Source organism: Pseudomonas sp. PVC-3-1, from assembly GCF_057444315.1.
In genome coordinates, this window is sequence record NZ_CM172023.1 from 3,896,268 (window position 1) to 3,952,219 (window position 55,952).

48 protein-coding genes and 1 pseudogene (2 of these 49 cut by a window edge) are annotated in these 55,952 nt (G+C 66.1%); 20 read left to right on the forward strand and 29 right to left on the reverse strand.

Translation table 11 applies throughout. From position 1 onward, the window contains the following. The 6 genes from AC2T4A_RS18220 to AC2T4A_RS18245 form a co-directional block, all read right to left on the reverse strand. A protein-coding gene (locus tag AC2T4A_RS18220; protein ID WP_416749483.1) for an FUSC family protein crosses the window boundary here: on the reverse strand, window positions 1-1,528 show its 5' portion. The gene continues 638 nt to the left of window position 1, outside the view; only the first 1,528 of its 2,166 coding nucleotides appear in the window; the start codon lies at window positions 1,526-1,528; its stop codon lies off the left edge, out of view. A 104-nt stretch (window positions 1,529-1,632) separates the two neighbouring features. Continuing rightward, complete coding sequence (locus AC2T4A_RS18225; protein WP_416749485.1) at window positions 1,633-2,538, reverse strand: LysR substrate-binding domain-containing protein; 906 nt, start codon at window positions 2,536-2,538, stop codon at window positions 1,633-1,635. A 292-nt stretch (window positions 2,539-2,830) separates the two neighbouring features. Next, a complete protein-coding gene (locus tag AC2T4A_RS18230; protein WP_416749487.1) occupies window positions 2,831-3,613 on the reverse strand; it encodes an SDR family oxidoreductase in 783 nt (260 codons plus the stop codon). A 127-nt stretch (window positions 3,614-3,740) separates the two neighbouring features. Next, a complete protein-coding gene (locus AC2T4A_RS18235; protein ID WP_486741441.1) occupies window positions 3,741-4,766 on the reverse strand; it encodes a zinc-binding dehydrogenase in 1,026 nt (341 codons plus the stop codon). A gap of 58 nt (window positions 4,767-4,824) precedes the next feature. Continuing rightward, entirely contained in the window at window positions 4,825-5,628 is an 804-nt protein-coding gene (gene dkgB / locus AC2T4A_RS18240) for a 2,5-didehydrogluconate reductase DkgB (protein ID WP_478379812.1), read from the reverse strand. 19 nt (window positions 5,629-5,647) lie between these two features. After that, complete coding sequence (locus AC2T4A_RS18245) at window positions 5,648-6,847, reverse strand: MFS transporter (protein WP_416749493.1); 1,200 nt, start codon at window positions 6,845-6,847, stop codon at window positions 5,648-5,650. 155 nt (window positions 6,848-7,002) lie between these two features. On the opposite strand from AC2T4A_RS18245, the gene AC2T4A_RS18250 reads away from it, so the two are divergent. Beyond that, the gene (locus AC2T4A_RS18250) at window positions 7,003-7,368 is read left to right on the forward strand and encodes a GFA family protein (RefSeq protein ID WP_486741442.1); all 366 of its coding nucleotides are present in this window, start codon (window positions 7,003-7,005) and stop codon (window positions 7,366-7,368) included. A 217-nt stretch (window positions 7,369-7,585) separates the two neighbouring features. Here AC2T4A_RS18250 and AC2T4A_RS18255 read toward each other — a convergent pair whose 3' ends face one another. Continuing rightward, a complete protein-coding gene (locus AC2T4A_RS18255; protein ID WP_416749497.1) occupies window positions 7,586-9,043 on the reverse strand; it encodes a high affinity choline transporter 1 in 1,458 nt (485 codons plus the stop codon). A 381-nt stretch (window positions 9,044-9,424) separates the two neighbouring features. On the opposite strand from AC2T4A_RS18255, the gene AC2T4A_RS18260 reads away from it, so the two are divergent. The 3 genes from AC2T4A_RS18260 to AC2T4A_RS18270 all read left to right on the forward strand — a co-directional run bounded on the left by AC2T4A_RS18260 (window position 9,425) and on the right by AC2T4A_RS18270 (window position 11,764). Further along, window positions 9,425-10,018 (forward strand): DedA family protein, encoded by a 594-nt coding sequence (locus AC2T4A_RS18260; RefSeq protein ID WP_478379810.1) that lies wholly within the window; start codon window positions 9,425-9,427, stop codon window positions 10,016-10,018. 82 nt (window positions 10,019-10,100) lie between these two features. Then, window positions 10,101-10,982: a Dyp-type peroxidase gene (locus AC2T4A_RS18265; protein ID WP_478379809.1), complete on the forward strand. Its 882-nt coding sequence runs from the start codon at window positions 10,101-10,103 to the stop codon at window positions 10,980-10,982. A 368-nt stretch (window positions 10,983-11,350) separates the two neighbouring features. Further along, a complete protein-coding gene (locus tag AC2T4A_RS18270) occupies window positions 11,351-11,764 on the forward strand; it encodes a cupin domain-containing protein (RefSeq protein WP_486741443.1) in 414 nt (137 codons plus the stop codon). 56 nt (window positions 11,765-11,820) lie between these two features. Here AC2T4A_RS18270 and AC2T4A_RS18275 read toward each other — a convergent pair whose 3' ends face one another. Further along, a complete protein-coding gene (locus AC2T4A_RS18275) occupies window positions 11,821-13,155 on the reverse strand; it encodes an MFS transporter (protein ID WP_486741444.1) in 1,335 nt (444 codons plus the stop codon). 535 nt (window positions 13,156-13,690) lie between these two features. Between AC2T4A_RS18275 and quiC the strand changes: the two genes are divergently transcribed. Both quiC and AC2T4A_RS18285 read left to right on the forward strand, forming a co-directional pair. Beyond that, complete coding sequence (gene quiC / locus AC2T4A_RS18280) at window positions 13,691-15,616, forward strand: 3-dehydroshikimate dehydratase QuiC (protein WP_486741445.1); 1,926 nt, start codon at window positions 13,691-13,693, stop codon at window positions 15,614-15,616. 97 nt (window positions 15,617-15,713) lie between these two features. Next, window positions 15,714-16,379 (forward strand): TetR/AcrR family transcriptional regulator, encoded by a 666-nt coding sequence (locus AC2T4A_RS18285; RefSeq protein WP_486741446.1) that lies wholly within the window; start codon window positions 15,714-15,716, stop codon window positions 16,377-16,379. A 132-nt stretch (window positions 16,380-16,511) separates the two neighbouring features. Here AC2T4A_RS18285 and AC2T4A_RS18290 read toward each other — a convergent pair whose 3' ends face one another. From AC2T4A_RS18290 to AC2T4A_RS18315, 6 genes are all read right to left on the reverse strand, one after another. After that, on the reverse strand, window positions 16,512-17,360 hold the full coding sequence (locus tag AC2T4A_RS18290) for a shikimate dehydrogenase (protein ID WP_486741447.1): 849 nt from the start codon (window positions 17,358-17,360) through the stop codon (window positions 16,512-16,514). Window positions 17,361-17,365: 5 nt separating this feature from the next. Beyond that, the gene (gene aroQ, locus AC2T4A_RS18295; RefSeq protein WP_486741448.1) at window positions 17,366-17,806 is read right to left on the reverse strand and encodes a type II 3-dehydroquinate dehydratase; all 441 of its coding nucleotides are present in this window, start codon (window positions 17,804-17,806) and stop codon (window positions 17,366-17,368) included. Window positions 17,807-18,238: 432 nt separating this feature from the next. Further along, entirely contained in the window at window positions 18,239-19,645 is a 1,407-nt protein-coding gene (lpdA, locus tag AC2T4A_RS18300; protein WP_486741449.1) for a dihydrolipoyl dehydrogenase, read from the reverse strand. A 17-nt stretch (window positions 19,646-19,662) separates the two neighbouring features. Continuing rightward, window positions 19,663-20,946, reverse strand: coding sequence for a dihydrolipoamide acetyltransferase family protein (locus AC2T4A_RS18305; RefSeq protein WP_486741450.1), 1,284 nt, complete (start codon window positions 20,944-20,946; stop codon window positions 19,663-19,665). After that, a complete protein-coding gene (locus AC2T4A_RS18310; RefSeq protein ID WP_017518320.1) occupies window positions 20,947-21,999 on the reverse strand; it encodes an alpha-ketoacid dehydrogenase subunit beta in 1,053 nt (350 codons plus the stop codon). Continuing rightward, window positions 21,996-23,228: a 3-methyl-2-oxobutanoate dehydrogenase (2-methylpropanoyl-transferring) subunit alpha gene (locus tag AC2T4A_RS18315; protein ID WP_205335635.1), complete on the reverse strand. Its 1,233-nt coding sequence runs from the start codon at window positions 23,226-23,228 to the stop codon at window positions 21,996-21,998. The genes AC2T4A_RS18310 and AC2T4A_RS18315 overlap by 4 nt, the downstream gene beginning before the upstream one ends. Window positions 23,229-23,500: 272 nt before the next feature. Here AC2T4A_RS18315 and AC2T4A_RS18320 point away from each other — a divergent pair, with 272 nt between their 5' ends. After that, a complete protein-coding gene (locus AC2T4A_RS18320) occupies window positions 23,501-23,962 on the forward strand; it encodes an Lrp/AsnC family transcriptional regulator (protein ID WP_024762520.1) in 462 nt (153 codons plus the stop codon). Between the two features lie 438 nt (window positions 23,963-24,400). Here AC2T4A_RS18320 and AC2T4A_RS18325 read toward each other — a convergent pair whose 3' ends face one another. Then, window positions 24,401-25,363, reverse strand: coding sequence for a GlxA family transcriptional regulator (locus AC2T4A_RS18325; RefSeq protein WP_486741451.1), 963 nt, complete (start codon window positions 25,361-25,363; stop codon window positions 24,401-24,403). A gap of 261 nt (window positions 25,364-25,624) precedes the next feature. Here AC2T4A_RS18325 and AC2T4A_RS18330 point away from each other — a divergent pair, with 261 nt between their 5' ends. Next, a complete protein-coding gene (locus tag AC2T4A_RS18330) occupies window positions 25,625-25,867 on the forward strand; it encodes a DUF2790 domain-containing protein (RefSeq protein WP_416749520.1) in 243 nt (80 codons plus the stop codon). 1 nt (window position 25,868) lies between these two features. Here the strand turns inward: AC2T4A_RS18330 and AC2T4A_RS18335 are convergent, their stop codons facing one another. The 8 genes and pseudogenes from AC2T4A_RS18335 to AC2T4A_RS18370 form a co-directional block, all read right to left on the reverse strand. Then, entirely contained in the window at window positions 25,869-26,624 is a 756-nt protein-coding gene (locus AC2T4A_RS18335) for a methyl-accepting chemotaxis protein (RefSeq protein ID WP_416749653.1), read from the reverse strand. A 150-nt stretch (window positions 26,625-26,774) separates the two neighbouring features. Continuing rightward, a pseudogene (locus AC2T4A_RS18340) lies at window positions 26,775-27,992 on the reverse strand (cache domain-containing protein); the annotation flags it as partial. A gap of 21 nt (window positions 27,993-28,013) precedes the next feature. Beyond that, complete coding sequence (locus AC2T4A_RS18345) at window positions 28,014-29,351, reverse strand: alginate export family protein (RefSeq protein WP_416749522.1); 1,338 nt, start codon at window positions 29,349-29,351, stop codon at window positions 28,014-28,016. A 290-nt stretch (window positions 29,352-29,641) separates the two neighbouring features. Beyond that, window positions 29,642-30,589, reverse strand: a complete 948-nt coding sequence (locus tag AC2T4A_RS18350; protein WP_416749524.1) for a helix-turn-helix domain-containing protein — start codon at window positions 30,587-30,589, stop codon at window positions 29,642-29,644. Window positions 30,590-30,681: 92 nt separating this feature from the next. After that, window positions 30,682-31,701, reverse strand: coding sequence for a phosphotransferase enzyme family protein (locus AC2T4A_RS18355; RefSeq protein ID WP_486741452.1), 1,020 nt, complete (start codon window positions 31,699-31,701; stop codon window positions 30,682-30,684). 25 nt (window positions 31,702-31,726) lie between these two features. Then, window positions 31,727-33,001 carry an aspartate aminotransferase family protein gene (locus AC2T4A_RS18360; RefSeq protein ID WP_486741453.1) on the reverse strand — a complete coding sequence of 425 codons (1,275 nt, stop codon included), beginning with the start codon at window positions 32,999-33,001 and terminating at the stop codon, window positions 31,727-31,729. Next, complete coding sequence (locus AC2T4A_RS18365) at window positions 32,994-34,313, reverse strand: amino acid permease (RefSeq protein WP_486741454.1); 1,320 nt, start codon at window positions 34,311-34,313, stop codon at window positions 32,994-32,996. The genes AC2T4A_RS18360 and AC2T4A_RS18365 overlap by 8 nt, the downstream gene beginning before the upstream one ends. Window positions 34,314-34,766: 453 nt before the next feature. Continuing rightward, the gene (locus tag AC2T4A_RS18370) at window positions 34,767-35,828 is read right to left on the reverse strand and encodes an ABC transporter substrate-binding protein (RefSeq protein WP_486741455.1); all 1,062 of its coding nucleotides are present in this window, start codon (window positions 35,826-35,828) and stop codon (window positions 34,767-34,769) included. 257 nt (window positions 35,829-36,085) lie between these two features. Between AC2T4A_RS18370 and AC2T4A_RS18375 the strand changes: the two genes are divergently transcribed. The 4 genes from AC2T4A_RS18375 to katE all read left to right on the forward strand — a co-directional run bounded on the left by AC2T4A_RS18375 (window position 36,086) and on the right by katE (window position 42,585). Then, window positions 36,086-37,702 carry an ABC transporter permease gene (locus AC2T4A_RS18375; protein ID WP_486741456.1) on the forward strand — a complete coding sequence of 539 codons (1,617 nt, stop codon included), beginning with the start codon at window positions 36,086-36,088 and terminating at the stop codon, window positions 37,700-37,702. Beyond that, a complete protein-coding gene (locus tag AC2T4A_RS18380) occupies window positions 37,699-38,526 on the forward strand; it encodes an ABC transporter ATP-binding protein (protein WP_486741457.1) in 828 nt (275 codons plus the stop codon). Before AC2T4A_RS18375 ends, AC2T4A_RS18380 begins: the two co-directional genes overlap by 4 nt. 117 nt (window positions 38,527-38,643) lie before the next feature. Continuing rightward, a complete protein-coding gene (locus tag AC2T4A_RS18385; protein ID WP_416749538.1) occupies window positions 38,644-40,254 on the forward strand; it encodes an arylsulfatase in 1,611 nt (536 codons plus the stop codon). Between the two features lie 192 nt (window positions 40,255-40,446). Further along, window positions 40,447-42,585, forward strand: a complete 2,139-nt coding sequence (gene katE / locus AC2T4A_RS18390; RefSeq protein WP_486741458.1) for a catalase HPII — start codon at window positions 40,447-40,449, stop codon at window positions 42,583-42,585. Between the two features lie 181 nt (window positions 42,586-42,766). Here the strand turns inward: katE and AC2T4A_RS18395 are convergent, their stop codons facing one another. Continuing rightward, complete coding sequence (locus tag AC2T4A_RS18395; RefSeq protein ID WP_486741459.1) at window positions 42,767-43,717, reverse strand: methyltransferase; 951 nt, start codon at window positions 43,715-43,717, stop codon at window positions 42,767-42,769. Next, window positions 43,714-45,087, reverse strand: coding sequence for an iron-containing redox enzyme family protein (locus tag AC2T4A_RS18400; protein ID WP_478379105.1), 1,374 nt, complete (start codon window positions 45,085-45,087; stop codon window positions 43,714-43,716). The genes AC2T4A_RS18395 and AC2T4A_RS18400 overlap by 4 nt, the downstream gene beginning before the upstream one ends. 434 nt (window positions 45,088-45,521) lie before the next feature. On the opposite strand from AC2T4A_RS18400, the gene AC2T4A_RS18405 reads away from it, so the two are divergent. Then, the gene (locus AC2T4A_RS18405; protein ID WP_486741460.1) at window positions 45,522-46,655 is read left to right on the forward strand and encodes a YbdK family carboxylate-amine ligase; all 1,134 of its coding nucleotides are present in this window, start codon (window positions 45,522-45,524) and stop codon (window positions 46,653-46,655) included. 40 nt (window positions 46,656-46,695) lie between these two features. Here AC2T4A_RS18405 and AC2T4A_RS18410 read toward each other — a convergent pair whose 3' ends face one another. After that, window positions 46,696-46,836, reverse strand: a complete 141-nt coding sequence (locus tag AC2T4A_RS18410; RefSeq protein ID WP_478379107.1) for a hypothetical protein — start codon at window positions 46,834-46,836, stop codon at window positions 46,696-46,698. Between the two features lie 40 nt (window positions 46,837-46,876). Continuing rightward, window positions 46,877-47,236 carry a DUF3509 domain-containing protein gene (locus AC2T4A_RS18415; protein ID WP_416749549.1) on the reverse strand — a complete coding sequence of 120 codons (360 nt, stop codon included), beginning with the start codon at window positions 47,234-47,236 and terminating at the stop codon, window positions 46,877-46,879. 404 nt (window positions 47,237-47,640) lie between these two features. On the opposite strand from AC2T4A_RS18415, the gene AC2T4A_RS18420 reads away from it, so the two are divergent. From AC2T4A_RS18420 to ligD, 3 genes are all read left to right on the forward strand, one after another. Further along, the gene (locus AC2T4A_RS18420) at window positions 47,641-47,871 is read left to right on the forward strand and encodes a hypothetical protein (protein ID WP_416749551.1); all 231 of its coding nucleotides are present in this window, start codon (window positions 47,641-47,643) and stop codon (window positions 47,869-47,871) included. 104 nt (window positions 47,872-47,975) lie between these two features. Further along, window positions 47,976-48,422, forward strand: a complete 447-nt coding sequence (locus AC2T4A_RS18425; protein ID WP_478379108.1) for a phosphotransferase system, HPr-related protein — start codon at window positions 47,976-47,978, stop codon at window positions 48,420-48,422. Between the two features lie 3 nt (window positions 48,423-48,425). After that, a complete protein-coding gene (gene ligD / locus AC2T4A_RS18430; RefSeq protein WP_486741461.1) occupies window positions 48,426-50,954 on the forward strand; it encodes a DNA ligase D in 2,529 nt (842 codons plus the stop codon). A gap of 345 nt (window positions 50,955-51,299) precedes the next feature. Here the strand turns inward: ligD and AC2T4A_RS18435 are convergent, their stop codons facing one another. Together AC2T4A_RS18435 and AC2T4A_RS18440 are read right to left on the reverse strand one after the other, a co-directional pair. Further along, a complete protein-coding gene (locus AC2T4A_RS18435; RefSeq protein WP_416749556.1) occupies window positions 51,300-51,626 on the reverse strand; it encodes an ElaB/YgaM/YqjD family protein in 327 nt (108 codons plus the stop codon). A 46-nt stretch (window positions 51,627-51,672) separates the two neighbouring features. Then, window positions 51,673-52,047 (reverse strand): Rho termination factor N-terminal domain-containing protein, encoded by a 375-nt coding sequence (locus AC2T4A_RS18440; RefSeq protein WP_486741462.1) that lies wholly within the window; start codon window positions 52,045-52,047, stop codon window positions 51,673-51,675. Window positions 52,048-52,281: 234 nt separating this feature from the next. Here AC2T4A_RS18440 and AC2T4A_RS18445 point away from each other — a divergent pair, with 234 nt between their 5' ends. The 4 genes from AC2T4A_RS18445 to AC2T4A_RS18460 all read left to right on the forward strand — a co-directional run. Further along, the gene (locus tag AC2T4A_RS18445) at window positions 52,282-54,741 is read left to right on the forward strand and encodes a glycogen/starch/alpha-glucan phosphorylase (protein WP_486741463.1); all 2,460 of its coding nucleotides are present in this window, start codon (window positions 52,282-52,284) and stop codon (window positions 54,739-54,741) included. 110 nt (window positions 54,742-54,851) lie between these two features. Beyond that, window positions 54,852-55,301: a GNAT family N-acetyltransferase gene (locus AC2T4A_RS18450; protein WP_486741464.1), complete on the forward strand. Its 450-nt coding sequence runs from the start codon at window positions 54,852-54,854 to the stop codon at window positions 55,299-55,301. After that, window positions 55,295-55,606: a DUF2388 domain-containing protein gene (locus AC2T4A_RS18455; protein WP_486741465.1), complete on the forward strand. Its 312-nt coding sequence runs from the start codon at window positions 55,295-55,297 to the stop codon at window positions 55,604-55,606. The genes AC2T4A_RS18450 and AC2T4A_RS18455 overlap by 7 nt, the downstream gene beginning before the upstream one ends. Before the next feature lie 199 nt (window positions 55,607-55,805). After that, window positions 55,806-55,952, forward strand: the start of a protein-coding gene (locus AC2T4A_RS18460; RefSeq protein ID WP_486741466.1) for an alkene reductase. 963 nt of this gene lie beyond the right edge of the window; 147 of the gene's 1,110 nt are visible here — the first part of the coding sequence; it begins with the start codon at window positions 55,806-55,808; its stop codon lies off the right edge, out of view.

Here is a 55,952-nt window from a genome sequence, read left to right on the forward strand (position 1 = left end):
AGGTATTGATCCACGCGCCCTGGTTCTGCGGGCCGACCAACAGGAAGGTGGATAGCCCAAGGCCAATGCCGATGCCTGCGGTCTGCGGATTGGCCAGCCCTACCGCGATCACGTACAGCAGCGGTGTGAGGAACAGCGCGAGCATCTCGAAGTCGCCGACGCTGGGCAGCAACAGGAACTGCAGCAGCGCGGCCGCCACCAGGGCCATGGCCAGCCCACGCATGTACGCCAGGCTCGCCATCAGCGGGCGCGGGAAGGTGGCGAGCAGGGAGCAGAGGATGCCCACCAGAATCATCCCGGCGCGGGCGCCGTCCCAGGCGGTTTCGATCCAGATCCAGCCGGCGCAGCACAGTGCGACGAAGGCTCGGGTGGCGTTCATCGCAGCCAGGTGGAAGTCCAGGTGCAGCGCGTGGGCCTGGCTTTGCGGGTAGGAGCTGCTGCCGGGGCGGCCTTCCTGGATCGCTTCGCTCAGCTCGATCATCTCGTCCAGCTGCTGCATCAGCCGCGCCTGCTCGAAGCGCAGAGCCCAGGCCAGGGAGCGCAGCGAAGCGGGGAGGCCGTCGGCCAGCTCCTCGGCCTGCCGCGCGGCGGCGTCGAAGCGCTGGCGCAATTGGGTTATGCGCTTGCGGGTGGCGCCGGGCAGGTGGCGGCCAAACTCGGCCAGCTCAGCCAGGCAGGCCAGTTCATCCTCGCGCAGGCGCCGTACGGATTCGGGCAGCGGGCCGCTCAGGCGCGCCTCGATCAGCTTGCGCTGGCGTCGCAGGATGGCTAGCCGCGACGTCATCAGCACCAGTTGGTTGGCCAGCTGTTGCACCAGCTCATCAGCGCCGCGCAGGCGCGGTGCATCGAAATAGAGGTGGCGGCGCAGCATCTCCAGGGCGGCGATTTCGCCCAGCAGCTGCTTCTGCCGTTGCTGGAAATCTTCCTCCAGTTCCTCGCCCCGGATCACTGCGGCGGCGTGCACGGCGATCAGGCGGATCAACTGGTCAACCTTGGCGAAGTAACCGCGTGCCACGCTTTGCGGGCGGGCGAAGAACAGGCTGACCAGGGTCACGCACGCCACGCCCAGCAACGTTTCGGTGACCCGGGTGATGGCCAGGGTGTAGGTGGATTCGGGCGCCGGCTGGGCCAGCAAGGCGACGATCACGGCGGTGAAACCGCTGAGCACGAAGGCGTGGGAGTGAGTAAAACGCATCAACGTGCCGCCCGCCGTGCAGATCGCCAGCCACAGCGCCAGGGTGACGATGAAGGGCAGCGGCGCCTGGGGAAACAGCGCCATGATGGCCACGGCAACCATGGCGCCAATGGTGGTGCCGATCACCTGGGCGAAGCTTTTCTGCAGGGTCATGCCGGCCAGCGGGGTGCTGATGATCACCACCGTCATGGTCGCCCATTTGGGCTGGTCGAGGTCCAGCAGGAACGCCAGGTACAGCGTCAGCAGCCCCGCGAGCACGGTGCGCAGGGCGAACAGCAGGGTATCGCGGCCAGGGTGGATGATGGCGCGCAGGTACAGCAGCATGGGTGACATGCCAGGCCCCTTCGATCTGAGCGGGACGGCACGGCGTTACAGCGCGGTGCCAGCGAACCTTGATCAGTGTGGTAGAGGATCGCCGACTGTGCGGGAAATTTCCTTCAGCCGGTGGCATGCAGCGACTGCGCCAGACGCTCCTGGATAAAGTCGAGGAAGCACTGGATGCGCAACGCCAGCTGCGAGTTGCGGTAGTACACCGCATGAATCGGCTGGCGGCGTTCGCTGGTCATCTCCGGCAACACGCGCACCAGTCGCCCGGCGCGGATGTCGTCGCAGGTCATGAAGCTGGCAAGGCAAGCGATGCCCTGGCCGCCGATGGCCAGTTGGCGCAGGGTTTCGCCACTGGAGGCGGACAGCGACGGGTCGACCGTGAGGGTATCGCCGCCAGCGTGGCGGATCGGCCAGACGTTCAGCGCCTCGGGCTGGGTGAAGCCCAGCAGCGAGTGGCCGAGCAACTGCTCCAGGTTGGTCGGGATGCCGTGGCGTTCCAGGTACTCCGGCGCCGCCAGCAGGTTCAGGCGGCTGCTGCCGAGCGGGCGGGCGTGCAGGCTCGAGTCGGCGAGGTGACCGATGCGGATGGCGATGTCCGTGCTCTGTTCCAGCAGGTCGATGTTCAGGTCGTTGGTGTTGAGTTGCAGCTCGATGTCCGGATAGCGCTCGCGGAAGGCGCCGATGTGCGGCACCACGGCGTGCAGCATGAAGGGCGATGCGGCGTTGATCCGCAGGCGCCCGGCCGGGGACTGTTGGCGCAGGGCCAGGCGCTCTTCCAGGGCATCCATCTGTTCGAGGATATGTCGGGCGTTCTCGAGGAAGAACTCGCCTTCCTCGGTCAGCTTCATTCGCCGCGTGGTGCGGTTGAGCAGGGTGGTGCCAAGCTTTTCCTCGAGCTTCGACAATGCCCGGCTGACCGCCGAGGGCGTCAGCCCCAGCTGTTCGGCGGCGGCAGTGATGGAGCCGCAGTCGATGACAGTGGCGAAGGTCTTGAGTTCGTCGGAGTGGGCTTTCATCGGCGGGCCTGTCAGGAAGCGGCGGGGTGGATTGTAGGAGGGGCAGCGGGGCGTTGTCTCGGGGTGATGGGTGTAGGAGCGAGCTTGCTCGCGAACAGATTCCTGGCAACTGCGGCGTTGGGCGGTTCGCGAGCAAGCTCGCTCCTACAGGCTGACTGCGGTGCTTCGGTCGTCGTAGGAGCGGACTTTGTCCGCGATTGACTCATCGTCACTCCGTTCAATTACGGAGCACGGCCAGCCAATCGCGGATGGAGTCCGCTCCTACGGGATATCGCACCAGTCGAGGCCAGGATCAGTACGTCCCCGGATACGCCCCGCCATCGAGCAGCAGGTTCTGCCCAGTGAGGTAGCCGGCCTGTGCGCTGCAAAGGAACGCGCAGAAAGCGCCGAATTCCTCTGCGGTGCCGAAGCGTCCGGCGGGGATTTCCCGTTTTCCGGCTTCTACCAGTTCGCCTTCGTCCTGGCCGCTGAGGTTCGCCGCGCGGTGGAAGCCGCTGCGCAGGCGGTCGGTATCGAACGAGCCGGGCAGCAGGCCGTTGATGGTCACATTGTTGCCAGCAACCTGAGGCTGGCGAGCAACACCGGCGACGAAGCCGGTCAGGCCGCTGCGCGCGCCGTTGGACAGGCCGAGGGTGGCGATGGGCGCTTTCACCGAACCGGAGGTGATGTTGACGATGCGCCCGAAGCCGCGATCGGCCATGCCGTCGAGGGTGGCCTTGATCAGCTCGATGGGCGTGAGCATGTTCAACTCCAGGGCGCGCAGCCAGTCTTCGCGCTCCCAGTCGCGGAAATCTCCGGGCGGCGGGCCGCCAGCGTTGTTGACCAGGATGTCCACCTGCGGGCAGGCGGCGATCAGTGCGGCGCGTACGTCCGGCTGGCTGATGTCGCCAGCCACCTCGCGCACCTCCACGCCCAGTTGGCGAAGTTCGGCGGCGGTGGCGGCGAGGGTGTCGACGTCGCGTGCGTTGATCGCCAGGTTCACGCCCTCGCGGGCCAGCGCCAGGGCGCAACCCTTGCCCAGGCCCTTGCTGGCGGCGCAGACCACCGCCCAGCGACCCTTGATGCCCAGATCCATGTTGTTCTCCTGATATAGGTAGCTAACCCTGTAGGAGCGAGCTTGCTCGCGAACCAAGCCCCGCTGCAATGCGGTTCGCGAGCAAGCTCGCTCCTACGAAAAGCGCAATTCAGAGCCATCGGCGCGGTCAGGCAACGACCATCGGCGCGGGCAGCAGACTGATCCATTTACCGCCGCCTTCGCCGGACTTCAAGCGGCGCAGCGCTTCGGGCAGTTCGGCAAAGTCGAAGAACTGCTTCGCCGGGGCCTGCAGCTGGCCGTCGGCGACGCCCTGCATCAGGTTTGCTGCAGCTTCGTGCAGCTGCTGCCAATCGAGGACTTCGCCGTGGGCGTGGATGCTGTTGAGCGCCACTTCATGCAGTGAGATGGCGGTGCTGAAGGCCGGCAACGGCGCATTTTCCTGGCGATCCTGGATGCACACCAGATGGCCGTTGTAGCCCAGCAGCGGGGCGAGGCTGGCGGCGTGGTTGCCGCTGACCGTATCGAAAATGCCATGCAGGCGGCGAGGGCCGAGGGCTTCGCGCAGGTGTTGGGACCACTGGCCGTCGCGGTAATCGAAGACACCGGCGACACCCAGTTGCAGCAGGCGCTCACGGTGTTTCGCCGAGGCCGTCACCCACACGCGCAGGCCGCGCTGCAACGCGAGTTGGGCCAGCAGGTAGCCGACCGCGCCGCCAGCGCCCGTTACCAGTACGTCGCGATTGCTGCAGGCTGGCAGCTTGTCCAGCGCCTGCCAGGCGGTGAGGCCGGGGCAGGGCAGGCTGGCGGCTGTGGCGTCGTCCAGTGCATCCGGCACCGGGTAGACGGCGCGGGCGCGCAGCAAGCTGTACTCGGCAAAGCTGCCGCCGCGGGTCAGCGCCTGGTGGTAGGCGACGCGGGCGCCGGCGCGCAGGTTTACCTCGCTGCCCACGGCGATGACGATGCCGACGCCATCCACGCCGGGCACCTGGCCTTGCTGCCAGTCGTCGCGGCCCCAGTCGATCATCTTCCAGTCCACCGGGTTCAGGGCGATGGCGGTGTTGGCCACCAGCACTTCGTCCGGGCCCGGCGCAGGTACCGGCAGGTGGGCGAGGCTCAGTCCGTCGAGGCTGGCGCCGGGCGTCCAGGTCCAGGCGGCATAGTGGTTTGCGGTCGTAGGGCCGTTTGTACTCATGAAAACTCCTCGAAAACAGGAAAGCCGCCCCGAGGGGCGGCTGTCGATCAGCTACGGATCAGTCCCAGGCCGGGGCCAGGCTTTCCGGGCTGGTGATGCGCTCGTTGCGCTCCAGCGCGGCGATGGCGGCCATGTCGGCATCGGTCAGGCGCAGGTCGACGGCGCGCAGGTTGCCTTCCAGATTCTCGCGCTTGGTGGATGACGGAATTACCGAGTAACCCAGCTGCATGGCCCAGGCCAGGGTGACCTGCGCCGGGGTAACGCCGTGGCGCCTGGCGATCTCGATGATCGTCTCGTCGCTCAGCACCTTGCCGTAGCCCAGGGTCATGTAGGAGGTGATGTGGATGCCCTGGCTTTTGGCGAAATCGACGACCTTGCGGTTCTGCAGGTACGGGTGCAGTTCCACCTGATTGGTGGCGATCTGGCCGGCGCCGACGGCAGCGATGGCTTCCTGCATCAGCGCGATGGTGAAGTTGGATACGCCGATTTCGCCGGTCAGGCCCTGGGCCTTGGCTTCGGCCAGGGCGCCCATGAACTCGGCTACCGGTACCTCGCCCTTGGGCGACGGCCAGTGGATCAGGGTCAGCTCGACGCGATCGGTACGCAGCTTGTGCAGGCTGTCCTTGAGGCTGGGGATCAACTTGTCGGCGGCGTAGTTCTCGGTCCAGATCTTGGTGGTCAGGTACAGCTCGTCACGCTTGACCCTGGCGCTGGCAATGGCCTCGCCAACGTCGGCTTCGTTGCCGTAGATCTGCGCGGTGTCGATGGCACGGTAGCCCAGGTCCAGCGCGGTGCGGATGGAGTCGATGACGGTCTGGCCCTTGAGGCGGAAGGTGCCGAGGCCAAATGCGGGAACGCTCATGGGATGTCTCCTTGGTCGATCAGTGGGTGGGAACCGCGCCAGGGGCGGTCGGTTCCATGGAATTTCTGCGGTCCAGACGACCACTCAGGGCGGTCAGGCCGAAAGCGGCGAGGGTGACGACGGCGGCGATCCACGGCGTATGGCCCAGGCCCAGGTGGCTGACGACAAGGCCGCCCGCCCAGGAGCCGCCGGCCACGCCGAGGTTGAAGGCGGCAATGTTGAAGCCGGCGGCCACGTCCACTGCATCCGGTGCCACGCGCTCGGCCTGTTGCACGACATACACCTGCAGACCGGGGACATTGCCGAAGGCCACTGCACCCCAGGCCAGCACCGTCAGAACCACCAGCCACGGGTTGCCGGCAGTGAAGGTCAGCACCAGCAGTACCGAAGCCAGCAAGCCGAAGATGATCTTTAGGGCGCTGACCGGGCCGCGCTTGTCGGCCAGGCGGCCACCCCAGATATTGCCGATGGCCACCGAGACACCGTAGGCCAGGAGTACGGCGCCGACCATGTTCGGGCTGAAACCGGCGAGGTCCTGGAGGATCGGTGCGAGGAAGGTGAAAGCGATCAACGAGCCGCCGTAGCCCACGGCGGTCATCGCATAGACCAGCAGCAGGCGCGGTTGCAGCAGCACGCGGGCCTGGCGCAGCAGCGGTGCCGGCGGGGTGTGCTGGATGTTCTTGGGTACGAACAGCAGGCTGCCGAGCAGGGCGACCACGCCGAAGGCGGCGACCACCAGGAAGGTCACGCGCCAGCCCAGGTGCTGGCCGATGAAGGTGCCCAGCGGGATGCCGGTGACGAAGGCGACGGTCATGCCGCTGAACATGGTGGCGATGGCGCTGGCGGCCTTGTCCTTGCTCACCAGGTTGGTGGCGATGATCGAGCCGACCGAGAAGAACACGCCGTGGGCGAGGCCGGTGAGAATCCGCGCGATGATCAGCGATTCGTAGCTGGGCGCCTGCCAGGCCACCAGGTTGCCGACCGTGAACAGCGCCATCAGGCCGACCAGCAAGGCCTTGCGCGGGATGCGCCCGGTCATGGCGGTGAGCAGCGGTGCGCCAATGGCGACGCTGAGGGCGTAGAGGCTGACCAGCAGGCCGGCGGAGGGCAGGGTGACGCCCAGGTCGGTGGCGATGGTCGGAATCAGGCCGACGATGACGAACTCCGTCGTGCCGATGGCGAAGGCGCTGAGCGTCAGCGCCAGGAGTGCGAGGGGCATGGTGTGGGGCTCCGGACGAATGGGATGCGATGGCAGGCATTGTCCGGAAGTCGGCCCTTGAGAAAAACGCGGCAAACGGCAAAGGATAGTTGAGCTGGAGTCATGAATGGTGCGACGGTCTACGCTGGACGTCATGTCACCCGAGGAGTTGGACCATGCACTACACCGGTACCTGCCACTGCGGTGCAGTGGGCTTCGCCTTCGAAGCCGAGCTGGATGAGCTGGTGCGCTGTGATTGTTCGCTGTGCGGCAAGCGCAACGCCCTGATGGCGACTGTGCCAAAGGACCAGTTCCGGCTCACCCGCGGCGACCAGGCGTTGCGCCTGTATCGCTGGAACAGCGGCGTCGCCCTGCATTACTTCTGCGGGACTTGCGGCATCTACGTCTACCACCAGCGCCGCAGCAATCCGGCGATCCTCAGCGTCAATGCCAGCTGCATTGACGGCCTCGACTCGGAGTCGCTGCCGTTGCGGCGCGTCGACGGCAAGAGCATGAGCACCGTGGCTGGCCCGAGCGTGTAGGAGCGAGCTTGCTCGCGAACCCGTCCAGCTTCGAAGCCGCCGGGAAACTCATTCGCGAGCAAGCTCGCTCCTACACGTCAATGCAGCATGCCGCACTAGAGGCAGGCTTTGTGCAGGAGCGGACTCCGTCCGCGATTGACTGAGCGCCGCGCCGATCAACACCCACCGACGAAAAAAGCCCCGCACAAGGCGGGGCTTCTTCTTTATCTATGCGCGATCAGTTGGCGGCTGCGGCAGCGGCGGCCATGTCCGATACGCTCTCGCCACGGTGCGCGCTGAACTGCGGAGCCAGCGAACCGACGATCATGCCGATGGCGCTGCAGATCAGGCCCACCAGTTGCGGCGGCCAGAAGTCGCCTTCCTGGTAACCCAGCTCCAGCGATACCCAGCCGATCAGGCCGCAGGCGATGGCGGTCAGGGCGCCCTGGGTGGTGGCGCGCTTCCAGAACAGGCCGAAGAACAGCGGCACTACGGCAGCGACCAGGGTCACCTTGTAGGCGTTGCCGACCATCTCGTAGATGCTGGCGTTGGACAGCAGGGCGAACAGGCAGGTGGCGACGGTCATCGCCAGCACGCTGCAACGCATGGCCAGCAGGGCCTGACGGTCGTTCATGTTGGGCAGGAAGTGCTTGACGATGTTCTCGGTCAGGGTCACCGACGGGGCCAGCAGGGCGCCCGAGGCGGAGGACATGATGGCCGAGAGCAGGGCGCCAAAGAACATGATCTGGGCGAACAGCGGAGTACGTTCCAGGATCAGGTGCGGCAGGATCTGCTGGGAATCTTCGGCCAGCCAGTGCTTGACCATCTCCGGCTCGATCATCGAGGCGGCGTAGATCAGGAAGATCGGCAGCATGCAGAAGACCAGGTAGCAGCAGGCACCGGTCATGGTGGCGCGCTGGGCGATCTTCTCGGTCTTGGCCGACATCACGCGGGCATACACGTCCTGCTGCGGGATCGAGCCGAACATCATGGTTACCGCGGCGCCGAGGAAGGCGACGATGTCTTTGGCCGAGGTGCCATGCAGGAAGGTGAACTTGCCTTCGCTGGCGGCATGGCTGATCACGTTGACCGGGCCGCCGGCCATGTCGCCGATCAGCCAGACCAGGTAGAACAGGCCGCAGACGATGATGATCATCTGCAGGAAGTCAGTCAGCGCAACGGACCACATGCCGCCGAACAGGGTGTGCAGCAGGACGATGATGGTGCCGATGATCATGCCCTGGGTGGTGGTCAGGCCACCGTCGGAGAGCACGCTGAAGACCACGCCCAGCGCGGTGATCTGCGCAGCGACCCAGCCCATGTAGGAAATGATGATCACCAGGCTGGTGAAGATTTCCACGTGTTGGCCGAAGCGCTTGCGGAAGAAGTCACCGATGGTGAGCAGGTTGAGGCGATACAGCGGGCGGGCGAAGACCACGCCGACCAGCATCAGGCAACCGAAGGAGCCGAAGGGGTCTTCGATGATCCCGGCGAAGCCTTCTTCGAGGAAGGTGGCCGGAATGCCCAGCACGGCTTCGGAGCCGAACCAGGTGGCGAACACCATGGTCACGACGAGGGGGAAGGACATGCTACGACCGGCGGCCGCGTAGTCCGAGGAGTTGTGCACGCGGGTGGTGGCGTAGAAACCGACAGCTACGGTGATCACCAGATACACCGCTACAAACCAGATCAGCATTTGTTCGTTCCGTTGGCTCGCCGGGAACCGTACCGCCGAGACGAAACTCGGGCAGGTGGGCCACGACTGACAAAGTTGTTTTTGTTGTGTTGCGCGGCCGAGGTCATCCGGTGCACCAGGCAGGGGAGCCGGAAAAACGTAACCAGTTGCGACAACGGGCCGCAGTCTGCCAAATCCGTTAAATATGTCAAACACTTGAATCGCTCATGAGCGAAAAAAATTACATCCTTAGACGAATGGTGTAGCTAAAGGATTGATTTGATTGGTTGCTAACGATCTTGGGTGACCGTTTAGTCGTTTATTTTTTACAGCCTATGTTCGATAAGCAGAACATCCGCCAAGCCGCTAGGCTCTTGGCACGGCACGTTTTCAGGAGCGTTCATGTTCGAGCATTTCGATCTGGCTCAACTGCTTTCCAGCTACGGTTATCCGGTACTTTTCCTCGGGTGCCTGCTGGAGGGCGAATCGATACTGCTGTTGGCAGGTATTGCGGCGCACCAGGGTTTGCTCGGCTTCACCCCGGTGGTGTTCTGGGCGACGCTGGCGGGAACGCTGGGCGACCAGTTGCTCTTCTGGGGCGGCCGCCGCGCGGGCGACCGTGCCGTGCCCTGGCTACAACGGCGGGGGCTGGCCGTCGAGCGGGTGACCGGTTTGATCGAGCGCTATCCGCACCTGTCGATCTTTGCGGTGCGCTTTCTTTACGGCATGCGGCTGGCCGGGCCGCTACTGATCGGCGCGAGCCGGGTAGGGCCGCTGCGCTTTTTGCTGATCAACCTGCTCGGCGCTTTCTGCTGGGCGCTGCTGTTTGCCAGTGCCGGATACTGGGCCGGCCAGTTGCTGGAGCAATGGCTGGGCAACCTGCGGCCTTACCGCCTGCCGGTGTTCGTCGCGGTGGCGCTGGTGTTCGGTGGTCTGGCCTTGTGGCGCTACGGGCGGCACAGGCACAAGCGCAAGCTCGGCACATCCGCGAACTGATCGCCAAGTCCTTGATACAGAGCGGTTTGGATTCGTGCGCGGGGCGATTAGAATCGCCGCTCTTTCGTTCAAGGACGCTGTCATGAGCCTTTACCAGCCCGGCATTCTCGCCACCCCGGTTCCCGCCCACGCCCGCCACCTGTTCTTCGATCTGAAGTCGCTGCAGGACCTGCCGGCTGCGCTGGACCGCCTGATGCAGTTCGCCGATGGCGAGCACGCGGTGGTTGGCTTCGGCGAGTCGTTGGTGCGCGCGCTGGGTCGCCGCATCGACGGGCTGCGCGAGTTCCCGGCGATCTCCGGCGTGGGCGTCGACAACCCGTCCACCCCGCATGCGCTGTGGGTCTGGCTGCGTGGTGAGGAGCGCGGCAGTCTGCTGCTGCGCACCCAGGAACTGCAATCACTGCTGGCCCCGGCGCTGGAGCTGACCAGCCTGACCGAGGCCTTCCGCCACGGCAGCGGCCACGACCTGACCGGTTACGAGGACGGTACCGAGAACCCGCAGGACGATGACGCCATCGCCGCCGCCATCGTAGAGGGCGACGCCGGGCTTGCTGGCGGCAGCTTCGCCGCGATCCAGCAGTGGCGCCACCAGTTGCAGGACTTCGCCGCGCTGCCGCAGCACGAGCGCGACGACATCATGGGTCGTCGCCTGAGCGACAACGAGGAGCTGGACGATGCGCCGGAGTCCGCCCACGTCAAGCGCACGGCCCAGGAGAGCTTCGAGCCGGAAGCCTTCATCGTGCGCCGCTCCATGCCCTGGACCCAGGGCCAGGACGCCGGGCTGATGTTCCTCGCCTTCGGCTGCACCCTGGATGCCTTCGAAGTGCAGCTGCGTCGCATGAGCGGGCTGGAGGACGGCATTACCGACGCGCTGTACCGCTTCAGCCGACCGCTGACCGGTGGCTACTACTGGTGCCCGCCGCGCAAGGATGGACTGCTGGACCTGAGTGCGCTGCTGGGCTGATCCTCCTGCTGCGTCGCAAGAGCCCTGCCATGGCGCAGGGCTTTTTGTTGGGCCGGTGCATTCGCGGTTGTACGCCGTTTCGCTGTGGGGCGAAGAGCCGGCGCATAACGTCGAACGTTATGCGCCCTACGTTCTGGAGAGCTCCGCCGTTGTGTTTCGGCGCAGGCGCGCCGGTTCGCGAGCAAGCTCGCTCCTACGGGTAAAGCCGGTCCGTTCTTCGTAGGAGCGAGCTTGCTCGCGAACCCGCATGGCACGCACCATCCGGTATCTACGAATGGCACCCCGATCTTCCGCGGAATTGGCTGTTGGTCGGCCAACTCGCAAGGCGTAGCGTGAATCCCACGACCTGACTGCTCGAGGATTCCCCCATGCGCCCATCCACTTCCCTGAAATGCCTCCTCGCCGGCTTCGGCCTGGCGCTGAGCCTGCCGCTCTTCGCCCACGATGCCACCCAGGAAAAGATCGAAGTCCAGCAGGAGCAGAAGCTCCCCGACGCCGCAGGCAAGAAAGGCCTGATGATCACGGTTGCCTACGAACCCGGGCAGTCCTCCGGTGCCCATGTGCACAGCGGTTCCGTGTTCGCCTATGTGCTCGAGGGTGCCGTGATTTCCCAGCTGGAAGGGCAGAAGCCGGTGACCTACCAGGCCGGCCAGTCCTGGTACGAGGCACCGAACACGCCGCACCTGGTGTCGCGCAACGCCAGCGACAAGAAGCCGGCCAAACTGCTGGTGTGGATGCTGCTGGACGAGGGCGCGCCGGTGCTGACGCCGCTGAAGAAGTAGCTCCCCGAAATGAAGAACCCCGCCCATCGGCGGGGTTCTCGTTCAGGCGCGGAGGATCACTGCGCCGCGCCCGGCACCTTGCGCGGGGCCATGAAGAACATCCAGGTCAGCGCCAGGAAGTACATGGTGGGGATGATGGTGAACAGCACCGCATAGTTGTTGTGGGTGACGGTGAGGATGTAACCGACGATCTGGGTCATGAACATGCCGCCAATCGCCGCGCACATGCCGCCGAAGCCGAACACCGTGCTCATCATATGCTTGGGCGTGTAGTCCATTACCAGGCTCCAGATGTTCGCCGTCCAGGCCTGGTGCGCGCCCACGCCCAGGGCGATGGCGCCCACGGCGATCCACAGGCCGCTGGCCTTGGCGGCGAAGACCACGCCGATGATCGCGCAGGCGCAGATGAACATGGAAAGCAGGCGCGCGTTGATCGCCTTCATGCCGCGGCCGATCAGCCAGGACGAGAGAATGCCGCCGCCGATGCTGCCGAAGTCCGCGGTCAGCCAGATCAGCATCAGCGGGATGCCCATCTGGGTCACGCTGATGCCCAGGCCGTATTGCTGGTTGAGGAAGGGCGGCAGCCAGTAGAGGTAGAACCAGAACACCGGCGCGGTCAGCGAAAGGGCCACGGCGAAGGCCCAGGTGCCACGCATGCGCAGCACGGCGGAGAAGGGCACGCGCTCGGCCGGCGGCTCGTTGGCCTCCTGAATGTAATCCAGCTCGCTCTGCCTGACGGTGGGGTGCTCTTCGGGGTTGAAGTACTTCAGGCTCCACAGCACGACCCAGATGAACCCCAGCGCGCTCATGCACAGGAACGCCGCCTGCCAGCCCCAGGCTGCGAGGATCAGCGGCAGCAGGGCGGGAGTGACCATGGCACCGACGTTGGTGCCGGCGTTGAAGATGCCGGTGGCCATGGCCCGCTCGCCGGCAGGGAACCACAGCCGCGTGGTCTTCACGCAGGCCGGGTAGTTGGCCGCCTCGGTCAGGCCGAGGATGAAGCGGCAGACCATGAAGCCGGCCGCCGAACTGGCCAGGCCGTGGGCACCGGTGGCGAAGCTCCACAGCAATACGGCGAAGAAGAACGCGCGCTTCACCCCGATACGGTCGATCAGCCGGCCCTGCAGGACGAAGCCGATGGCATAGCCGACCTGGAACCAGAAGTTGATGTTGGCGTAGTCCATGGCCGTCCAGGCCATCTTCTCGGCGAGCACCGGCTGCATCACGCCCAGCGCAGCGCGGTCGATGTAGTTCAGGGTGGTGGCGAAGAACACCAGGGCGAGCATGCCCCAGCGCACCTTGCCGACGGCCATGGCGCCACGCACCTTGCCGAAGAAGGAAGAACCGTGCGGAGCGGCCGCAGCAAGGGGAGCGGATTGCGTATGGATCATGATCGGGGCCATCCGTTATCGGGCTGACGCGCAGCCTCAGGAATTATTGTCGTGCCGCAGGCGCTCCGCGTGGCCCACCGCTAATCGGCGAGGCCTTGGGAAAGACGTGCGGTGGCTGGCGAAAATCAGTGCGCGCGATGGCGCCCGAGCAGGCTGCACTGGCCTGGCATCAGGTGGGCCAGGACGGTTTGCGGATGACGGATGGAGGCGGCGAGGCGAGGTTGAGGGATGTACATGAGCATTTACCCGTTCTTGAAATTGTTATGGATGACACGCAGGCCATCTCGCAGCGGCTGTCGGTGTTACGGGGATTGAGGCAGGTCCCCGGCGAGCCGGATTGCGTCGACGTGGCTAAATCTTGAGCAGCGGCCGGAACAGCGTCAATTCGATAAACGGCCTTTGGTTCGGTAATCGAACACAAAACTAACCAGTTAGTACACTTTAAATTGCCGGCATCCCGGACCGCCAGAATAATCAGACTCAGCCGGAGACCGATTCCAACAAGCCCCTCACCACGCCCGGCAGGAGTCCAGAGATGCAACGTTCGATCGCTACCGTTTCCTTGAGCGGAACCCTGCCGGATAAACTCGAAGCCATCGCCGCCGCCGGTTTCGACGGCGTGGAAATCTTCGAGAACGATCTCCTCTATTACGGCGGCAGCCCGCGCGAAGTCCGCCGCCGGTGCGCCGACCTGGGGCTGGCGATCACCCTGTTCCAGCCGTTCCGTGACTTCGAAGGCTGCCGCCGCGATCGCCTGCCGCGCAACCTCGACCGCCTGGAGCGCAAGTTCGACCTGATGCAGGAACTGGGCACCGACCTGGTGCTGATGTGCAGCAACGTCGCCACCGACTCTCTGGGCGAGCGCGAATTCCTCCTCGAAGACCTCGGCCTGGCCGCCGAGCGTGCGGGTGCGCGCGGCCTGCGCGTGGGCTATGAAGCCCTGGCCTGGGGTCGCCACGTCAACACCTGGCAGGAGGTCTGGGGCCTGGTACGCGAGGTGAACCACCCGGCGCTGGGGGTGATCCTCGACAGCTTCCACACGCTGTCGCTGAAGGGCGACCCGGCCGGCATCGCGCAGATTCCAGGGGAGAAGATCTTCTTCGTGCAGATGGCTGATGCGCCGATCCTGGCCATGGACGTACTGGAGTGGAGCCGGCATTTCCGCAATTTCCCCGGGCAGGGCGAGTTCGACCTGCCGGGCTTCCTCGCGCCGATCCTGAAAAGCGGCTATCGCGGCCCGCTGTCGCTGGAAATCTTCAACGATGGTTTCCGTGCTGCGCCGCCACGCGCCAACGCCGCCGATGGCCTGCGCTCGCTGCTCTATCTCGAGGAGAAGACCCGTGCCCGCCTCGAAAGTGAAGGCACGCCGAAGGAACAACTCGACTGCCTGTTCGCGCCGCCGCCGGCCAGCCAACTGGACGGTGTGGAATTCCTCGAATTCGCTGTCGATGAAGCCCTGGGGGCGCGGCTGGGCAACTGGCTGGAGCGCCTGGGCTTCGCCCGCGCTGGCGAACACCGTTCCAAGGCGGTGAGTCTGCTTCGCCAGGGCGATATCAATATCGTGCTCAACGCCGAGCCCTATTCGTTCGGCCACAGCTTCTTCGAGGCCCACGGCCCGTCGCTGTGCGCCACCGCCTTGCGCGTGCGCGATGCCGCCAGTGCGCTGGAGCGCGCCCAGGACTACAAGGGCCAGCCGTATCGCGGGCTGGTCGGCCCCAACGAGCGGGAGATTCCCGCCGTGCGTGCGCCGGACGGCAGCCTTATTTACTTGGTTGAAGAGCACCTCGCCGAAGAGCGCGCCACCGGGCAGACCATCTACGACATCGATTTCCGCCTGGACCCGGACTCCAGGCCCAGCGGCCAACTGCAGCGCATCGACCACATGGCCATGGCCCTGCCGGCAGACGGGCTGGACAGCTGGGTGCTGTTCTACAAGGGGTTGTTCGACTTCGAGGCCGACGACGAAGTGGTGCTGCCCGACCCCTATGGCCTGGTGAAGAGCCGTGCCTTGCGCAGCGCCAACGGCAGCGTGCGGTTGCCGCTGAACATCTCGGAGAATCGCAACACGGCGATCTCCCACGCGCTGTCGAGCTATCGCGGCTCCGGTGTCCATCACATTGCCTTCGCCTGCGAGGACATCTTCGCCGAGGTGGCGCGGGCCAAGGACGCCGGCGTGCCGCTGCTGGAAATCCCGCTCAACTATTACGACGACCTCGCGGCGCGTTTCGATTTCGACGACGAATTCCTCAGCGAGCTGGCCTACTTCAATGTGCTCTACGACCGCGACGGCAGCGGCGGCGAGCTGTTCCACGTGTACACCGAACCGTTCGAAGAGCGTTTCTTCTTCGAGATCATCCAGCGTCGCCGCGGCTATGCCGGCTACGGCGCGGCCAACGTCGCCGTGCGCCTGGCGGCCATGGCCCAGGCGCGCAACGGCACCACGCGGCGGCCGAAGGTCTGAGCCGCTGCGCTTTGCCTGAAGGACGCGCGGGCGCATAATCCGCGCATCCTTTCACCGCAAACCGGCGCCCCTGGCGCCGGTCAGACGATCTCTCGCCATGACCGACAGCGCCACCCAGCCGATTCCCGCCGAAGCCACCCGCCGGGGCCGCAAGAACAATCCGGAGAAGACCCGCGAGGACATTCTCCAGGCGGCCATCGTCGAGTTCGTCCAGCAGGGCCTTTCCGGCGCGCGGGTGGATGCCATCGCCGAGCGCATGAACACCTCGAAGCGGATGATCTACTACTACTTCGGCAGCAAGGATCAGCTCTACCAGGCCGTGCTGGAGAAGCTCTATGGCGACATCCGCGGCACCGAGCAGACCCTGCACCTGGCCGAGCTGGAGCCGCTGGAGGCCATGCGCCGGCTGGTGGATTTCACCTTCGACCACCATGATCGCAACGTGGATTTCGTGCGTATCGTCAGCATTGAGAACATCCACTACGGCCAGTTCGCCGCAGGGTCCGAGGCGATCCGCTCGATGAACAGCAACATCCTGCGCACCATCGAGGACATCCTCCAGCGCGGCGCTGCCAGCGGTGCCTTCCGCGCCGGGTTGCCGGCGATCGATGTGCACATGCTGATCAGTGGGTTCTGCTTCTATCGCGTGTCCAACCGCCATACCGTGGGCTCGCTGTTCCAGGTCGAGTTGGAAGACCCGGCGATCAAGGCGCGGCACAAGGACATGATCGTCGAGGCGGTGTTGCGCTACGTGCAGCCATAGGCCGGTATGTTGCGATGCAGAGGCTGGGGTAGGAGCGGACTTCGTCCGCGATCGACTCATCGCCGCTCAGATCGACCATGAAGCTGGGCAAACCGATCGCGGACGGAGTCCGCTCCTACGCTCCATGGAAAATCACATCGCTGCGAAATGCGCCAGCATCCTTTCGGCATCCGCCTCCAGGCCGCTGAACAACTCGAACGCTTTCACCGCCTGGAACACCGCCATGTTGCCGCCATCCAGCGTGCGGCAGCCTAGACGGCGAGCATGCCTCAACAGCTCGGTCTCCAGCGGGAAGTAGATGATCTCCGCCACCCACAGGCGGGCGTGCAGCAGTTCCAGCGGCAATGGCGCACCGGGCAGCTTGGCCATGCCCACCGGCGTGGTGTTGACCAGCCCGTCAGCCTCGGCGACCGCGCAGGCCAGGTCATGACCAACCCGCGCGCGCTGACCGCCAAAGTGGGCGTTGAGGTTGTCCACCAACGCCTGGGCGCGGGCCGAGTCCACTTCGAAGATCGTCAGTTGCCGCACCCCTTCGCTGAGCAGCGCGTGCGCCACAGCTGCACCGGCACCTCCTGCGCCCAGTTGCACCACACGTTCGCGCGGTGCATCGCTGAGGTTGCGCCGGAAGCCTTCGGCAAAGCCCAGGCAGTCCGTGTTATGGCCAATGCGCTTGCCATCGCGAAGCACCACGGTATTCACCGCACCGATGCCGCGCGCCTCGTCGGACAGCTCATGCAGCAGCCCAATCACTGCCTGCTTGCAGGGAAAGGTGATGTTCAGCCCGGTGTAGCCCATGCGTTCGGCAGCAGCGAGCAGGTCGGGCAGGGCGCCGGCATCGACGCCGAGGCTATCCAGGTCGATCAGCCGATAGAGATAGCGCAGCCCCTGGGAGTCGCCTTCGCGCTCGTGCAGGGCGGGAGTGCGCGAAGCCTGGATGCCGGCGCCGATCAGACCGGCCAGCACGGTGCGGTAGTCGTTCATGGCACTCACCCCTCAAGCAATTTGGCGAAGTGCTGGATGCCAGCGCGGTAGCCGTCGCTGCCCAGCCCTGCGATGACGCCCACGGCGACAGCGGAGACGAACGAGTGCTGCCGGAACTCCTCGCGCTTGTGCACATTAGACAGGTGCACCTCGATCACCGGCAGCTCCACGGCGGCCAGCGCATCGCGAATGGCCACCGAGGTATGCGTCCAGGCGGCGGGGTTGATCAGGATGCCGGCGCAGCGACCGCGCGCCTGGTGGATCCAGTCGATCAATTGGCCTTCGTGGTTGGTCTGGCGGAACTCGATTTCCAGGCCATTTTCGGCAGCAGTGTGCTGGCAGAGCGCTGTGATGTCGTCGAGGGTTTCGTGGCCGTAGGTGGCCGGCTCGCGGGTGCCGAGCAGGTTGAGGTTCGGCCCGTTGAGCACGAGCAGGGTATGGGGCATGGGAAGGGGCTCCGTTGTTCTTGTATGGCCATGATGGAAAGGCCTGTCGAAGCAAAATGTACCAAATAGTTAATTTGGTCAATGTGAGCGATGACCAAGGTAACTTGTGGCGAAAATCGAGTGAGAGTGCCTAATGCGAAGGTAACGTCGGGGAATGCCTCGGTTGCACGCCCGATGAGAAGAGGCCTGGAAATCCACAATCCGTGCGGTGATCGACCATGGGTAGGAGCGGACACGTCCGCGATCGGTTCAAGACCGCGGAGAACTTCCAAGCAGCACAATCCCTGTAGGAGCGAGCTTGCTCGCGAACGATCTACGCAGCGGTACAACGGGTTCGCGAGCAAGGACTAGGCGTCCCCCTCGGTCCTACGAAAAGCCGACCGACAAAAAAAGACCCGCCAGGCGGCGGGTCAGGGGAGGGTGACGCTGGATTCAGATGTGCAGTGCATGCCCCAGTGCGCGCAGGGCTGCTTCCTGCACCGCTTCGCCGAGGGTCGGGTGGGCGTGTATGGTGCCGGCGATGTCTTCCAGGCAGGCGCCCATTTCCAGGGACTGCACAAAGGCCGTGGACAACTCGGAGACTGCCTTGCCTACCGCCTGCCAGCCGAGGATCAGGTGGTTGTCCTTGCGCGCCACCACGCGGACGAAGCCGTCGCTGGATTCCAGGGTCATGGCGCGACCGTTGGCGGCGAACGGGAAGCTCGAGGCCAGCACTTCGTGTCCCGCGGCCTGTGCCTGTTCCGGCGACAGTCCGACCACCACCACTTCCGGATCGGTGAAGCACACCGCCGGGATGGCCGTGGGGGTGAAGGCGCGACGTTTGCCGGCAATGATCTCGGCGACCATCTCGCCCTGCGCCATGGCGCGGTGGGCCAGCATGGGCTCGCCAGCAATGTCGCCGATCGCCCAGACGTCGCGCATGGAGGTGCGGCATTGGTCGTCGATCTGCACGGCGCGGCCGTTCATGTCCAGGCGCAGGGTGTCGAGGTTCCAGCCCGCGGTGTTGGGGTGACGGCCAACGGCAACCAGTACCTGGTCGGTTTCGATCACTCGTTGCGAGCCCGCGCCGTCCTGCACGCGCAGGCCTTTGCCGTCCGGCTCCAGGCCCATCACGCTGTGGCCCAGGTACAGTTCGATGCCGAGCTTTCGCAGCGAGTTGGCGACCGGCTTGGTCAGTTCCTCGTCATAGGTCGGCAGGATGCGCGGCTGCGCTTCCACCACCGTGACCTCAACCCCCAGCTTGCGGTAGGCGGTACCCAGTTCCAGGCCGATATAGCCGCCACCAACCACTGCCAGGCGCTTGGGCAGCGTCTTCGGTGCCAGCGCCTCGGTGGAGGAGATGACATTGCCGCCCACCGGCAGGAACGGCAGCTCGACGGATTTCGAACCGGCCGCCAGCAGCAGGTGCTCGGTGTGGATGTGCTGGGTGCCGCCTTCGGTGAGATCGACCTCCACGGTCTTGCCGTCGACGATCTTCGCCCAGCCATTGACCACGGTGACGCCGTGCTTCTTGAGCAGCGCGGCGACGCCGGTGGTCAGGCGGTCGACGATGCCGTCCTTCCATTCCACGGTGCGCTGGATGTCGATGCTCGGCGCCTGCACGCTGATGCCCAGCGGCGACTTGCCGGCGAACTCGCGGGTCTTGAGGTATTCCTCGGCGGCGTGGATCAGGGCTTTCGAGGGAATGCAGCCGATGTTCAGGCAGGTACCGCCGAGGGCAGCGCCCTCCACCAGTACGGTGCGGATGCCCAACTGGCCGGCGCGGATCGCCGCGACATAACCGCCGGGGCCGCCACCGATCACCAGCAGGGTGGTTTCGAGAGTCTGGTTCTGTTTCACGTCTCTGGCTCCACTCATCAGTCGATGAACAGGGTGGCGGGATGTTCGAGCAGGGCACGCACGGCCTGGATGAAGGCCGCCGCGTCCATGCCGTCGACCACCCGATGATCGAAGGACGAGGACAGGTTCATCATCTTGCGCACGATGATCTGCCCGTTGATCACCATGGGCCGCTCGACCATGCGGTTGACCCCGACGATTGCCACTTCCGGGTAATTGATCACCGGTGTGCTGACGATCCCGCCGAGCGCGCCGAGGCTGCTCAGGGTGATGGTCGAGCCGGACAGTTCCTCGCGGCTGGCCTTGCCGTGGCGCGCAGCTTCGGCGAGGCGCGCGACTTCTGCGGAGTTGCCCCACAGGTCGCGGGATTCGGCATTGCGCAGCACCGGCACCATCAGGCCGTTGTCGCTCTGGGTGGCGACGCCCAGGTGCACCGCGCCGTAGCGGGTGATCACGTCGGCATCGTCGTCATAGCGCGCGTTGAGCTGCGGGAAGTCGCGCAGGGCGACGACCATGGCGCGGGCGATGAAGGGCAGCAGGGTGAGCTTGCCGCGCGCCGCGCTGTGCTTGGTGTTGAGGTGGACGCGCAGGGCCTCCAGATCGGTGACGTCGATTTCCTCGACGTAGCTGAAGTGCGGGATGCGCCGCTTGGCCTCGGCCATCTTCTGCGCGATCTTGCGACGCAGGCCGATCACCGGGATCTGGTGTTCGTCATGGCGCGCGGCGTAGCCGGAGGCGATGGTCGCGCCGCCATGTTCGAGGAAGTGCTCCAGGTCTTCACGCAGGATGCGTCCGGCCGGACCACTGCCCTGGACGAACTGCAGCTCCACACCCAGATCGCGGGCGCGCTGGCGTACCGCTGGCGAAGCCAGCGGCTTCTCGCCCGGCGCGCGGCGCGGGGCCGGCGACGGGGCAGGGCGCGCGGCCGGGGCGACCGGTTTGCTCTCCACGCGCGGTACGGGTTTGGGCGCTTCGGCTGCCGGTTCAGGCTTGGCCGCCGGCTGGGCCGCTGCTGCTTCGTGGGACTTGGGCTGCGCAGCTTCCCTGTGGTTGCCGTGGCCTTCGACTTCCAGGCGGATCAGCTCGCCACCCACGGCCATGACCTGGCCGGGCACGCCGCCCAGGGCGAGAATCCTGCCAGCCACCGGCGAGGGAATTTCCACGGTGGCCTTGTCGGTCATGACTTCCGCCAGCAACTGGTCCTCATGGACCTCGTCGCCGACCTGGACATGCCACTCCACCAGCTCGACCTCGGCAATGCCTTCGCCGATGTCCGGCATCTTGATGACGTGAGTGCCCATTCAGACCTCCATGGCGCGCTTGAAGGCCGCGCCGACGCGAGCGGGGCCGGGGAAGTAGTCCCATTCCTGGGCGTGCGGGTAGGGCGTGTCCCAACCGGTGACGCGGGCAATCGGGGCTTCGAGGTGGTGGAAGCAGTTCTCCTGCACCAGCGACATCAGCTCGGCGCCGTAGCCGCAGGTACGCGTGGCCTCGTGGACGATGACGCAGCGGCCGGTCTTCTTCACCGACTCGACGATGGTGTCCAGGTCCAGCGGCCAGAGGCTGCGCAGGTCGATGATCTCGGCGTCGATGCCGGTTTCCTCGGCGGCGGTCTGGGCCACATAGACGGTGGTGCCGTAGGTCAGCACGGTCAGCTCGGAGCCGGGGCGGGCGATGGCGGCCTTGTCCAGCGGCACGCTGTAGTAACCCTCGGGCACCTGACTGGCCGGGTGCTTGGACCAGGGGGTCACCGGCCGGTCGTGGTGGCCGTCGAACGGGCCGTTATACAGGCGCTTGGGCTCGAGGAAGATCACCGGGTCGTCGTTCTCGATGCAGGCGATCAGCAGGCCCTTGGCGTCATAGGGGTTGGACGGCATGACGGTACGCAGGCCGCAGACCTGGGTGAACATCGCCTCCGGGCTCTGGCTGTGCGTCTGCCCGCCGTAGATGCCGCCGCCGCAAGGCATGCGCACCACCATGGGCACGGTGAAGTCGTTCACCGAGCGGTAGCGGATGCGCGCCGCCTCGGACACCAACTGGTCGGTGGCCGGGTAGACGTAGTCGGCGAACTGGATTTCCACCACCGGGCGCAGGCCGTAGGCGCCCATGCCGACGGCGGCGCCGATGATGCCGCTTTCGGAGATCGGTGCGTCGAACACCCGCGAGGTGCCGTATTTTTTCTGCAGGCCCTCGGTGCAGCGGAAGACGCCGCCGAAGTAGCCGACGTCCTGGCCGAATACCACGACGTTGTCGTCGCGTTCGAGCATCACGTCCATGGCCGAGCGCAGCGCCTGGATCATGGTCATGCTGGTGACCGCCTGGGCGTTCTCGTGTTGCGGGTTCATGGCATTCATACCCCAAGCTCCTGGCGCTGCCGGCGCAGGTGTTCCGGCAGGTCCTTGTAGACGTCGTCGAACAGGTTGGCGGCGCTGAACACGTGGCCATCCACCAGGGAACCGTGGCGCTCGGCTTCTTTCTGCGCGGCGATCACTTCAGCTTCCAGTTCCTTCTTCAGCGCCTCGTGCTGGTCGTCGGACCAGATGCCGAGGCCGATCAGGTGCTGTTTCAGGCGGGCGATGGGATCGCCGAGGGGGAAGTTGGTCCAGTCGTCGGCGGGGCGGTACTTGGACGGATCGTCCGAGGTGGAGTGCGGGCCGGCGCGATACGTGACCCACTCGATCAGGCTTGGGCCATGGCCACGCCGGGCGCGCTCGGCGGCCCACTGCGAGGCGGCGTAGACGGCGAGGAAGTCGTTGCCGTCGACCCGCAGCGAGGCGATGCCGCAACCCACGCCACGGTTGGCGAAGGTGGTGCCTTCACCGCCGGCGATGGCCTGGAAGGTGGAGATCGCCCACTGGTTGTTGACCACGTTGAGGATCACCGGCGCGCGGTAAACGTGGGCGAAGGTGAGGGCGGTGTGGAAGTCGGACTCGGCGGTGGCGCCGTCGCCGATCCAGGCGGACGAGATCTTGGTGTCGCCCTTGATCGCCGAGGCCATGCCCCAGCCGACAGCCTGGATGAACTGGGTGGCAAGGTTGCCGGAAATCGAGAAGAAGCCCTTCTCGCGGCTGGAGTACATGATTGGCAGCTGGCGGCCCTTGAGTGGGTCCTGCTCGTTGGAGAGCAGCTGGCAGATCATGTCCTTGAGCGGGTAGTCGCGGGTGATCAGGATGCCTTGCTGACGGTAGGTCGGGAAGGTCATGTCGCCGTCGCGCAACGCCATGGTGTGGGCGGTGGCGATGGCCTCTTCGCCCAGGCACTGCATGTAGAAGGACATCTTCTTCTGGCGCTGGGCGGTGAGCATGCGCGCGTCGAAGATGCGCGTCTTGAGCATCAGGCGCATGCCGCGCAGCAATTGCTCGTGGCTCAGCTCCGGGGCCCAGGGGCCAACGGCGTTGCCGTCCTCGTCGAGCACGCGCACCAGGCTGAAGGCCAGGTCGGTGGTCTGCGCCGGTTCGACGTCGATGGCGGGCTTGCGTACCTCGCCGGCGGGCGAAAGATGCAGGTAGGAGAAGTCGGTCTTGCAGCCTGGGCGTCCGGTGGGTTCGGGGACGTGCAGGCGGAGTGGGGCGTAGTCGGTCATGGCGGGTCTCCAGTTGTGATCGTGGGTGTGGATCAGCAGACGGAAGAAGCCAGGCCTGGCGGGCGCACCCGGCCGGGTAGGGCTACGGTGCAGGTGCCGCGCGGGGTCGCGAGGCGGGTGGTGACATCACTCATGGTGAGGTCCTCGGTTGTTGTAGTTGTGGTTTCAGTATAGGTGTGACCGATTGGTTTTTTGCTCCAAATTGACTAGGTCTGAGCTTACGGATTAGTGTGTTTGCACTATAAAAACAGCGCTGAGTAGTACGATAGAAAATGGCTGATCTAGACCGCACCGACCTGAAAATCCTCCGCGCCCTGGCCGACGATGGCCGGCTTTCCTGGCGCGATCTGGCGCAGAACATCGGCCTGTCGCTGACCCCGACGCTACGCCGGGTCCGGCGCCTGGAAGAGGAGCACTACATCCAGGGCTATTTCGCACGGCTGGACGAGGAGCGCCTGTCCGGCGGCATGAGCGTGTTCGTCTCGGTATCCCTGGAAAAACAGACCGGCGACTACCTCGCACGGTTCGAAGAACGCATCGTTCAGGCGCCGCAGGTGATGAGCTGTTTCCAGATGACTGGCGATGCGGACTACATGCTGCGTGTGGTGGTGAAGGACCTGTCGGCGTACCAGCTGTTCCTCACCAACACCCTGACGCAGATTCCCGGCGTGGCGGGGATCAAGTCGGCGTTCGCGCTGAAGTCGGTGATGCTGCGCTCTGCGCCGCCGATCTGAGTCCGCAGTCAGGGCGCGAATCCAATAGGCCCATTGCGGGCCGTCCGGTTGACGGTAGGAGCGAGCTTGCTCGCGAACCTGCGGCGACCCGCTCGCGGATGAATCCGCTCCTACCTGAAATATCGCGCCGGGGCGCCCTCTCCCCCCCCTCTCCCTGAAGGGAGAGGGAGCCGCCCGTGCCGGCTGACGCTTTGGATTCAGCCTGCACCATACGGTCCCCTCTCCCTTCGGAGCGGGGCGCGTAGCCAGGGTTAGGGAGAGGGAGTCACCGGCACGGACTTTCAGAGAAAGACAGTTGCTCCTACAGCAGTGGCACCTCTTCCGCGCGGGCGTAGGAGCGGACTCCGTCCGCGATGGCTCGCCGCAGGCACTGAAACATCGGCGAAGTGCGGTTCGCGAGCAAGCTCGCTCCTACGACGAGCGCCACGGGCCTGTGAATCAGCCGTTTCGGCGGAACTGCTCCCGATACTGAGTCGGCGTCACCCCAAGACGCTGGGTGAACACCAGCCGCATCCGCGCCGCGCTGCCGAAACCGCAGCGCCAGGCGATCACTTTCAGCGCCAGGTCACTGCCTTCGAGCAATCCGCGCGCCGCGTCGATGCGGGCGCGCTGGACGAACTCGGCCGGCGTCACGCCCGCCTCGCGTACGAAGGTGCGGGCAAAACTGCGCGGGCTCATGCTTACTTCGGCGGCCAGTTGCGGTACGCCCAGGGGTTGATCGAGGTGTTCCTGCACGTAGCGCTGGATGCGCGCTATCGGCGAAGTCTCATCGGCCGGCGCCTGCAGGAAGGGGCTGAACTGCGACTGCCCGCCCTGACGCTGCGCTACCACCAGCAGCCGTTTCGCCACCGACAGCGCCACTGCTGCGCCGTGGTCCTCGGCGACCAGAGCAAGCGCCAGGTCAATGCCGGCGGTCACGCCCGCCGAGGTTACCAACGCACCATCGCGGACGTGGATGCGATCAGGCTCCACCAGCGCCTGCGGGAACAGCTGGGCCAGTCGTCGCGCATCGCTCCAGTGGGTCGTCACGCGCTTGCCGTCCAGCAGCCCGGCATGGCCGAGGAGAAAGGCCCCGGTGCATATCGACCCATGCCGCGGGGCACGGGCACAAGCCGCGCGCAGCCAGTCGAGCAACTCGCTGGAGGGTACTTCGTCCGGCAGCCAGGGCCCGCCCGGCACCAGCAGGATATCCGTCGCTGCGTCACGCTGGTCGATGCTGACATCGGCACCGAGCAATTGCCCGTTGGAAGCGCGTAAGGGGAGGGGCGATGCGGCGAGGGTAACCACCTGGTAACCCGCGCCGGCCGGCACGAAGGCATTGGCCTCGGCGAATACGTCCAGCGGCCCGGAAACATCCAGCGCCTGCACGCCGGGGAACAGCAGCATGGCCACGCGCTTCATGGCGCCTCCCGATCTGATCGATGGCGCTCATTCTTGCGGCGGAACGCCCTGGCTGCAATCGACCAATGGGTACGAATGCTGCCATTCTGGCAACGGAAGGCGCCACAATCACAGGCGATGGCGCAGCCGCAAGGCAATATTGTTGCGTGAACTGAAGAAATGCATTGTCGAAGTCGATCTGTGTAGGAAAGGTCTCATCGGCTAGATTTATGGCAGTGGGCCACGATCGACGCGACCCGCGTGATCCCTGAGGTTCCTGCCATGAAATCCACTCTTCGTGCCCTGTTTGCCATCCCCGCCTTGCTGCTGACCTTCAGCGCTTTCGCCGACGAGGCGGCCGTGTACCACTACGGCATGCCGCTGGACGTAGCCAAGGTGCTGAGCATCTCCCAACCCAACGAGCGCTGCGAAGTCAGCCAGGCCACCATGGTCTACCTGGACTCCCAGGGCCAGCAGCACACCGTCAAGTACCTGCGCCAGACCCCGCGCTGCAGCGACATCTGAGTCAGGCGCGGAACTGCTCCACCAATCCCTGCTGCCGGCTGGCCAGATCGTTCAGGGAGCGACTGGCGCTGGCGGCTTGCTGCGCCTGATCGGAAATGGTCTGGGTCACGTCGCGGATGCCGGCGATGTTGCGGTTGATCTCCTCGGCGACGCTGCTCTGTTCCTCTGCCGCGCTGGCGATCTGCAGGTTCATCTCGCTGATCAGGTTCACCGCCTCGCCGATCCGGCGCAATGCGTCGATGGCCTGGCGCGCCTGATCGACGTTGCCCTGAGCCTGGGCGAAGCTGCCCTGCATCGCGCTGGTCACTGAGTGGCCGCGAGCCTGCAGGTTCTCGATCACCTCGCGAATCTCCTCTACCGATTCCTGGGTGCGCCTGGCCAGCCCGCGCACTTCGTCCGCGACCACGGCGAAACCGCGCCCGGCATCACCAGCGCGCGCCGCTTCGATGGCGGCGTTGAGGGCCAGCAGGTTGGTCTGCGCGGCGATGCCACAGATGACCTCGAGGATCGAGCCGATCTGCTCGTTGCTCGCCGCCAGTTGCTGCAACTCGGCCATCGCCTGGTTCATCCCGGCGGCCAGCAGATCGATGCCGCTGTTGGTGGCGTCGAGCGTGCGGAAGCCATCGTCGCAGGCCTGTTCCGCCGTACGTGCAGCTTCGGCGGCGCGGGCGGCGCTGCGCGCCGAGTCCTGGGCGGTGGCGGACATCTGCTGGAGCGCCGTGGCGACCATGTCGATCTCGCGGAATTGCTGCTGCATGCCGTCGCTGGTCTGCCGGGCGATCTGCGCCGAGCGGTCGGCCGTGGAGTGCGCCTCGCGGGTTGCCGATTGCACGGCGGCGATGCTCGGCTGCAGCTTGTCGAGGAAGCGGTTGAAGGCGCTGGCCAGGCGGCCCAGTTCGTCGCGGCGCGGGTAGTCGAGGCGGCGGGTGAGGTCGCCTTCGCCGTCGGCGATGTCTTCGAGCATGCGCGCCAGACGCAGGATCGGCCGGCTGATGCCCAGCGCTGTGAGCGCCACCAGCAGCATGCCGAGTAACCCGGCAGCGATGCCGACGCCGGTCTCGAGCGCGGTGCTTTTCCAACGCAGGTCATCCAGCGTGCCCTTGAGGCGTTCCGCCGGGGCGAGCATCACCGCGCGCGGCACGCTGAGCAGGATGCCCCAGGGCGCGGCGTCCGGCACCGGCGCGAGGCTGTGCAGCATGCTGATGGAGTCGCCGTCGTCGTTGGACTGTGAATGCCCGGCGGCAATCTCGGTGAGCACGGCCTTGTCGTCGAACTTCTGTCCCAGCTTCGACGCATCGCCGCTGTCGCTGGCAACCAGGCCATTGGGGCTGAGGATGCGGATGCGGCCCTGACCGTCGAACAGGTTGCGGCTGCCTTCCGCGCTGCTTTGTTGCAGCGCCGCCAGGTCGGTATCGAAGCCCACCGCGGCGATCGCCTTGCCGTTCTCCAGCAGCGGCAGGGTGACGCTGGTGACCAGCCGGCGCTGGCCGGAGGCGTCGTCGAAATACGGGTCGAGCACGCAGGCGCGGGCGTGTTCGGTGGAGCAGGTGAAGAAGGCGTTGTAGGGCTGGCCGCTGGGGCCGGGCGTGGTATCGCCGAGGACCTGCTCGGTGCCGATCACCCGCTGGGTTTGCCCGCCGTTCTGCAGCAGGTAGAGGGCGAAGCGGCCGGTCTCGTTGCTGCCCAGGTCTTCGCGGGCGGCGAACTGGCTGTCGGCGGCGTCCAGTGCATCGGGCCGGAACACCAGGAACAGGCCCAGCAGCTCCGGGTGTGCACCGAGGGTGTCGGCCATCGAATGATTGAGGGCGGTGCGCAGCGCAGCGGGGTCGAGGACACCCTGGTGCTGCTGCGCGCGCAGGGTCTGCACCGTGCGCAATAGCCCTTCACCGAGCAGCAGGTTGTTCTGCAGGCGTTCGCGGATCAGCAGGGCCTGCACCTGGCCCTGGGTTTCCAGGTTGTGCCGCGCGGCAACGGCGAAGAGTTCGCCGCTGTCGTGCGCGATGGTGCGGCTGTCCTGCCGCGCCTGATACAGCGAGAGGCCGATCAGGACGCTGGCGACGAGGATCAGGCAGAGGCCCGCCAGCCAGGTGATACGGCCCTGGATGGACGTCAGGATGCTGGGCATGGCGGGCTCGCTTTCGTTGGATCAGAAGGTGGTGGAGAACAGCAGCTGGCTGTAGAGGTTGCTGTTGTCGTTGCCGATCTGGGTGCCGCCTTCGGCTGCGCTCTTCTTCGGCTGGTACAGGCCCACCAGCGGGATGATCACCAGGTGCTCGTTGATCGCCCACTCGGCGTAGAGGTCCAGCTCGCGGCCGTCGGTGTTGCCCAGGTCGGTGTCCAGGGTGTGGAAGTCGAAGTACTGCGCGCCGATGGAAAGGTTCTCCAGCGGGGTGACCTTGGCGCCGACGTTGTGTACGCGGGTGTTGTTGTTGAACGGGCCGGAGTAGTTGCCCGCCACCTCGCCCTGGAACCAGGTGCCGAAGCCGCGGCTGAAGCCGTAGAAGAGGGTGTCGTAGCCTTCCGAGAAGCGGCTGAAGCGGTAGCTGATATAGGGCTTCCAGGTGACGTCGGAGAAGGTCCAGCCGGCCTCCAGGTACCAGGCGTTGGCGGTGTCGTCGGTGTACTGGGCGTCGCGCTTGTCCTGCCAGGCGTATTCGCCGGAGAGGAACAGGTTCTCCACGCCGGCGTTGCCGGTGCCGCGCAGGCTGTAGGTCTTCATGTCCTTGCGGTCGAGCTGGATGGGCGAGGCGTAGCGCTCGTCGATGTCGGTGACGTCGATGTAGGTCAGGCCGAAGGTCGCTTCCGGGGCAACGTGTTCCAGGGTGGCGACGTACAACTCCGAGTTGGCCTGGGCGCGGTTGTCCGACTTCAGGCGCATCAGGTCGCCGCGCCAGCCTTCCTTGCCGCCGATGCGCAGCACGGCGGTCTCGTCGAAGTCGCGGCGAGCGGCCAGGTAGTAGGCGCCGCCACGGTTGTATTCGCCGTCCGCCAGGCCCTTGCCCATGTTCAGGGCGTCGCCGTCGATCAGGAAGCCGTCGCCGACCACGATGTTCTGGCGGCCAAAGGACAGGTCGATGCCGTCCTCGCCCAGCATCGGGAACAGGCCGGCGGAGCGCCAGCCGGCGTAGGCGTCCTCGATCTTGGTGGTGCGCTCGGAACCGTCGCTGAAGCCCGCAGCGTCGCCATCGCCCCAGGTGCCGGAGCTGAGCAGGTTGAAGGCGCCGTAGGCGGTGCCTGCGCCGCCGAGCTTCTGGTCGCCGCTCAGGCCGTACTTGATGAAGCCTTCCTGCCAGGAGGACGAGCCCTCATCCAGCGTGCCGGTCATGTTGTAGCGTTCCTGGCTGTGGAACAGCCCGAAGGTCGCCGAGAGGTCGGCGTTCAGGTGCGTGTCGTCGGTCGCGTACAGCTCGTAGGCGCTGGCGGAACTGGCCCCGGCGATAAGCAGGGCGAGCAGGGTGGGGCGCAGCACGGCGGCGTGGGTCATGGTGAAGGCATCCGTTTCGTTATTGTCGATTGAGGGGATGTGACTTCTGCCGATGCTAAGTAAGGGCTGGCCCTGTGCCGTTGCTCCTGTCTGCCAAGTGATTGGGTGTGGTTGCCAGATCGGCGAGAGGCTCTCGTGTGTTTTGAAAGACCCTCTCCCCAGCCCTCTCCCTGAAGGGAGAGGGAGCCGCACGTGCCGGCTGCCAGCATGGTTTCATCCTGCACCGAACAGTCCCCTCTCCCTTCAGGGAGAGGGTTAGGGAGAGGGGGCAAGAGCGTCTTCCAGAAAGCTCAGCGCGGGCGCGACATCAGCGAAGGCTGCTCCGCGTACAGGCGCTTGTACAAGGCCGAAAAATGGCTGGAGCTGGCAAACCCCAGGTCCAGCGCCAGGTTCGTGATGCTCTGCTGCGGCTCCTGCTTGAGCCGCCGGCGTGCTTCGGCCAGGCGCAGGCTGAGGAAGAACTGCTGCGGCGTGCTCTGGCAGATCTGCCGGAAGCAGTACTGCAGGGTGCGCTGGCTGGTGTTCAGGCTCTGGCTCAACTCCAGCAACGACAGCGGCTGGGAGAGATCCGCCTGCATGCGCTCGATGGCCGCCAGCACCAGGCGGCGGTGCTGCTGCAGCGAGCGCGGCGCGCCCTCGCGGTCATGACCGGGGAGGATTTCCTCCAGCGCCTGCAGTACATGGCTGAGCACCAGGGCAACGGCGTGGCCGGCCTGCTGCGGGTCTTCGGTGCGCCAGGGTTCGTCTTCGAAGGCAGCGATGGCGTCGCACAGGCTGCGGCGCAGTTCGCCCGCTCCGCTGGCCGAGAGTTGCAGGCGGCGTTGCGAGAGGGCGCGCTCGAACAGCTCGCGCTCCTCGGCGCCGAGCAGGCGTTCGAGCTGCGGCTGGCTGAAGGTCAGGCCGAGCATGTGGATTTCCCCGGCGGCGCAGATTTCCAGCTCGCGGCCGCCTTCGAGCACCAGCAGGGTGTCGTCGTGCAGGGCCTGGCCGTTGAAGCGCGAATCGGCACTGGCGCGCAGGGGAATGCCGATGACCAGGTGGCCGGCGGGCGGCGCCATGTTCTCGTGCAGGTGCAGGTTGGAGTGTTCGTAGATCAGCGAGGCGCCGGGCAACTGCACATGCAGCAGCTCTGCCTGCAGGCGGCCGTGGCCGAGCTGGGTGTAGTCCTGGCTCCAGCCGGCGAGGGCGCAGGCCAGTTCATCGGAGTCGGTTGCCTGGTGGCGGGCTATGCCGGTCATGGCGGTTCACCTCGGTGGTGCGCCGAGTATCGGTCAGTGCTGGCGCGCAGACTTGTGCCTGCGCGCCAGGGTGTTGCGGCGCTCTGCCAGTTTCAGCGGCCGGCGAGGTAGGCGGCGGCCAGTGTACAGGCGCGTTCGATCAGCATGGGGGCCAGTTCCCGCGCGGTTTCGCTGTTGCGCCGGGTGTGTACCCAGCCCAGGTAGGTCGTGCCGCGCAGGGCGAGGAACAGCGGCAGGGCGGCGCGGTCGGCGGCGGACAGCGGCTTGACCGAGTCGTAGCCGGCCAGCAGCGCCGCCTGGATCTGCGCCAGGCGCGGATCGTCCAGGCAGAAATACAGCGCGGTAGCCAGTTCGAACATGTGCCAGCCGAAGCCGGCGTCGTCGAAGTCGATCAGCTGTAGTTCGCCGCCCTCCAGCAGCAGGTTCTCCGGCACCAGGTCGGCGTGGATCATGCCGAAGTTGCTCAAGGTCCGGCCGTAGCGGCGCAGGTCCAGACGCGCTTCCTGGCGGGCGCTCTGCAGCAGGTCGCGCTGCTCTGCGCTGAGCAGGTCCAGCTCCCAGAAGCGCCCCCAGAACGGGTTGGCGCCCACCAGGCCTTCTTCGTCCCAGGCGTGCCGGGTGAACTCGTTGGGCTGGCGCCACTGGGCCGAGTTCAGGTGGATGCGCGCGGCCACGGCGCCGGCCTGGTGGAACAGCGCCTCGATGTCGCCATCGGCGCTCAGCCCCTGTTCGGCGGAGCCCAGCGTGCTGCCGGACAGCCAGCCGAGCATGTCGACGAAGCGCGGCTCTGCCAGTGCGGCGCAGCGCACCTCGGCGAGGTGTTCACCGCTGCGGGTACGGATGATGCTCGGTACGCCGATGCCGCCGGCGGCCAGTTGCTCCATCCAGGTCAGCTCGGAGCGCAGCGCCGCTTCGCTGTGGTAGCCGCCCCGGTGCACCCGCAGGGCGCTGCGCGTGCCGTCGCTGCGGGTGGCGCAGAACACGGCGTTCTCGCGGTACTTGAGCAGTTCCAGGCCGACGAAGTCGCCGTCCCAGTGGCGCAGGGCGTCCAGCGCCAGTTCACGCAGGCAGGCGATCTGCTGGTGGTGTTCCAGCGTCGAGAAATCAGTCATGGGCATTCTCTCCATCGGGGTGGCCTCATAGCTCGCCCAGGACCTGGTTCAGAGTGTCGATGAAGCGCTCGCCGTGCTCGGCTTCGAACACCAGCGGCGGACGGACCTTGAGGATGTTGTCGTCGCCGCCGATCTTGCTGATCAGCACGCCGCGCTGGCGCATGGCGTTGACGATGCGCCGCGCTTCGAGGCCGGCCGGCTCGCGGCTGGTGCGGTCGCGCACCAGCTCCACGGCGAAGAACAGGCCCTGGCCGCGTACGTCGCCGATGATCGAGTGGCGCTCGGCGAGGCGATGCAGTTCCGCGCTGAGCTTCGCGCCCTGGCGTCGGGCGTTGCCTTGCAGGTCCTGCTCGGCGATCACGTCGAGCACCGCCTGGCCGACGGCCGCGGCCACCGGCGAGCCGCCGAAGGTGTTGAAGTACAGGTTGCTGCGGCCGAAGGTCTCGACCCGCTCGCGGTTGGTCACCACGCCCGCCAGGGGGAAGCCGTTGCCCATGGGCTTGCCGAGGGTGACGATGTCCGGCACCAGCGGGTGCGACTGGTGGCCCCACATGTGGTCGCCGGTGCGGGCGAAGCCCGACTGCACCTCGTCGGTGATCAGCAGGCCGCCGGCATCGCGTACCAGCTTCGCCACGCGTTCCAGGTAGCCGGCCGGCAGGCGCGGGATGCCTTCGTTGGCGAACAGGGTGTCGATCAGCATGGCAGCCAGCCCGACGCCGGCCGCCTGCAGTTCGGCGATGGCTTCGGCGACCTTTGCCACGTAGCGGTCGGCGACCTGTTCGGGTGTGCCGTCGGCGTGGTACAGGCACGGAATCGGCACGGCCCGCGCATGCGCCGAGAAGGGCTCGGAGCTCGGCAGCGCAGTGGTCACGGCCGCCAGGCTGGTGGTGTTGCCGTGGTAGTTGTAGTCGCTGACGATTACACCCTTGTGGCCGGTGGCGAAGCGCGCCATGCGCAGGGCCAGTTCGTTGGCCTCGCTGCCGGTGCAGGTGAACATCAGGCTGTCCAGCGGTTCGGCGAAGGTCGCGGTAAGGGACTCGGCGTAGCGCACCACGCGCTCATTGAGGTAGCGGGTGTGGATGTTCAGCGTCGCCGCCTGTTCGGCCATGGCCGCCACCACCCTGGGGTGGCAGTGGCCGACGCAGGGCACGTTGTTGTAGCAGTCCAGGTAGCGCTTGCCGGTGGCGTCGATGAGCCAGACGCCTTCGCCTTTCACCAGTTCCAGCGGCTCGTCATAGAACAGCGGCGAAGCATCGCCCATGACCCGGTGGCGGCGTTGCAGCAGGGTTGCTTCAGACATTCTCGGCATTCTCCAGAGGCTTGCCGGCGCGGCTCGCGGCGCGCAGCAGGTAGTTGAGGATGAGGATGGCAACCACCAGCGCGAGGGCGCTGAGCATGGCCACTTCCAGCTGGAAGCAGGCGGCGATCACCACCAGTGTCAGCAGCATGCCGACGCTGGCCACGACCGGGCCGCCGCGCAGGCGGAACGGGCGCGCCAGGCCGGGCTGGCTGCGGTGCAGGCGCAGGTACGCGGCGAACAGCACCAGGTGGCAACTGCCCAGCAGCAGGACGATGCACAGCAGGAGTTTTTCCGGCGGCACCAGGGTCAGCGGCAGGCCGATCACGGTCAGCACCAGCAGGGCGACGTAGGGCGCGCCTCGGCGGTTGGTGCGGGCCAGCGCGGCAGGGAAGAAGCCGTCGCGGGACAGGGCGAACAACTGGCGAGAGGCGGAGAACACCACCGAGAAGAAGGTCGCCAACAGGCCACACACGGCGCCGGAACCGACCAGCAGCGGCAGCCAGTCGCGCTCGCCGTACAGCCCGCCGTGGGTCATGGCGGCGTACAGCGGATCACCGGCGTTGCCGACCACGTCCACACCGGCCGCGCCCGGCGCGCTGATCACCACGGTCAGGGCCGTCAGCAGCAGGGTGCCAACCGCGGCGATGATCCCGCGCGGCATGCTGCGGCCGGGGTCTGCAGCTTCCTCGGCAGCGGAGGCGACCTGTTCCAGGCAGATGAACATCCAGATGGCGAAGGGCACGCAGGCGAATACGCCAGCCACGCTCACGCCCGGCAGTGTACTGCCGCTTGTAGCCAGCAGGTTCTCCCAGTGCACGTGGGGCAGCATGGCGCCGCCGAAGGCGAGCAGGGCGATGGCTGCCACGGCGCCGGCCAGCAGGGTCAGGCCCAGGGCCTCGCCGACACCGATGATGTGGATGCTGATGATCACCGCGAACAGGCCGATGCGCACTGGCCAGCCGCCGAAGCCGAACACCGACTCCATGTACGCGGCGAGGAAGTTCGCGGCCGCGCCGGTGCCGATGGTCAATGCCAGCGCGCAGGCGGCGCCGACCAGGTAGCCAACGAAGGGCCCGAAGGCCAGTTGCGCGTAGGCAAACACGCCGCCGGCGTGAGGCCGGGCGGTGGAAAGTTCGCACACGCACAGCGCCAGGCCGCCGCAGAGCACGGCCATCAGCAGGGTAGCGACGAGCATGTTGGCCCAGCCGCTGCTGGCCAGGCCGTAGTTCCAGCCGGAGAACTGTCCGGCGATGACCAGTGAAATGCCGAGCCCGGCGATCTGGGGCCAGCGAAGTACGCCTTGTTTGAGCATGTTGGTTGTCCCTTGCCTGTGAGTGATGGGGAGTCGAACGGCAGTCAGCCGCGCGCGCCGAAGCGCTGCGGGCAAGGGAGATCGCCGACGGGTGCCGACGCTTGGATGCGTGGAGTCATGGAGCGGGCCCTTCTTGTTGTTTTATGGGATGCACGCGCTCGCCGTCAGGTGCGGCGGGCAGGGAGAAGGTACGAAGGGCGTGGGGTGGGGCGATATCAGAAATGCGCAAAGACGCGAGGAGGGGCGTTTCACGCAGGAGCGAGCTTGCTCGCGAACATTCGCCACGGCGACTCCAGCGCCAAGCGGCTCGCGAGCAAGCTCGCTCCTACAGGGGGGGCGGTACGGGCTGATCACCCTGGCCCTCTCCCGGAAGGAGAGTGCCGGGGTGAGGGCGACTCAAGCGCTGAGGTATCAGGAAGGCACGGACTTTGTCCGTGATTGCTGTGAACTGACTTATTGGATCGCTGCCACCGGTTGCCCGGCCAGTTGTCGGCTCGCCGCATCCTGCGGCGCCGGATTGGCCCAGTCGGCGGCCTTGAAGTCGCGGCGGATCAGGCCGTAGGACTTCGCCGCCGTGATCGATGCATCCAGGCGGCCGAGGAAGTCGGCGTCGAGCTTGGGCGAGAGCACTTCCAGCAGCGGGCGGCCCTGGTATTCGCTCTTGAAGATCACCGCCGGGTAATTGGCCTGCTTCGATATCAGGTCGATGAAGGCATCGCGGTTGGCGTCGTCGCTGGCCCACTGTACGGCCTGCAGTTGCACCTTGAGCAGGCGCTCGACGATATCCGGGTGGGCGTCGACGAATTCGCCGTTGCCCACCAGCAGTGCCTGCAGGGTGCCGGCGCCGCCCAGGTCATGGGTGCTCAGCGGGATTTCCGCCAGGCCCTTGTCGCGCAGGGCGAACAGGCCCGCCAGGCCCCAGGTGGCGTCGATCTGCTTGGTTGCCAGGGCGGCGAGGGCGGCGCTGAAGTCGAGGTTGATCACCTTCAGGTCTTTCTCTGACAGGCCGGCGCTGGCCAGCGCGTTGTCGAAGGACAACTGGCTGGCGGTGCCGCGGAAGATGCCCACGCGCTTGCCCTTGAGGTCGGCCAGGGTCTTGATTCCCGAGTTCGGTTGCACGCCCAGGTAGTGGTTGACCCCGCGCGCCGTGGCGGCCAGCACACGGCTGTCCAGGCCGCTGGACTTGCCGATGATCGCGGCGAGATCGCCCAGGTAGGCGAAATCCACCTGGCCGTTGGCGAAGGCTTCGTTGACTACCGGACCGGCGCCCTTGAAGAAGCTCCATTTGACCTGGATGCCGTCGGCGGCGAATTCCTTCTCCAGCAGTTGGCGGGTGTAGAGGATGTCCGCCACGCCGCCGCTGGAGTGGTTCTGCCCGGCGCTGACATCGGGCACGGCGATACGGATTTCCTTGACCGGATCGGCCGCCTGGGTGATCAGCGGATAGGCGCCGAGCAGGCCGGCCAGGGCCGGCGCAGCGAAGAGGGACAGCAATTGATGGGTAAGGGCCTTCATGGCGCCTGCCTCCTGCAGTGGGGGAGCGCACGTGGCTCCGGCGCCCGCACTAAAGGCATGGGGCTGTCCATCAACAAAATAATAAAAAGTGATTTTTTAGTAATTATTCGAGCTAAGCGAGGGTTCACGAGGCTTCGCGGGGAGATGCCCGCAAGGCATAAAAAATATTCGGCGAATGCATTGGATGCGCACCGGGGCCTTCCCTTAAATGGCCTGTGTTAGCTCATAAATGCATTGATATAAATATTTATATTCCAATGAAGAATATTACGAAGCCGTACCGCCTTGCTCTTCCCAGTCCGCGCCTGAAGCCTGCGACAGCGGCCTGGCGCTGGCTCGAACCCACACTACCGTGGCTGGTGCCGCTGGCCATCGGTGTGCTCTGGTGGACGGCGAGTCACCGCCACTGGATGTCCGCGCAGATTCTTCCCACACCCGAACTGGTGCTTCAGGCCGGCCGCGAGCTGTTCGCGGGCGAACTCTGGCAGCAGTTGGGCGTCAGCCTGAAACGTCTGCTCTGGGGCCTGCTGGCCGGCATCCTCAGCGGGTTGGCACTGGGCGCCTGGCTCGGCTTCAGCCGCCGCGCCGAGCGTCTGGTGCTGCCCACCTTCAGTGCCTTGGCTCAGGTCCCGACGCTGGCCTGGATTCCGCTGTTCATGCTGTTCTTCGGCATCGGCGAGTTGCTCAAGCTGGTGGTGCTGATCAAGGCCATCATCGTGCCGGTGACGCTGCACACGCTGGTGGGCGTGCGTGATGCCCAGCCGCGCCTGCGCGAGGCCGCTGCGGTGTTGCGACTGCCGCACCGGCTGTTGTTATGGCGGCTGATTCTGCCGGCGGCGTTGCCGGCATTCCTCACCGGCGTGCGACTGGCGTTGGCGCAGGGCTGGACCTCGCTGCTGGCCGTGGAACTGCTGGCTTCCAGCGAGGGCATCGGCTACCTGATGGTGCAGGCGCGGCAACTCTTCATGCTCGACATCGTGTTCGTCTGCATCCTGGTCATCGGCCTGGTGGGCGCGGCCATGGATCGAGGCATCCAGGCGCTGGACCGGCGCCTGGTGCACTGGCCGCAGCTGGCGGCCGGCGAGCTGCGCCATGGAGAGTTCCGTCGCAGAGGCGCGGGGCAGGGCTGGGAGCGCCTGCAACCCTGGTGGCTGCCGCTGGGCCTGCTGGCGATCTGGCAGGCGGCGAGCGCGCTGGAGTGGGTCGATCCGGCCATTCTCGCCAGCCCCGCATCGGTGGCCGTTGCGCTGTGGGACGGCCTGCTGGACAACAGTCTCACCGTTGCGCTGCTGGCCAGCCTGCAACGCACTCTCGCAGGCCTGCTGCTGGGCGGCTCGCTGGGCTTCCTGCTCGGTCTGGGGTTGGGCCTGTGGCGGCCGGCGGAAAGGCTGCTCGGGCCTTCCTTCGCGGCGCTGCGGCAGGTGGCGATCTTTGCCTGGGTACCGCTGCTCACTGCCTGGTTCGGCCTCGGTGAGCTGGCCAAGGTGGTGTTCGTGGGCCTGGCCGCATTCTTCCCGCTGCTGCTGGCGACCCAGCGCGGCATCGCCAGCCTGCCGGCGCAACTCAGCGAGGCGGCCATCGCATTGCGGCTCTCGCCCTGGCAACGGCTGCGCCGGCTGGTATTGCCGGGGGCGGCGCCTTCGGTATTCGCCGGGGTGCGCCTGGCGCTGATCTACGCCTGGCTGGGCACCATCGGCGCCGAGTACTTCATGCCTTCGGACGGCGGTATCGGCAGCCTGATGATCGGCGCGCAACAACTCTTCCGCATGGACCTGGTCGGCGCCGGCATGTTGCTGGTCGGCCTCACCGGAGCCTTGCTGGCCGCCCTCGGCCAACGCATCGAAGCGCGGGTGACGCGCTGGAGACACGCATGAACGCATTCGCTTCCCCGGCCCTGGTGAGCTTTCGCCAGGTCGCCAAGAGTTTCCCCGTGGACGGCCGCGAGTTGCAGGCCATCGAACGCTTCGACCTGGAGATCGCCGACGGCGAGTTCATCGCCATCGTGGGCGCCAGCGGTTGCGGCAAGTCCACGCTGCTGCGGCTGCTTGTCGGCCTGGATCGCGAGTTCCAGGGCGAAATTCGCATCGACGGCGCGCCCATCGATGGCATCGGCGGCGAACGCGGCATCGTGTTCCAGGAGCACCGCCTGTTCCCCTGGCTGAGCGTGGAGCAGAACGTCGCCCTGGGGCTGGTCAACGAACCGCTGAGCGAGACCGGCAAGGCCGCCAGGGTTGCCGACTATTTGCAGCTGGTGGGCCTGACGGCCTTCGCCCGGGCCTACCCGCACCAGCTTTCCGGCGGCATGGCGCAACGCGTCGCCATCGCCCGTGGATTGGTCGCCAGCCCGCGCATCCTGCTGCTGGACGAACCTTTCGGGGCCCTGGATGCGCTGACCCGCCAGCAATTGCAGGAAGAGCTGCTGCGCATTCGCCAGCGCGAGCGCATTACCACGGTGCTGGTGACCCATGACGTGGAGGAGGCGCTGTTCCTTGCCGACCGCGTGGTGGTGATGGCGCCGCGGCCGGGGCGCATCAAGCGCATCGTCGAGGTGCCGCTGGAGCACCCGCGTGAGCGCGGCGGCTACGACTTCCTGCGCCAGCGCGAGGCGCTGTTGCACGAGTTGATGGGCGAGGGTGACTACGTCGCGCCGCAGCTCAAGCGGGTAGAGGACTTGCCGTTCGAGTTTCTCGCCTGCTGATTCGATCAACCCCCCCTGTAGGAGCGAGCTTGCTCGCGAAGCTCTTCGAACAGACCGTTCCGGAATGTTCGCGAGCAAGCTCGCTCCTACAGCCAAACCCACCTACCGAGTCCGACCATGAGCAAACGCCCCAACTTCCTCGTCATCGTCGCCGACGACCTCGGCTTCTCCGACCTCGGCGCCTTCGGTGGCGAGATCGCCACGCCGCACCTGGACGCCCTGGCCCTCGAAGGCCTGCGCCTGACCGACTTCCACACCGCGCCGACCTGCTCGCCGACGCGCTCGATGCTGCTCACCGGCACCGACCACCACATCGCCGGCATCGGCACCATGGCCGAGGCGCTGACGCCCGAACTGGAGGGCAAACCGGGGTACGAGGGCTACCTCAACGACCGCGTGGTGGCTCTGCCGGAGCTGTTGCGCGAGGCGGGCTACCAGACGCTGCTGTCGGGCAAATGGCACCTGGGTCTGAAGCTTGAGCAGGCACCCCATGCGCGCGGCTTCGAGCGCTCCTTCTCGCTGTTGCCCGGCGCGGCCAACCACTATGGCTTCGAGCCACCCTACGACGAAACCACCCCGCGCATCCTCAAGGGCACGCCGGCTTTGTATGTCGAGGACGACCAGTTCATCGACGAGTTGCCGGCAGACTTCTATTCCTCCGACGCCTTCGGCGACAAGCTGATCCAGTACCTGAAGGAGCGTGACCAGAACCGTCCGTTCTTCGCCTACCTGCCGTTCTCCGCGCCGCACTGGCCGCTGCAGGCGCCCAAAGAGGTGGTGGACAAGTACAAGGGCCGCTACGACGCCGGCCCCGAGGCGCTGCGCCTGGAGCGCCTGGAGCGGCTCAAACAGCTGGGCCTGATCGACGCCGACGTGAAGGCGCACCCGGTGCTGGCGATCAGCAAGGAATGGGCGCGCCTCAACGACGAAGAGAAAGCCAAGTCCGCACGGGCCATGGAGGTGTACGCGGCGATGGTCGAGCGCCTGGACTGGAACGTCGGCCGCGTCGTCGAGTACCTGCGCCAGCAGGGCGAGCTGGACAACACCTTCGTCCTGTTCATGTCCGACAACGGCGCCGAGGGCGCACTGCTGGAAGCCTTCCCGCGCTTCGGCCCGGACCTGCTGAGCTTCCTCGACCAGCACTACGACAACAGCCTGGAGAACATCGGCCGCGCCAACTCCTACATCTGGTACGGCCCGCGCTGGGCCCAGGCGGCTACCGCACCGTCGCGCCTGTACAAGGCCTTCACCACCGAAGGCGGCATCCGCGTGCCGGCGCTGGTGCGCTACCCGGCGCTGCAGCGCCAGGGCGAGATCAGCCACTCGTTCTCCACCGTGATGGACATCACTCCGACCATTCTCGACCTGGCCGGCGTGCGTCATCCGGGCAAGCAGTGGCATGGCCGCGAAGTGGCGGAGGTGCGCGGCAAGTCCTGGCTGGGCTGGCTCTCCGGCGAGACGGAACAGGCCCATGACGAGAAGACCGTCACCGGCTGGGAGCTGTTCGGCATGCGCGCCATCCGCCAGGGCGACTGGAAGGCGGTGTACCTGCCGGCGCCGGTCGGCCCGGCTACCTGGCAACTCTACGACCTGGCGACAGACCCCGGCGAAACCCAGGACCTGGCCAAGGCGCAGCCCGAGCGGCTGGAAACGCTGATCGAGCACTACAAGCAGTACGTCAACGAGACGGGCGTGATCGACGCGCCGCCACCGTTCCTCGCGCGCTGACCTGGCCTTGCCTGCGAAGCCCTGCCGATGCGTCGGCAGGGCTTCGTTCATTCTGCACGCCAGCGAACCGCCGGTAAAAAAGCCTGAACTCCGCGGACTGCTCCCCACCCAACGGATAGGAACAAGTCCGAGGCTGCCCGTGCCGATCCCGGCGCGCGGCGGCCCTTCACCTGTACTGAGGAGTGAACCTTCATGGCCAAGCAACCCGGCAAAGAAGCAGGCAAGCGCAGCGAACTGGCAGGCACCGACACGACTGACCGTGGCAACCGCAACGACAAGCTCGACCAACTGGAACGTTTCCGCGAGGACGCCACTGGCGAAGCGCTGACCACCAACACCAACGTGCGTATCGCCGACAACCAGAACAGCCTGCGCGCCGGCGATCGCGGGCCATCGTTGCTGGAGGATTTCATCCTGCGGGAGAAGATCACCCACTTCGACCATGAGCGCATTCCCGAGCGCATCGTCCATGCCCGTGGCGCCGCGGCCCATGGCTATTTCGAATCCTACGAGGACTGGAGTTCGCTGACCAAGGCGTCCTTCCTGGGCAAGGCCGGCAAGCAGACGCCGGTGTTCGTGCGCTTCTCCACCGTGCAGGGCCCGCGTGGCTCGGCGGACACGGTGCGCGACGTGCGCGGCTTCGCGGTGAAGTTCTACACCGACGAGGGCAACTACGACCTGGTGGGCAACAACATGCCGGTGTTCTTCATCCAGGACGCCATCAAGTTCCCCGACTTCGTCCATGCGGTGAAGCCCGAGCCGCACAACGAAATCCCCACTGGCGGTTCGGCCCATGACACCTTCTGGGACTTCGTCTCGCTTACCCCGGAGTCGGCGCACATGGTCATGTGGGCCATGTCCGACCGGGCGATTCCGATCTCCCTGCGGCACATGCAGGGCTTTGGCGTGCACAGCTTCCGCCTGATCAACGCCGCCGGCGAAAGCTCGCTGGTGAAGTTCCACTGGCGGCCCAAATCCGGCGTCTGTTCCCTGGTCTGGGACGAGGCGCAGAAGCTTGCCGGCAAGGACCCGGACATCCATCGCCGCAAGCTGTGGGAAGACATCGAGAGCGGCGACTATCCCGAGTGGGAACTGGGCGTTCAGGTGATTGCCGAAGCCGATGCGGACAATTTCGACTTCGACCTGCTCGACCCGACCAAGCTGGTGCCCGAGGAGCTGGTGCCAGTGAAGCTGCTGGGGCGCATGGTGCTCAACCGCAACCCGGACAACTTTTTCGCCGAGACCGAGCAGGCGGCGTTCCACCCCGGGCACATCGTGCCCGGCATCGATTTCAGCAACGACCCGTTGCTGCAGGGGCGGCTGTTTTCCTACACCGATACCCAACTGCTGCGCCTGGGCGGGCCCAACTTCAACCAGATTCCGATCAACCAGCCGCTATGTCCGTTCCACAACAACCAGCGTGATGGCCTGCACCAGCACATGGTGCACAAGGGGCGCGCCGCCTATGAGCCGAATTCCATCGATGGCGGCTGGCCCAGGGAAACCCCGCCGGCCGCCCGCCAGGGCGGCTTTACCAGCTACCACGAGCCAATGACCGGCGCCAAGGTGCGGGTGCGCGCCGACTCCTTCGCCGATCACTTCACCCAGGCGGCGCTGTTCTATCACAGCTTGAGCGAGGCGGAGCAGGGCCATGTGGCGTCGGCCTATGCCTTCGAGCTGTCGAAGGTGGAGCGTATGTCTATACGCGAGCGTGAGGTGAACGAAATCCTTGCCAACATCTGCCCGAAACTGGCGGAGAAGGTGGCCAGCCAGATCGGCGTAAAGGTCAACCACAAGCCGGGCAAGGCTCCGCAGCCGACACCTTCGCCCGCGCTCAGCCAGGTCAACCTCCTGGCAGGCGATATCCGCTCGCGCAAGGTGGCGATCCTGATTGCCGATGGCGTCAGCGAGAGCGATGTGAGCGGGCTGCGTGACGCGCTGGAAAAAGCCGGTGCCAGCGCCAAGCTGATCGGGCCCAGCGCATCGCCGGTGAAGACCGAAAAAGGCGCGGAGCTGGTTCCCGATGCGAGCTGGCACGGCTTGCCCTCGGTGGCCTTCGACGCGGTGTTCGTGCCAGGCGGGGCGAAGTCGGTGCAAACCATGGGCGGTGATGGCCGTGCGCTGCATTACCTGCTGGAGGCCTACAAGCACCTCAAGCCCCTGGCCTTCGCCGGCGATGCGCAAGCGCTGCCGGGGCAACTCGGGCTGTCGCCCGACGAAGGCGTCGTCCAGGGCGGTTCCGCGGCGGATGTGTTCGCCGGGTTCGAGAAGGCGCTGAAGCAGCATCGTATCTGGGCGCGTGAAGCGAATGTCGCGAAGATCCCGGCCTGACGGGGCCTGGGATCAAGGGCCGGAGCCAGAGCTGGAGCCCCTCTCCCTGAGGGAGAGGGGTGAGGGATACCGCTCGCACCGATCATCCCCGCCTGCGTAGGAGCGGACTCCGTCCGCGATGTCCTCCAACTGGCCGGGGGCCAGTCGCGGATGAATCCGCTCCTAAAGGAGCCGATCGGTTTCAAGCCAGACGCGTCACCGTCACGGTCACCGCCGCAATGCGCTCGGCTTGCTGGTAGGCCGAGCAGTCCAGCTCTTCGCCGAATACGTCCGGGTCCATCTCATCGTAACGCCAGCTCACCGGCCGGTTCGTCAGCAGGGCGTCCAGCTGCAGGCGCAGCGGCGCATCGCCGTCGATCACCGCGGCGCCGGTATAGAGCAACAGCGTGCCTCCTACATTCAGGCGTTGCAGCGCTGTTTCGACGATGCGCAGGGACAAGCCTGCGCCGAACTCGCCGCCGCCATGGCGGTAGGTACGTTCTTGCGGGTCGAGCAGGTAGGGCGGGTTGGCGACGATCAGGTCGAACTGGCCGCCGATGCCATCCAGCAGGTTGCTCTGGCGGATCTGCAAGTCATCGATGCCGGCGAGGCAGGCGTTGGCGCGGGTGAAGTCCAGGGCGCGCGGGTTGATGTCCACGGCGGTGACTTCCGCCTTCGGGTAGGCCTGGGCGATGAGGATGGCGCCAGGGCCGGCGCCGCAGCCGATGTCCACGGCGCGACGTACCGTGCCGGCCTCTCCACTGAGAACGTGCTGGCGCAGGGCGTGGGCGAAACGATAGGTATCCGGGCCGAAGAACACGGCGTCGGTCTCCACCGTCGGGTAGGCCGAGTGTGCGAACAACTGACCATCCAGACTCGACCAGCGCACGGCGCTGCGCCACTGGCTGTCCTGGCGCAGGAGCAGGCCGCCGGTTTCCAGCAGGGCCAGCATGCGCTCGCTGATGAGCGCGTCGGGGAACAGCCGGCTCCAGCCGAACACGCCTTGCAGATCGTCGGCCAGGGAGTTCTCCGGTCGCGCGTTGACCCGCGCGTGGGTCGTGGGGGTGACAGTGGTGAAGCGGTAATCCTCCGCCTGCAGTTCCTGGCCCAGGCTGATCAGCACTTCCAGCCGCGAGTCGAAGAATGAAGTCATGGTTCGATCCCCAGTTTGTCGGTGTAGATGCGCGTGGCCAGCAGCCCGGCAGGTGTCCAGTGGCGGTGCGGGGCCATCAGGGCGATCAGGCGCTGCATGCGGTTGCGCGGCGAAAGTGTGGACAGCTCGTTGAGCAGGGCGCGCTCTTCGGCGGCGAATTCCGAGCGTATCGGCGCATCGTCGGCGACGGTCTTTTCGCTGCCGCTCCAGGGGTTGCGCGGCGGCGGCTCGCTCCAGTCGCCGGCGATCCAGTCGTGCAGCAGTTGGCGCTCATAGGGATTGAACACGCCGAACATGGCGGCGCTGTCGCCGCTCACCAGGTTCCACAGGCGGCTGTGGCCTGGGTCCTGGTGGCGCTTGATCCACCCCTGGCGCTGCAGCGCAGCGAGGAACTCGCCCATGCGCCCGGGGCCGGCCAACCACTGGTTCACCGTGCGCCCGCCGATGCGCGCGCGGTCATCGTGCATCTGTCTGGCGAAGGGGCGCTTGCGCTCGAGCATGGCGACTACTTCGGCATCCAGGTTGAATCCCTGGAGAATCTCCTGGTTCGACAGGCCCGCGTCGTTAAGCCGGTAGCCTGCATGCACGCGGCGCAGGAAGGCGTCGCGGTCGGCCAGTTGCGGCAGGTTGGCTTCCAGCGCCTGCAATGCCTTGCGGCCGTGGCCGCTGGCGGCGTTGTCGATGGTGATGTGCAGGCGGAAGTATTCCGGGTCGATACCCAGTTCCCGCAACTCGTAGCTGGTGATCATCAGGTGCAGCGGCGGCAGCTCGTAGCCCAGGTTGTAGCCCAGCACTTCGGGCAGGTAGTCATCGGCCAGATAGCCGAGGGCGAGCTGAAGCGTGCCTTGCAGGTAGTGCGCATCGCTCAGCTCGGCGGGCGTGTCGCAGCCCAGGCTGTGCAGCAGGCGCTGGTAGACCAGCACGTGGTTGCGCGCAGGGTTGCCGTGGCCGAGCTCCTCCAGGCAGATGTGCAGCAGTGGCAGCAGGCGCGAGTCGCTCCAGTGGTCGAGCACGCCATAGAGCCAGGCGCCGTCCACCTGCTTGGTCGGGGCAATGGCCTGGAGGAAGTGCAGGGCGTGGGAACGGTTGGCGAAGTGCTGGCGCGGCGCGCCTTCGCGACGCTCTCGCAGATACTCGGCGTAGGCATCGGCGCTGCGTCTGGCGCGGTTTTCCAGCCAGTCGGCCCAGCGCTGCGGGTCGGCGGGCAGTTCGTCGTCATCGGCGTTCTGCTGGCTCAGTTGCGCCTCGAGGAAGGCGGCGGCGCTTCCCAGTGCATCTTCCGGAGCGCGCAGCAGGGACTGGTAGAGGTCGCGGATAGAACAGTGTTCGCGGTACGAGGCGACAGCATTCCGGGAGGCGGGTGGCGTCATGCGGGGCTCCTCGTGCGAGAAAGTGGGGGGCTTTCACTTGCGAGTGGGCCGGGCGGGTAAAGGTTTCATGTAAACGCCGAGCTGCGTGTGCACCTGACCTTGGAAGGGTGGGCTGATGTTCCGGTTCTGTCGGGGCCGAGCGATTGCGCGGTTGGCCGGGAGTTGGAGGAGTTCGCGAGCAAGCTCGCTCCTACACCACCGCCCACGCGCCCGGCATCACCCTGTAGGAGCGAGCTTGCTCGCGAACCCACCGCACGTCATTTCCGTTCCCGTCTATGTCCTCCGCCTGTCGCCACCGCTCACTCCTGTAGGAGCGAGCTTGCTCGCGAACCGCACGGCAGTGGCTTTCAAACAGGCCACGGGCCGAGCGAAAAGACTGAACGCCACCCGCTGCGCCGCGTCCCAGCCATAACCGCCACCCCGCGAGGTCCGCCATGCCAGCACGCCCCGCGCTGCCCCGATTCGGTATCGAGGAAGAGTGCTTCCTGATCGACCCCGCAAGCCTCGATCTCGCCCGCGAGGTGCCGCTGGGATTTTCCCATGCTTGCCGCGGTGTGCTGGGCGAGGCGGTGGCCGAAGAGATCTTCCAGTGCCAGTACGAACTGGTCAGCCCGGTGCTGCGCGAGCTTGGCGAGGCCGCCGCATTCCTCGCAGACCGCCGCCGGCGCCTGCGGTTGATAGCCAAGTCCTACGGCCTGGAGACCCTTTGTGTCGCCGCACATCCCTTCACTGGCCAGCACCGCCAGTCCCCGGCCTTCCGCCCGCGCTACCGGCGGCTGTTCGAGGAGGAGGGCGCAGTGGCGCGGCAGAGCCTGCTCAATGGCCTGCACGTGCACGTGGAAGTATGCGGGGTCGACCGCGTGCAGGTGATGAACTGCGTGCTGCCGTGGATGCCGCTGCTGCTCGCGCTGAGTGCTTCTTCGCCGTTCTGGGATGGAGCCGATACCGGTCTGGCCAGCTATCGGCAGTCACTGTGCGGGGAGTGGCCGCGCATGGGACCGCCGCCGCGGTTCGCCAACGAGGCGGCGTGGCGGCGCTACGTGGCCTTGCTGTTGCAGTACGGCCTGATGGACGAACCCGGCCACACCTGGTGGTTCCTGCGGCCCTCGGCGCGCTACCCGACCCTGGAGTTGCGGATTACCGATGCCTGCCCACGCATCGACGATGCGCTGTGCATTGCCGGGCTGTTCCGCCTGTTGGTGGCCCATGCGCGGGACGCGCGCGAGCCTGCCGATCCGCATTGGCAGCGGGCCTTGCTGGCGGAGAACTTCTGGCAGGCGCGGCGGCACGGCAGCGCGGCACGTTTTCTGGTGGAGAGCGACCGGCTGGTCAAGCCGCGCGACTGGCTGGAGCAGGCGCGGCTGGCCGTCGGCGAATGGCTGGATGAGGAAGGCGAGCGCCTGTTTGTCCACGCGGGCAGGATCATCGACGAGGGTAATAGCGCCGAGCGACAACGGGCGGTGCGCCTGGCGGCCCTGGCCAAAGGACGGTCGGAAAGGGACGCGTTGAGCGCGGTAGTGCGCCATCTGCAGGAAGAGAACCGGCGGCCGCCCGACTGCTCGGACTGACGGCGGCCACCGGAATAGCTTCTCGCTTCCCTGTATCGACTTATGCCGGCCCGTCCTTGAGGCCGTCCTGATGGGCGGCAGACAGGTGCGGCTCCTGCCGGCTGTCCTCCGGTTCAATGTCCACCAGTTCTTCCAGCGACTCTTCGCGGGTGACTTTCGGATCGGGATCTGGCGTATCCATGGGTGTCTTCATGCTTGCCTCGCTGCTTCTTCGGAGCGCGCTACTTGGCGGCGAGAGCGCGCAGCCGGGCGCCGGCGACGACGACCTTGCGCGGCCGGTGGGTGGGGTTCACCGGAACGAAGGTCTGCAATTCGATGCGCTTGAGGAACCAGTCCACGTTGTCCTCTTCCAGCGGCCCCTCGAGGGTCATCAGGTCGCGGCGGATGCGCTCCACCAGGTTGTTCAGCAGTACGGCGCTGGCCTGTTCTTCCTGCTGGATGACGCGGGATATCAGGCGCTTGCCCTTGGCGTTGCGCAGGTTGATCAGCACCGTGCCGTCGGGACGGTTGAAGAACTGCGGACGGTAGTCGGTGAACAGGTGGCTCAGGTGCTCGATGGCAGTGTCGCGGCAACTGGACATGTACATCCCTCCCGGTGGTCGGCAGGAGCCAGTGCTCCGGCCTTGAGCCAGGAACGTTGCATCACGCGTTCCAGCCTTTCAGAAACTGTCTCAGCGGCTTAACAGGTTGTTATTGCAGGGATTCGCCAGAACGTGCTGGCCCATGGTCATCAGCAAAGTGCAAGGTCGCACCGGCAAGGGGCTGGAAAATGCACGGCCAGACGCTTCGCCGGGCGCCTGGCTGCGCGAGCGAAACCTTCCGTCCGAAACCTGCGCGGGTGGAATCAGCGGGTGTGGCGAGCAATCCCTGCCACGGCTGGTCATGCCGGCGATGGCGCTGGAGTGCCAAGCTGCATGGGCCAATTGCCAGCATTCCCCTCGGGCTTGCGAGCGGGCAGGGTTGGGATTGGGGACGGGAGGTGACCATGACGCAGTTCCGACGCCTGGACGTGGAAGCCGTGCTCCACGAAGCCTATCCGCTGTTCAGCTTCTCCTGCTCGCGCGAAGCAGGCGGGAGCTACTCCATCAGCCTCGGCAGCCAGTTGGCGGACATGCCGCGCACCACCGTCGTCGGCATCCACGGTGATGAGCTGAGCAGCGCCGGACGCGTGCGCAGCCTGGGCCTGGAGCTCATCAACTGCTTCATCGACCAATAATGGGTCGCTTGCCTGCCCACCGACGGAAAACCTGAACTCCAGCGCCTTGCTTCGGCTCAACCGCCCTGAACGCACACAGGACCATTCAGCCTGGAGGCACCGCCATGAGCCATTCCGCCAAGACCGAAGCGAACCCACAGCATATCGAGATCGACGACACCGAAGACCGCATGGGCAGCGTGCGCGAGCTGGATTTCGAGAAGGACCCTGAAGGGCGCATCGGTGACGAGCGCTCGCCCGAGGAAGTAGAGCGCGAATTTCCCCCACAGCGTCGCCGCGAAATGGGCCTCACCGGGGGCGAGACTCTCGGTGACAGCGCCGTGGAAGACGGCGTCAGCATGGACGACCTGGCCCCCGAAACCCTGATCGACGAAGAGGGTACCGAATCGCCGCTGAACCCGGCCGGCAGCACCCCGGTGGACAAGGAACTGCACATCCGCCGCGAGAGCGAGATCGGCGCCGGTATCGGCCTGGACGAAGCCGAAGAAGGCCGGGCGCACCCGCTGGACGGCAAGCCCTGGGATGACACAGACCCCGACGAGGAACAGTGAGCCATGGCCCGCTCCGCCCCCATCCGCAACGAAACGCTGAAGGAATACGCGCGCAAGCGCGATTTCAGCGGCACCCCCGAACCCAGTGGCGAAACTCCGGCGAGCCGCGCCGGGGAATACGCCTTCGTGGTGCAGAAGCACGACGCCAGTCACCTGCACTACGACTTCCGTCTGGAACTCGACGGCGTGCTGAAGAGCTGGGCGGTCCCCAAGGGGCCTTGCCTGGACCCGAGTGTGAAGCGCTTGGCCATCGAAGTAGAGGACCACCCGCTGGACTATGCGCGTTTCGAGGGGCACATCCCCGAAGGACACTATGGCGCCGGCGATGTGATCGTCTGGGATGAGGGCTCCTGGACCCCCATCGGCGATCCTCACGAGGGCATGAAAAGCGGCCACCTGAAGTTCCGCCTTCAGGGCAGCAAGCTTTCCGGCAGCTGGAACCTGGTGCGCACGCGCATGGCAGGTCGCAAGCCACAGTGGTTCCTGATCAAGGGCCGCGACGACCAGGCGCGGGATTACCCGCGCTTCGACATTCTTGCCGAGCAGCCGCTGAGTGTGGTGACTGGGCAATCGCTGCCGAGCGAGGTCGCCGTGACGAAGCAGGCGGCGCCCAGGCGGACCAAGCCGACGGCGGCTGCGAAGCAGAAAAAAGAAGTAGCGACGGCCAAGGCCAAGCTGCCCGACGCCATCTCGCCCGAACTGGCCACGCTGGTGGATGCGCCGCCCGCCGGCGACTGGCGATACGAGATCAAGATCGACGGCTACCGCATTCTCGCCCGGCTCGAGGACGGCAAAGTCCGGCTGATCACCCGCAACGGCCACGACTGGTCGAGAAAACTGCCGGAGCTGTGCCAGGCGTTGGCTGCGCTGGAGGTGCAATCGGCCTGGCTGGACGGAGAGATCCTGGTGATGGACGAGGAGGGCCGCCCGGACTTCCAGCGCCTGCAGAATGCCTTCGACGCCCAGGTCTGCGAGCCCATCCACTACACCCTGTTCGACCTGCTCTGGCTGGATGGCACGGACTATCGCGGCAAGCCGCTGGAGGAGCGTCGCCAGGCGCTGCAGCAGGTGCTGCGGGGCAACGACAATCAATCCCTGCGCTACTCGGAGGACTTCACCGACGACCCGCGCAGCATCCTCGACAGCGCTTGCCGGCTGGGTCTGGAAGGGCTGATCGGCAAGCGTTGCGGCAGCACCTATACGGAGAAGCGCTCGCGCGACTGGATCAAGCTCAAGTGCAAGCGCCGGCAGGAGTTCGTCATCGTCGGCTTCAGCGAACCCAAGGGGTCGCGCTCGCACTTCGGTGCCTTGTTGCTCGGCCTGCACGACAAGGACGGCGTGCTGCGTTACGCCGGCAAGGTCGGTACCGGCTTCAGCACGGCCAGCCTGAAAACCCTCTATCAGCGACTCAAGCCCCTGCAACGCAAGACCTGTCCCTTGCAGGAAGCGCCTCAAGACGCAGACGCCAGGGGGGTGACCTGGCTGCGTCCGGACCTGCTGTGCGAAGTCGCCTTCGCCGAGATGACCCACGAAGGCCGGGTACGCCAGGCAGTATTTCACGGCCTGCGTGCCGACAAGCCAGCCGAGGCGATAGTCGAGGAAAAGCCGAAGAAGGCCGCCCGCTCGACACTTGCGAAGAGCAAACCTGCCAACAGCGTCGAGGGCGTCACCATCACCCATCCGGACCGCGTGATCGACCCCACCAGCAAGCTGCGCAAGCTCGACGTGGCGCTCTACTACGAGAAGGCCGCCGAACGCCTGCTGCCCTGGCTCGCCGACCGCCCTGTGTCGCTGGTACGTGCGCCGGATGGGGTGGGGGGTGAGCAATTCTTCCAGCGCCATGCCTCGCGCACGGAGATTCCCGGCGCCGAGCAACTCGATCCGAAGCTGGACCCTGGCCATGCGCCGCTGCTGCGTATCGCCACGGCCAAGGGATTGGTGGGCGCCGCGCAGATGGGCGCGCTGGAGTTGCACACCTGGAATGCTGCCCTCGACGACCTCGAAAAGCCTGACCGCTTCGTTCTGGACCTCGACCCGGACCCGGCGCTGCCCTGGCAGCGGATGGTCGAGGCGACCCAGCTGACCCTGACGCTGCTGGACGAGCTGGGGCTCGCTGCCTTTCTCAAGACCAGCGGCGGCAAGGGCATGCACATCCTGGTTCCGCTACAGCGGCATCACCGCTGGGATGAGGTGAAGGACTTCGCCCACGCCATCAACCGGCACATGGCCAAGCTGATGCCGGATCGCTTCAGCGCTGTCTCCGGGCCGAAGAACCGTGTGGGGAAAATCTTCATCGATTACCTGCGCAACACCCGTGGGGCCAGCACGGTCTGCGTGTGGTCGGCGCGCGCGCGGGAGGGCTTGCCTGTGTCCGTGCCCGTCAGCCGCGAGGAGCTGCCCACGCTGAAAGCCGCCAGCCAATGGACCCTCGCCAATGTCGACGAGCGCCTGGCGGCAGCTGACCCCTGGGCCGATTGGGCGAAGACCAGACAGCGCCTGACCGGACGGATGCGCGAGCAACTGCAGGACTGACTTTACGCATCAGGGCGCCTGCGACACCTCAACTGGTCGGCCCGAACGCTGCTCCTGCCCTGGTGTGGCGAGAAACTCTGCCTGGACCCGCACTGCCCCTGCACACTGCAGGCGAGGCTCATGAGCGAAACCCAGGCCGTGGAGGGGTTCGCGAGCAAGCTCGCTCCTACACCCGCCCACGCACCCTTAGCGCTCCTGTAGGAGCGAGCTTGCTCGCGAACCGCTCGGCAGCGCTCTTAGCGCCCTTGTAGGAGCGAGCTTGCTCGCGAACCAGGGCTGCACATGAATGGTGGGACGGTGGTCAACGGCTGGGCCGCCGACCACCTGTGCTCTGCCTGGAGCGGATCAGCGATCGCGGCTCAGCAGACAGGCAGCGGCAAGGATGCCGGCGGCAGCGGCCAGCACTGCCGCGGTCTGCCACGGGTGTTCGCCGACGTACTCGCCGCTGGCCTGGATGGCGCGGCGACTGCGCTGGACCAGGTGTTCGCTGGTTTCCCGGCTCTCATCCACCAGGTGGCGCAGTTTGGACTTGAACGCCGGCAGTTGGTCGGCGGTGAGGTCGCGGCCGCTTTCCAGCAGGCTTTCCAGGTCGCTCACCAGGGATTGCAGCTCCTGTACGCCGCTGTGGCGGTTGCTGCTCAGGGATGAAGGGAACCATCGATAGCTACCCATGGGCTGTCTCCTCGTTGCTTGTGGGGGAAGTGGGCGGGCCGCAGGCTCAGGCGGCTTTCAGCGCGTCGATCAGCTGCTGCTTGCGCATGCTCGAACGGCCGGTGATGTGCCGGGTTCGCGCACGGTTGAGCAGCTCGGCCTTGGTCATCGACTCCAGTGACTGGTCGGGGCGAGGCACGCCATGTTTGGTGGCCACGGCGCGCTTGGCCGAGCTGCGGCGCGAGGCAGCCTTGGCCGGCGCGCTCTTCTTCTGGCCCGAGCCGCCGCTGCGTTCGCCGCCGCCGGACTGCTTGTTCACCGTGGCCCAGGCGCGGGCTTCTGCCTCGTCCCTGGGGACGCCACGGCTCTCGTAGCTTTCCTCGATGTGTTCGGCCTTGCGCTTCTGCTTGTCGGTGTACTTGTCTTTGTCGCCGCGTGGCATGGCTGTTCTCCTGTCTCTGCTTGCTTGACGGCGCGCTTCGCGCACCTGGCCCCGAAAACGCGGGCCACATGGGGAAGAAACCGCTCGTCGCCAAACGTTCGGCGTTTCTGATGAGCGGGCCGTACCGATGGGAGAAAAGGTCTGAACTCCCCGATTCCTGCGCGGACAGATGCACTGGGGCGCCTTGCGCGCCGCGCCCCGGCAAACAGTCACCGACAGGAAAAGGAGACGCCAATGGCCCTGGACAGCATTCCCGATCAGTCGGCAGTGGAAACCTTCAAGCATGCCGTGCTCACCCGCCTGCGCTACGCCGTGGGCAAGGACCCGGCCGACGCCTTCGACCACGACTGGTTCGAAGCCGTAGCCCTGGCCACCAGCAAGTACCAGGTGGACAACTGGGAAGAGACCACCCGCGCCATCGACCGCAGCGCGCGCAAGCACGTTTACTACCTGTCCCTGGAATTCCTCATCGGCCGCCTGCTGATCGACAACCTGAGCAACCTCGGCCTGCTGGAAGTGGCGCGCCAGGCGCTGTCGGAACTGGGCGTGGACCTGGAGCGCATCCGCCTGCTCGAGCCCGACGCGGCGCTGGGCAACGGCGGCCTCGGGCGCCTGGCGGCGTGCTTCATGGAAAGCATGGCGACGCTGGACATCCCCGCCCACGGCTACGGCATTCGCTACGAGCACGGCCTGTTCAAGCAGGTAATCGGCGATGGCTGGCAGCAGGAGCACACCGAAACCTGGCTGGACTTCGGCAACCCCTGGGAGTTCGAGCGGCCCGAATCCAGCTTCAGCGTCGGCTTCGGCGGCATCGTGCATAGCGAGCCGGACGCCAATGGCGTGGAGCGTCAGCGCTGGGAGCCGGCGGAACGCGTGCGCGCGGTGGCCTACGACATGCCCGTGGTCGGCTGGCGCAACGCCAGCGTCAACACCTTGCGCCTGTGGCGTGCCCGCGCAGAGGAAACCCTCAAGCTCGACCGCTTCAACGCCGGTGATCACCTGGGTGCGGTGGCCGATACCGTGCGCGCCGAAAGCATCTCCCGCGTGCTCTACCCGGCGGACAGCACCGAAGCCGGCCAGGAGCTGCGCCTGCGCCAGGAGTATTTCTTCGTTGCCGCATCCCTGCAGGACCTGATGCAGCGCCACCTGGGCAAGGGCGAGGACGTCTACGGCCTGCCCGAGCGGGCGGCCATCCAGCTCAACGATACCCACCCGGCCATCGCCGTGGCCGAGCTGATGCGCCTGCTGCTGGACGAGCGCAGCCTGGACTGGGACGAAGCCTGGGAACTGACCGTGGCCACCCTGTCCTATACCAACCACACCCTGCTGCCCGAGGCATTGGAATCCTGGCCGGTGGGGCTGATGGAGCGTCTGCTGCCGCGGCACATGCAGATCATCTACCTGATCAACGCCTTCCACATCGACGCCTTGCGCGCCAAGGACATCCACGACTTCAGCCTGCTGCGCTCGGTCTCGCTGATCGAGGAGGATCACGGGCGCCGCGTGCGCATGGGCAACCTGGCGTTCCTGGGCTCGCACAGTGTCAATGGCGTCTCCGCGCTGCACACCGAACTGATGCGCGAGACGGTGTTCCGCGACTTGCACCGGCTCTACCCGAACCGTATCAGCAACAAGACCAACGGCGTGACCTTCCGCCGCTGGCTGTTCCAGACCAACCCGGAGCTTACCGAGCTGCTGGTGGACACCCTGGGCGAGGACGTGCTGGACGAGCCCGAGAAGCGCCTGCGCGACCTGGCCGCGCAGGCCGAGAAGCCCGCCGTGCGCCAGCGCTTCGCCCAGCAGCGGCGCAACGCCAAGGAGCGCCTGTCTGCGCTGATCGAGGAGCGCCTGGGCATGCGCATAGACCCCGACGCGTTGTTCGACGTGCACGTCAAGCGCATCCACGAATACAAGCGCCAGCTGCTCAACCTGCTGCATACCGTGGCGTTGTATCAGGACATCCGCAACGACCCGACCACCGACCGCGTACCACGGGTGAAGATATTCGCCGGCAAGGCGGCGCCCAGCTACGTGCTGGCCAAGCTGATCATCAAACTGACCAACGACATCAGCCGCGTGGTCAACAGCGACCCGACCGTACGCGGGCGCCTGAAAGTCGTGTTCATCCCCAACTACAACGTCAGCCTGGCCGAGTCGATCATCCCGGCAGCTGACCTCTCCGAGCAGATATCCACGGCAGGCCTGGAAGCCTCGGGCACCAGCAACATGAAGTTCGCGCTCAACGGCGCGCTGACCATCGGCACGCTGGATGGCGCCAACGTCGAGATGTGCGAGCGTATCGGCCCGGAGAACATGTTCATCTTCGGCCTCAAGGCGCAGCAGGTAGAGGCGCGCAAACGCACAGGTGAACTGGCGATGCATGGCGAGATCGCCGATTCGCCGCGCCTGCACGAGGCGCTCATCGCGATCGGCAGCGGCGTTTTCTCACCCGATGACCCGCAGCGCTACACGGCGCTGGTGGACAGCCTGCGCTTTGATGACCGCTTCATGGTCTGCCCGGACTTCGACGCCTACTGGGAGGCCCAGGAGCGCGTCGAGCAACTCTGGAGAAAACCCGCGCGCTGGTGGAAAGCTTCTATGCTCAACACCGCGCGCGTCGGCTGGTTCTCGTCCGACCGCACCATCCGCGAGTACGCCCAGGACATCTGGAAGGTACCGACGGGACCACAATAAGAAGGTGCGACGATTGGTGGCAGTTCGCGGGGGAGCGTAGCGGTGATCGCTTGTGTAGGATGCCGCCCGCCACGCCATGAGCACTTCAACGAACCGGGAGACGACTGCCGATGCTGATCCGTGACTTTCGCGACGACGACATGGACCGGGTGCTGGATATCTGGCTGCGTGCCTCGCAGCAGGCTCACCACTTCATCGACGGAGCTTTCTGGCAGCAGCGCCTGCAGGACATGCGCGAGGTCTACCTGCCCGCCGCCGCCTCGCGCGTGGTCGAGAGCGACGGCTGTGTCAGCGGCTTCTACAGCCTGCATGACGGCGCGCTGGCCGCGCTGTTCGTCGCCCCGGAATGCCAGGGCCAGGGTCTGGGCTCGCACCTGCTGAGCGACGCCAAGATTCATCTGCCGATGCTGGAGCTGGCGGTGTATTCGGCCAACGCCGGCGCCGTGGCCTTCTACCAGCGGCATGGTTTCGTGGTGCTGGAGGAGCGTGAAGACGAACACACCGGGCACCCCGAGATGCGCATGGGCTGGACTGCACGTCCGATGGCCTGCGGATGCTGAAGGGCAGGGCGCTCGTCCTGTTGCTGGCTATCGCCGGCCCGGCCAGCGCCATGGATGGCAAGGGCAACTCGTCCGATCATTTCACCGTGGGCACCAGCCTCGGCACGGCTGCCATCAGCGAGTCCAGCAGCCAGGTGCCGCGCGCTTACCAGCAGGCCCGCGACGATGCGCTGGCCTTTGTAGCTTCCGCCGGGCAGATCCACGGCGCGCAGCTGGAACAGGCTTTGCGCCTGTATCGCCAGGAGCATCCGCAGTCGCCCGCGAGTGATCTGCAGGTCGCCAGGGCCATCGCCAGCCAGGGTTGAGAATTACGCCACTGCCAAGGAAGCAATCCAGCTTGCATTCGTGAGCGGGATTCAAATGATTTTGCCGAAACAGCGTCTTAATCCCCGCCGGCAAAGTCCGCAGACTGCTTTCCATTCGAGCGATCGAGTGGTTCGCGGTGCTTCGCCAACGCTCCCACGGACTTCCTGATCGCGCCGCTTGCCGCTGAAGGAGTCCACCATGACCGCCAACGCATCCCCACTGTTCCAGTCCTATTCCCTGGGTGGCCTTGAACTGCCCAACCGCATCGTCATGCCGCCGATGACCCGCTCGCGCGCCAGCCAGCCGGGCGATGTGCCAAACGAGCTGATGGCCGAGTACTACGCC

What these genes read in the sequence shown, in the direction of transcription:
- AC2T4A_RS18225 (WP_416749485.1), bottom strand. Translation starts at nt 2,538, where the DNA reads ATGAAAGCCCACTCCGACGAACTCAAGACCTTCGCCACTGTCATCGAC.
- AC2T4A_RS18230 (WP_416749487.1), bottom strand. Translation starts at nt 3,613, where the DNA reads ATGGATCTGGGCATCAAGGGTCGCTGGGCGGTGGTCTGCGCCGCCAGC.
- AC2T4A_RS18235 (WP_486741441.1), bottom strand. Translation starts at nt 4,766, where the DNA reads ATGAGTACAAACGGCCCTACGACCGCAAACCACTATGCCGCCTGGACC.
- dkgB (WP_478379812.1), bottom strand. Translation starts at nt 5,628, where the DNA reads ATGAGCGTTCCCGCATTTGGCCTCGGCACCTTCCGCCTCAAGGGCCAG.
- AC2T4A_RS18245 (WP_416749493.1), bottom strand. Translation starts at nt 6,847, where the DNA reads ATGCCCCTCGCACTCCTGGCGCTGACGCTCAGCGCCTTCGCCATCGGC.
- AC2T4A_RS18250 (WP_486741442.1), top strand. Translation starts at nt 7,003, where the DNA reads ATGCACTACACCGGTACCTGCCACTGCGGTGCAGTGGGCTTCGCCTTC.
- AC2T4A_RS18255 (WP_416749497.1), bottom strand. Translation starts at nt 9,043, where the DNA reads ATGCTGATCTGGTTTGTAGCGGTGTATCTGGTGATCACCGTAGCTGTC.
- AC2T4A_RS18260 (WP_478379810.1), top strand. Translation starts at nt 9,425, where the DNA reads ATGTTCGAGCATTTCGATCTGGCTCAACTGCTTTCCAGCTACGGTTAT.
- AC2T4A_RS18265 (WP_478379809.1), top strand. Translation starts at nt 10,101, where the DNA reads ATGAGCCTTTACCAGCCCGGCATTCTCGCCACCCCGGTTCCCGCCCAC.
- AC2T4A_RS18270 (WP_486741443.1), top strand. Translation starts at nt 11,351, where the DNA reads ATGCGCCCATCCACTTCCCTGAAATGCCTCCTCGCCGGCTTCGGCCTG.
- AC2T4A_RS18275 (WP_486741444.1), bottom strand. Translation starts at nt 13,155, where the DNA reads ATGATCCATACGCAATCCGCTCCCCTTGCTGCGGCCGCTCCGCACGGT.
- quiC (WP_486741445.1), top strand. Translation starts at nt 13,691, where the DNA reads ATGCAACGTTCGATCGCTACCGTTTCCTTGAGCGGAACCCTGCCGGAT.
- AC2T4A_RS18285 (WP_486741446.1), top strand. Translation starts at nt 15,714, where the DNA reads ATGACCGACAGCGCCACCCAGCCGATTCCCGCCGAAGCCACCCGCCGG.
- AC2T4A_RS18290 (WP_486741447.1), bottom strand. Translation starts at nt 17,360, where the DNA reads ATGAACGACTACCGCACCGTGCTGGCCGGTCTGATCGGCGCCGGCATC.
- aroQ (WP_486741448.1), bottom strand. Translation starts at nt 17,806, where the DNA reads ATGCCCCATACCCTGCTCGTGCTCAACGGGCCGAACCTCAACCTGCTC.
- AC2T4A_RS18305 (WP_486741450.1), bottom strand. Translation starts at nt 20,946, where the DNA reads ATGGGCACTCACGTCATCAAGATGCCGGACATCGGCGAAGGCATTGCC.
- AC2T4A_RS18310 (WP_017518320.1), bottom strand. Translation starts at nt 21,999, where the DNA reads ATGAATGCCATGAACCCGCAACACGAGAACGCCCAGGCGGTCACCAGC.
- AC2T4A_RS18315 (WP_205335635.1), bottom strand. Translation starts at nt 23,228, where the DNA reads ATGACCGACTACGCCCCACTCCGCCTGCACGTCCCCGAACCCACCGGA.
- AC2T4A_RS18320 (WP_024762520.1), top strand. Translation starts at nt 23,501, where the DNA reads ATGGCTGATCTAGACCGCACCGACCTGAAAATCCTCCGCGCCCTGGCC.
- AC2T4A_RS18325 (WP_486741451.1), bottom strand. Translation starts at nt 25,363, where the DNA reads ATGAAGCGCGTGGCCATGCTGCTGTTCCCCGGCGTGCAGGCGCTGGAT.
- AC2T4A_RS18330 (WP_416749520.1), top strand. Translation starts at nt 25,625, where the DNA reads ATGAAATCCACTCTTCGTGCCCTGTTTGCCATCCCCGCCTTGCTGCTG.
- AC2T4A_RS18335 (WP_416749653.1), bottom strand. Translation starts at nt 26,624, where the DNA reads ATGCAGCAGCAATTCCGCGAGATCGACATGGTCGCCACGGCGCTCCAG.
- AC2T4A_RS18345 (WP_416749522.1), bottom strand. Translation starts at nt 29,351, where the DNA reads ATGACCCACGCCGCCGTGCTGCGCCCCACCCTGCTCGCCCTGCTTATC.
- AC2T4A_RS18350 (WP_416749524.1), bottom strand. Translation starts at nt 30,589, where the DNA reads ATGACCGGCATAGCCCGCCACCAGGCAACCGACTCCGATGAACTGGCC.
- AC2T4A_RS18355 (WP_486741452.1), bottom strand. Translation starts at nt 31,701, where the DNA reads ATGACTGATTTCTCGACGCTGGAACACCACCAGCAGATCGCCTGCCTG.
- AC2T4A_RS18360 (WP_486741453.1), bottom strand. Translation starts at nt 33,001, where the DNA reads ATGTCTGAAGCAACCCTGCTGCAACGCCGCCACCGGGTCATGGGCGAT.
- AC2T4A_RS18365 (WP_486741454.1), bottom strand. Translation starts at nt 34,313, where the DNA reads ATGCTCAAACAAGGCGTACTTCGCTGGCCCCAGATCGCCGGGCTCGGC.
- AC2T4A_RS18370 (WP_486741455.1), bottom strand. Translation starts at nt 35,828, where the DNA reads ATGAAGGCCCTTACCCATCAATTGCTGTCCCTCTTCGCTGCGCCGGCC.
- AC2T4A_RS18375 (WP_486741456.1), top strand. Translation starts at nt 36,086, where the DNA reads ATGAAGAATATTACGAAGCCGTACCGCCTTGCTCTTCCCAGTCCGCGC.
- AC2T4A_RS18380 (WP_486741457.1), top strand. Translation starts at nt 37,699, where the DNA reads ATGAACGCATTCGCTTCCCCGGCCCTGGTGAGCTTTCGCCAGGTCGCC.
- AC2T4A_RS18385 (WP_416749538.1), top strand. Translation starts at nt 38,644, where the DNA reads ATGAGCAAACGCCCCAACTTCCTCGTCATCGTCGCCGACGACCTCGGC.
- katE (WP_486741458.1), top strand. Translation starts at nt 40,447, where the DNA reads ATGGCCAAGCAACCCGGCAAAGAAGCAGGCAAGCGCAGCGAACTGGCA.
- AC2T4A_RS18395 (WP_486741459.1), bottom strand. Translation starts at nt 43,717, where the DNA reads ATGACTTCATTCTTCGACTCGCGGCTGGAAGTGCTGATCAGCCTGGGC.
- AC2T4A_RS18400 (WP_478379105.1), bottom strand. Translation starts at nt 45,087, where the DNA reads ATGACGCCACCCGCCTCCCGGAATGCTGTCGCCTCGTACCGCGAACAC.
- AC2T4A_RS18405 (WP_486741460.1), top strand. Translation starts at nt 45,522, where the DNA reads ATGCCAGCACGCCCCGCGCTGCCCCGATTCGGTATCGAGGAAGAGTGC.
- AC2T4A_RS18410 (WP_478379107.1), bottom strand. Translation starts at nt 46,836, where the DNA reads ATGGATACGCCAGATCCCGATCCGAAAGTCACCCGCGAAGAGTCGCTG.
- AC2T4A_RS18415 (WP_416749549.1), bottom strand. Translation starts at nt 47,236, where the DNA reads ATGTCCAGTTGCCGCGACACTGCCATCGAGCACCTGAGCCACCTGTTC.
- AC2T4A_RS18420 (WP_416749551.1), top strand. Translation starts at nt 47,641, where the DNA reads ATGACGCAGTTCCGACGCCTGGACGTGGAAGCCGTGCTCCACGAAGCC.
- AC2T4A_RS18425 (WP_478379108.1), top strand. Translation starts at nt 47,976, where the DNA reads ATGAGCCATTCCGCCAAGACCGAAGCGAACCCACAGCATATCGAGATC.
- ligD (WP_486741461.1), top strand. Translation starts at nt 48,426, where the DNA reads ATGGCCCGCTCCGCCCCCATCCGCAACGAAACGCTGAAGGAATACGCG.
- AC2T4A_RS18435 (WP_416749556.1), bottom strand. Translation starts at nt 51,626, where the DNA reads ATGGGTAGCTATCGATGGTTCCCTTCATCCCTGAGCAGCAACCGCCAC.
- AC2T4A_RS18440 (WP_486741462.1), bottom strand. Translation starts at nt 52,047, where the DNA reads ATGCCACGCGGCGACAAAGACAAGTACACCGACAAGCAGAAGCGCAAG.
- AC2T4A_RS18445 (WP_486741463.1), top strand. Translation starts at nt 52,282, where the DNA reads ATGGCCCTGGACAGCATTCCCGATCAGTCGGCAGTGGAAACCTTCAAG.
- AC2T4A_RS18450 (WP_486741464.1), top strand. Translation starts at nt 54,852, where the DNA reads ATGCTGATCCGTGACTTTCGCGACGACGACATGGACCGGGTGCTGGAT.
- AC2T4A_RS18455 (WP_486741465.1), top strand. Translation starts at nt 55,295, where the DNA reads ATGCTGAAGGGCAGGGCGCTCGTCCTGTTGCTGGCTATCGCCGGCCCG.